General features: G+C 44.8%; 44 protein-coding genes and 2 tRNA genes (2 of these 46 cut by a window edge). 21 read left to right on the top strand and 25 right to left on the bottom strand.

What is annotated here, in order from left to right:
* Positions 1-955: the end of a M1 family metallopeptidase gene (locus ABDW16_RS08550; protein ID WP_343669051.1), read on the top strand. 1,577 nt of this gene lie to the left of the window's left edge; the window shows 955 of its 2,532 coding nt (coding positions 1,578-2,532); the start codon falls outside the window, past its left edge; it ends in the stop codon at positions 953-955.
* A 163-nt stretch (positions 956-1,118) separates the two neighbouring features.
* Here the strand turns inward: ABDW16_RS08550 and ABDW16_RS08545 are convergent, their stop codons facing one another.
* Genes ABDW16_RS08545 through ABDW16_RS08525 form a run of 5 tightly spaced genes read right to left on the bottom strand, consistent with a single transcriptional unit; the run spans position 1,119 to position 6,827 of the window.
* Positions 1,119-2,525 carry an MBL fold metallo-hydrolase gene (locus ABDW16_RS08545; protein ID WP_343669050.1) on the bottom strand — a complete coding sequence of 469 codons (1,407 nt, stop codon included), beginning with the start codon at positions 2,523-2,525 and terminating at the stop codon, positions 1,119-1,121.
* Between the two features lie 14 nt (positions 2,526-2,539).
* Positions 2,540-3,013 (bottom strand): DUF4442 domain-containing protein, encoded by a 474-nt coding sequence (locus ABDW16_RS08540; protein WP_343669049.1) that lies wholly within the window; start codon positions 3,011-3,013, stop codon positions 2,540-2,542.
* On the bottom strand, positions 3,010-3,525 hold the full coding sequence (locus ABDW16_RS08535) for a thioredoxin family protein (RefSeq protein ID WP_343669048.1): 516 nt from the start codon (positions 3,523-3,525) through the stop codon (positions 3,010-3,012). The genes ABDW16_RS08540 and ABDW16_RS08535 overlap by 4 nt, the downstream gene beginning before the upstream one ends.
* Complete coding sequence (ppk1, locus tag ABDW16_RS08530) at positions 3,512-5,590, bottom strand: polyphosphate kinase 1 (RefSeq protein ID WP_343669047.1); 2,079 nt, start codon at positions 5,588-5,590, stop codon at positions 3,512-3,514. Before ppk1 ends, ABDW16_RS08535 begins: the two co-directional genes overlap by 14 nt.
* 7 nt (positions 5,591-5,597) lie before the next feature.
* Positions 5,598-6,827, bottom strand: coding sequence for a Pycsar system effector family protein (locus tag ABDW16_RS08525; RefSeq protein ID WP_343669046.1), 1,230 nt, complete (start codon positions 6,825-6,827; stop codon positions 5,598-5,600).
* Between the two features lie 83 nt (positions 6,828-6,910).
* On the opposite strand from ABDW16_RS08525, the gene ABDW16_RS08520 reads away from it, so the two are divergent.
* Together ABDW16_RS08520 and ABDW16_RS08515 are read left to right on the top strand one after the other, a co-directional pair.
* Positions 6,911-7,765 carry an SdiA-regulated domain-containing protein gene (locus tag ABDW16_RS08520; protein WP_343669045.1) on the top strand — a complete coding sequence of 285 codons (855 nt, stop codon included), beginning with the start codon at positions 6,911-6,913 and terminating at the stop codon, positions 7,763-7,765.
* A 2-nt stretch (positions 7,766-7,767) separates the two neighbouring features.
* Positions 7,768-11,415: a BamA/TamA family outer membrane protein gene (locus ABDW16_RS08515; RefSeq protein WP_343669044.1), complete on the top strand. Its 3,648-nt coding sequence runs from the start codon at positions 7,768-7,770 to the stop codon at positions 11,413-11,415.
* A 36-nt stretch (positions 11,416-11,451) separates the two neighbouring features.
* On the opposite strand, the gene ABDW16_RS08510 is transcribed toward ABDW16_RS08515, so the two are convergent.
* The 4 genes from ABDW16_RS08510 to ABDW16_RS08495 all read right to left on the bottom strand — a co-directional run bounded on the left by ABDW16_RS08510 (position 11,452) and on the right by ABDW16_RS08495 (position 17,145).
* Entirely contained in the window at positions 11,452-13,788 is a 2,337-nt protein-coding gene (locus ABDW16_RS08510; protein WP_343669043.1) for a hypothetical protein, read from the bottom strand.
* Positions 13,789-14,013: 225 nt separating this feature from the next.
* On the bottom strand, positions 14,014-15,234 hold the full coding sequence (lysA, locus tag ABDW16_RS08505; protein ID WP_343669041.1) for a diaminopimelate decarboxylase: 1,221 nt from the start codon (positions 15,232-15,234) through the stop codon (positions 14,014-14,016).
* Between the two features lie 136 nt (positions 15,235-15,370).
* On the bottom strand, positions 15,371-15,769 hold the full coding sequence (locus ABDW16_RS08500) for an RNA-binding S4 domain-containing protein (RefSeq protein ID WP_343669040.1): 399 nt from the start codon (positions 15,767-15,769) through the stop codon (positions 15,371-15,373).
* Positions 15,770-15,771: 2 nt separating this feature from the next.
* Positions 15,772-17,145, bottom strand: a complete 1,374-nt coding sequence (locus ABDW16_RS08495) for a dipeptidase (protein WP_343669039.1) — start codon at positions 17,143-17,145, stop codon at positions 15,772-15,774.
* Positions 17,146-17,338: 193 nt separating this feature from the next.
* Between ABDW16_RS08495 and ABDW16_RS08490 the strand changes: the two genes are divergently transcribed.
* Both ABDW16_RS08490 and ABDW16_RS08485 read left to right on the top strand, forming a co-directional pair.
* Positions 17,339-17,710, top strand: a complete 372-nt coding sequence (locus ABDW16_RS08490) for a sigma factor (RefSeq protein WP_343669038.1) — start codon at positions 17,339-17,341, stop codon at positions 17,708-17,710.
* Between the two features lie 81 nt (positions 17,711-17,791).
* Entirely contained in the window at positions 17,792-18,979 is a 1,188-nt protein-coding gene (locus tag ABDW16_RS08485) for a FecR domain-containing protein (RefSeq protein ID WP_343669037.1), read from the top strand.
* Here ABDW16_RS08485 and ABDW16_RS08480 read toward each other — a convergent pair.
* A complete protein-coding gene (locus tag ABDW16_RS08480; RefSeq protein ID WP_083725978.1) occupies positions 18,969-19,433 on the bottom strand; it encodes a response regulator in 465 nt (154 codons plus the stop codon). The genes ABDW16_RS08485 and ABDW16_RS08480 overlap by 11 nt on opposite strands.
* Before the next feature lie 382 nt (positions 19,434-19,815).
* Here ABDW16_RS08480 and ABDW16_RS08475 point away from each other — a divergent pair, with 382 nt between their 5' ends.
* The 3 genes from ABDW16_RS08475 to ABDW16_RS08465 are packed head-to-tail and all read left to right on the top strand — an operon-like array spanning position 19,816 to position 21,662.
* Positions 19,816-20,406, top strand: coding sequence for a LemA family protein (locus ABDW16_RS08475; RefSeq protein ID WP_343669035.1), 591 nt, complete (start codon positions 19,816-19,818; stop codon positions 20,404-20,406).
* A 21-nt stretch (positions 20,407-20,427) separates the two neighbouring features.
* Positions 20,428-20,877, top strand: coding sequence for a TPM domain-containing protein (locus ABDW16_RS08470; RefSeq protein ID WP_343669034.1), 450 nt, complete (start codon positions 20,428-20,430; stop codon positions 20,875-20,877).
* Between the two features lie 20 nt (positions 20,878-20,897).
* Positions 20,898-21,662, top strand: coding sequence for a TPM domain-containing protein (locus tag ABDW16_RS08465; RefSeq protein WP_343669033.1), 765 nt, complete (start codon positions 20,898-20,900; stop codon positions 21,660-21,662).
* A gap of 39 nt (positions 21,663-21,701) precedes the next feature.
* On the opposite strand, the gene ABDW16_RS08460 is transcribed toward ABDW16_RS08465, so the two are convergent.
* From ABDW16_RS08460 to gap, 4 genes are all read right to left on the bottom strand, one after another.
* Positions 21,702-24,803: a two-component regulator propeller domain-containing protein gene (locus ABDW16_RS08460; protein WP_343669032.1), complete on the bottom strand. Its 3,102-nt coding sequence runs from the start codon at positions 24,801-24,803 to the stop codon at positions 21,702-21,704.
* 30 nt (positions 24,804-24,833) lie between these two features.
* Positions 24,834-26,087: a C4-dicarboxylate transporter DctA gene (dctA, locus tag ABDW16_RS08455; protein ID WP_343669030.1), complete on the bottom strand. Its 1,254-nt coding sequence runs from the start codon at positions 26,085-26,087 to the stop codon at positions 24,834-24,836.
* Between the two features lie 69 nt (positions 26,088-26,156).
* On the bottom strand, positions 26,157-27,353 hold the full coding sequence (locus ABDW16_RS08450) for a phosphoglycerate kinase (protein ID WP_343669029.1): 1,197 nt from the start codon (positions 27,351-27,353) through the stop codon (positions 26,157-26,159).
* A gap of 110 nt (positions 27,354-27,463) precedes the next feature.
* Positions 27,464-28,480: a type I glyceraldehyde-3-phosphate dehydrogenase gene (gap, locus tag ABDW16_RS08445; protein WP_343669028.1), complete on the bottom strand. Its 1,017-nt coding sequence runs from the start codon at positions 28,478-28,480 to the stop codon at positions 27,464-27,466.
* A gap of 166 nt (positions 28,481-28,646) precedes the next feature.
* Here gap and ABDW16_RS08440 point away from each other — a divergent pair.
* The 5 genes from ABDW16_RS08440 (at position 28,647) to ABDW16_RS08420 (ending at position 35,211) form a co-directional block, all read left to right on the top strand.
* A tRNA-Glu gene (locus tag ABDW16_RS08440) sits at positions 28,647-28,721 on the top strand.
* Between the two features lie 360 nt (positions 28,722-29,081).
* Positions 29,082-29,942 (top strand): AraC family transcriptional regulator, encoded by an 861-nt coding sequence (locus ABDW16_RS08435; protein ID WP_343669027.1) that lies wholly within the window; start codon positions 29,082-29,084, stop codon positions 29,940-29,942.
* A 63-nt stretch (positions 29,943-30,005) separates the two neighbouring features.
* Positions 30,006-30,776, top strand: coding sequence for a nuclear transport factor 2 family protein (locus ABDW16_RS08430; protein WP_343669026.1), 771 nt, complete (start codon positions 30,006-30,008; stop codon positions 30,774-30,776).
* Positions 30,777-30,900: 124 nt separating this feature from the next.
* Positions 30,901-32,046, top strand: coding sequence for a papain-like cysteine protease family protein (locus ABDW16_RS08425; RefSeq protein WP_343669024.1), 1,146 nt, complete (start codon positions 30,901-30,903; stop codon positions 32,044-32,046).
* Positions 32,047-32,235: 189 nt separating this feature from the next.
* The gene (locus ABDW16_RS08420; protein ID WP_343669023.1) at positions 32,236-35,211 is read left to right on the top strand and encodes a glycoside hydrolase family 9 protein; all 2,976 of its coding nucleotides are present in this window, start codon (positions 32,236-32,238) and stop codon (positions 35,209-35,211) included.
* A 46-nt stretch (positions 35,212-35,257) separates the two neighbouring features.
* On the opposite strand, the gene ABDW16_RS08415 is transcribed toward ABDW16_RS08420, so the two are convergent.
* Positions 35,258-36,244, bottom strand: a complete 987-nt coding sequence (locus ABDW16_RS08415; RefSeq protein ID WP_343669022.1) for a YhdH/YhfP family quinone oxidoreductase — start codon at positions 36,242-36,244, stop codon at positions 35,258-35,260.
* Between the two features lie 59 nt (positions 36,245-36,303).
* Positions 36,304-36,738, bottom strand: coding sequence for a MarR family transcriptional regulator (locus ABDW16_RS08410; RefSeq protein WP_343669021.1), 435 nt, complete (start codon positions 36,736-36,738; stop codon positions 36,304-36,306).
* A 165-nt stretch (positions 36,739-36,903) separates the two neighbouring features.
* On the opposite strand from ABDW16_RS08410, the gene ABDW16_RS08405 reads away from it, so the two are divergent.
* Positions 36,904-38,166, top strand: a complete 1,263-nt coding sequence (locus tag ABDW16_RS08405; RefSeq protein ID WP_343669019.1) for a chloride channel protein — start codon at positions 36,904-36,906, stop codon at positions 38,164-38,166.
* Here the strand turns inward: ABDW16_RS08405 and ABDW16_RS08400 are convergent.
* On the bottom strand, positions 38,163-39,449 hold the full coding sequence (locus ABDW16_RS08400) for a hypothetical protein (protein WP_343669018.1): 1,287 nt from the start codon (positions 39,447-39,449) through the stop codon (positions 38,163-38,165). The genes ABDW16_RS08405 and ABDW16_RS08400 overlap by 4 nt on opposite strands.
* 169 nt (positions 39,450-39,618) lie before the next feature.
* Between ABDW16_RS08400 and ABDW16_RS08395 the strand changes: the two genes are divergently transcribed.
* Positions 39,619-40,401, top strand: coding sequence for a glycoside hydrolase family 16 protein (locus tag ABDW16_RS08395; RefSeq protein ID WP_343669017.1), 783 nt, complete (start codon positions 39,619-39,621; stop codon positions 40,399-40,401).
* A gap of 54 nt (positions 40,402-40,455) precedes the next feature.
* Here ABDW16_RS08395 and ABDW16_RS08390 read toward each other — a convergent pair whose 3' ends face one another.
* Complete coding sequence (locus ABDW16_RS08390) at positions 40,456-42,246, bottom strand: long-chain fatty acid--CoA ligase (RefSeq protein WP_343669015.1); 1,791 nt, start codon at positions 42,244-42,246, stop codon at positions 40,456-40,458.
* A gap of 92 nt (positions 42,247-42,338) precedes the next feature.
* Between ABDW16_RS08390 and ABDW16_RS08385 the strand changes: the two genes are divergently transcribed.
* Positions 42,339-42,410, top strand: a tRNA-Glu gene (locus ABDW16_RS08385).
* 316 nt (positions 42,411-42,726) lie between these two features.
* Here the strand turns inward: ABDW16_RS08385 and ABDW16_RS08380 are convergent.
* Genes ABDW16_RS08380 through ABDW16_RS08370 form a run of 3 tightly spaced genes read right to left on the bottom strand, consistent with a single transcriptional unit; the run spans position 42,727 to position 48,743 of the window.
* Complete coding sequence (locus ABDW16_RS08380; RefSeq protein WP_343669014.1) at positions 42,727-43,704, bottom strand: DUF1735 domain-containing protein; 978 nt, start codon at positions 43,702-43,704, stop codon at positions 42,727-42,729.
* Between the two features lie 43 nt (positions 43,705-43,747).
* The gene (locus tag ABDW16_RS08375) at positions 43,748-45,559 is read right to left on the bottom strand and encodes a RagB/SusD family nutrient uptake outer membrane protein (protein ID WP_343669013.1); all 1,812 of its coding nucleotides are present in this window, start codon (positions 45,557-45,559) and stop codon (positions 43,748-43,750) included.
* Positions 45,560-45,584: 25 nt separating this feature from the next.
* The gene (locus ABDW16_RS08370) at positions 45,585-48,743 is read right to left on the bottom strand and encodes a TonB-dependent receptor (RefSeq protein WP_343669012.1); all 3,159 of its coding nucleotides are present in this window, start codon (positions 48,741-48,743) and stop codon (positions 45,585-45,587) included.
* An 898-nt stretch (positions 48,744-49,641) separates the two neighbouring features.
* Between ABDW16_RS08370 and ABDW16_RS08365 the strand changes: the two genes are divergently transcribed.
* A complete protein-coding gene (locus ABDW16_RS08365; RefSeq protein WP_343669010.1) occupies positions 49,642-50,520 on the top strand; it encodes an ADP-ribosylglycohydrolase family protein in 879 nt (292 codons plus the stop codon).
* A gap of 97 nt (positions 50,521-50,617) precedes the next feature.
* On the opposite strand, the gene ABDW16_RS08360 is transcribed toward ABDW16_RS08365, so the two are convergent.
* A complete protein-coding gene (locus ABDW16_RS08360) occupies positions 50,618-51,514 on the bottom strand; it encodes a LysR family transcriptional regulator (RefSeq protein WP_343669008.1) in 897 nt (298 codons plus the stop codon).
* Positions 51,515-51,687: 173 nt separating this feature from the next.
* On the opposite strand from ABDW16_RS08360, the gene ABDW16_RS08355 reads away from it, so the two are divergent.
* The 3 genes from ABDW16_RS08355 to ABDW16_RS08345 all read left to right on the top strand — a co-directional run bounded on the left by ABDW16_RS08355 (position 51,688) and on the right by ABDW16_RS08345 (position 54,625).
* A complete protein-coding gene (locus ABDW16_RS08355) occupies positions 51,688-52,899 on the top strand; it encodes a serine hydrolase domain-containing protein (RefSeq protein WP_343669006.1) in 1,212 nt (403 codons plus the stop codon).
* A gap of 146 nt (positions 52,900-53,045) precedes the next feature.
* Positions 53,046-54,218, top strand: a complete 1,173-nt coding sequence (locus ABDW16_RS08350; protein WP_343669005.1) for an MFS transporter — start codon at positions 53,046-53,048, stop codon at positions 54,216-54,218.
* On the top strand, positions 54,215-54,625 hold the full coding sequence (locus ABDW16_RS08345; RefSeq protein ID WP_343669004.1) for a hypothetical protein: 411 nt from the start codon (positions 54,215-54,217) through the stop codon (positions 54,623-54,625). The genes ABDW16_RS08350 and ABDW16_RS08345 overlap by 4 nt, the downstream gene beginning before the upstream one ends.
* A 163-nt stretch (positions 54,626-54,788) precedes the next feature.
* On the opposite strand, the gene ABDW16_RS08340 is transcribed toward ABDW16_RS08345, so the two are convergent.
* The 3 genes from ABDW16_RS08340 to ABDW16_RS08330 all read right to left on the bottom strand — a co-directional run bounded on the left by ABDW16_RS08340 (position 54,789) and on the right by ABDW16_RS08330 (position 56,899).
* Entirely contained in the window at positions 54,789-55,208 is a 420-nt protein-coding gene (locus ABDW16_RS08340) for a nuclear transport factor 2 family protein (RefSeq protein ID WP_343669003.1), read from the bottom strand.
* Positions 55,209-55,279: 71 nt separating this feature from the next.
* Positions 55,280-56,137, bottom strand: coding sequence for an SDR family oxidoreductase (locus tag ABDW16_RS08335; RefSeq protein ID WP_343669002.1), 858 nt, complete (start codon positions 56,135-56,137; stop codon positions 55,280-55,282).
* Positions 56,138-56,320: 183 nt separating this feature from the next.
* Entirely contained in the window at positions 56,321-56,899 is a 579-nt protein-coding gene (locus ABDW16_RS08330) for a Crp/Fnr family transcriptional regulator (RefSeq protein ID WP_343669001.1), read from the bottom strand.
* Between the two features lie 472 nt (positions 56,900-57,371).
* Between ABDW16_RS08330 and ABDW16_RS08325 the strand changes: the two genes are divergently transcribed.
* Positions 57,372-57,671, top strand: partial view of an LTA synthase family protein gene (locus tag ABDW16_RS08325; protein ID WP_343669000.1) — the beginning only. 1,482 nt of this gene lie beyond the right edge of the window; 300 of the gene's 1,782 nt are visible here — the first part of the coding sequence; the start codon lies at positions 57,372-57,374; its stop codon lies beyond the right edge, outside the window.

The following is a 57,671-nucleotide window of genomic DNA, read 5'->3' as shown; positions in this document are numbered from 1 at the left end:
GCTGCCAATGGCAATTGACATCTATGCAGGTGGTAAAAAAGAACGCCACCTGGTAAATGTGACCGATAAAACAGCTTCCTTCACCTTCCCTTATACTACAAAGCCAGACCTGGTGAATGTAGATGCAGACAAGGTACTGCTGGCTGATATCGACGATCACAGAGACCTGAATACCTATATCTTCCAGTTCAACAACGCCCCTAACTACCTGGATCGCAGGGAAGCCCTGGAAGCTTGTCTGAAAGATCAGGCTAATACCGGTGCCCGTAAGGTGGTGATTGCGGCGCTGAAAGATAAATTCTATGGTATTCGCTCCCTGGCAATAAAAGGGCTGAATCTGAGCGACGAAGCTGTAAAATCTGCTGCGCTGCCCGTATTACAACAACTGGCAAAGAGCGATAACAATGCAACAGTACGTGCAGCGGCCCTGAAACAGCTGGGTAGCCTCAGAGATGCACAGTACACCTCCCTGTTCGAAGCTGCTACCAAAGATCAGTCTTATGCTGCTGCAGGTGCAGCGCTGACCAGCCTGTCTTCTATTGATGCTGAGAAGTCCTATACACTGGCCAAGCAGATGGAAGCCACTTCCAGGGGAGCACTGCGCAATGCAATTGCAAATGTGTATGCAAAAAAGGGAAATGAAGATGACATCGCTTTCTTTTCCAAAACCTTTGACGAAGCAAGTGGCCAGGAAAAGGTAGAAGATGCAATTCAGTATATAACCATCCTGGCAAATGTGGATAACCCTGATATCGTGATCAAAGGCGTAGGACAGGTTCGGGATATGGTAAAAACTTTCAATAACAAGATGGTGACCAACTACATGGTAAATATGCTGCAGCCTGTGGCCAAGAGAAAACTGGACAAGGCAACTATCGCACCTGCTGATAAAAAAGCAGACCTGATGAAGCAGTATGACTATATTAAGAAAGTGATCAGTGAGCTGAAGGACTAAAAGGAAAACCCGGTTTTGCTGTATGGCAAAACCGGGTTTTAATTATGCTTTAGTCGAACAAGCGTCGAAGAAGCATCGAAGAAGCGTCGAACAACACTCGAAGAACACTCGAACAACACTCGAACAAGCGTCGAAGACAACGTGGACCTGGAATGAACTTATCCTATCCCAATCCTACCTCGGAATGCCTTTCCGGTATCTCTATATCCCTAAACCCTTTTTTCGACAACCAATCCCTGAATATCTGCTGCACTTCATACTCCCCATGCACTAAAAACAACTTCTTCACCTCTCTTGGATCCTGGCATGACAGCCACTGGCTCAGGTCTTCATAATCTCCATGGGCACTCATAGACCGAATGCTCCCCACTTCTGCCCTCACCTCATAGCGGGTACCATAAATCGATACCTCCTTCGCCCCTCTCATCAACCTGCCACCCAGAGATTGTGGTTCACAATAGCCCACCATCAGGATGGTATTCTTAGAATCATTAATATTATTAGCTATATGATGCTTAACCCTTCCCGCTTCCGCCATCCCTGAAGCAGAAATAATCACACAAGGCTCCTTACGGAAGTTAAGATTTTTTGACTCATCTACCGATTCTATAAAATGTAATCCCGGGAAATCAAATACATCATCATCTATCTGTAACAACTTCGCTACTGTCTTATTAAACAACTCCGGATGACTGGTCACGACCTCTGTAGCCTCCATTGACAAGGGACTATCCACAAAGATATCCACCTTTGGCAGCTGGCCATCCATCTGTGCCTTATTCAGGGCATACAGCAACTCCTGCGTACGACCTACACTAAATGCTGGTATGATCAGCTTTCCTTTCTTCACCTTACAGGTATCATGTATATACTTCAGCAATATATCGGTACCCGGTGCCGCCTCTGCATGCAGGGTACTGCCATAGGTAGATTCCATCAGGATGTAATCTGCCTGCGGAAAGGTATCCGGCGATTTCAGGATCGCATCATTGTATCTGCCAATATCCCCACTAAAAGTAATGATCGTTGGCTTACCCCCTTCTGTAATACGAAGGGTCACCGCTGCACTGCCTATGATATGACCCGCATCTGTAAACATCACTTCTACCTCGTCATCTATCCGGTGCCATTCTTTATAGCTCTTTACCTTCTTGAAAAAGGCAATACTCTTTTTTGCATCTTCCACTGTATATAGCGGTTCTTCCTGCGGCAATCCTATTTTCCGGCGTTTCTTATTGGTATACTTCACATCCTCTTCCTGGATCCTGGCGGAGTCCATTAATAGAATCTGGGTGAGGTCAAATGTAGCGGAGGTACAAAAGATCTGGCCCTTAAACCCTCTTTTTACCAACAGGGGAATCAGACCTGTATGGTCAATATGCGCATGAGACAATACCATCATGGTGACGGTAGACGGGTCAAAACCCAGGTCAAAGTTCATCGCATCTGTGTCCTTTCCCATTCCCTGAAACATGCCACAATCCAATAAGATCTTTTTCCCATTCTTTAATGTAATCAGGTGTTTCGAACCAGTAACGGTACGTGCCGCCCCATGAAAGGCTATCTTCATATGATTGAGTTTTATCAGCGTTTCTTAAACGACCAGGTGATCGCGAACGTGGCAATTACTGTGCCATCGTGGCTTTTTCCAATAGTATTGACTGTGATGGTTACAGGCTCCCCCGAAGTTACTGCATATTGTATAGCCGCCTGCATGCCGTCCAGTTCTTCACATGTAAAGTAAGTTTTTCCCGTTGCTTTTTTCAGAAAGCTGGCCTGCATACCAGTTACCAACATGGATACACGGGCAGGCGCTGCATCAGACGTAAACCACATGGCCGGTATTCCCGTGCTCATTTCTGCCGCCATTGCCAGGCAGGCAAAATAGGTAGACTTAAAGGGATTCTGTGACAACCACCTGAAAGGTACGGAAGTGATACAAACACCAGGGGTCAATTGTTGTACTCTTACCCCCGCCAGCCAGGCTGCCGGTAGTTTATACAACAAAAACAGGGAAAACTTCCAGGGTTGTGTTACTAAACGTTGGAATTGTATCATTGATTAGTATAATAAGCAGGGTTGAGTGCATCCGGGCCCCATTGCTTCAATAGCATAGCTATCTTCTTCTGATCATATGAGTCTGCGGATTCCAGTAACCCGGTATCCTGCGTATGTAATCTGTTGCCCTTTGCATCCAGGATCACGATCACCGGAAAACCGAAACGCTGTGGATAACCCAGCTTTTGCAGCATAGGCAGGTTCTTGTTTTCCTTGCTATAATTCAGATGATATACGATAAAGTTCTTGTCCAGCAAGTTTTTCAGTGTACTATCCTCTTCTGTGAATTTATAGAACCGCTTACACCATATGCACCAGTTACCCCCTACCTGTACCAGTATATGCTTTTTGGCGGCCGCCGCCTGTTGCTGTATAGCTGCCAGATCAGCAGCGGCATCCGCACCCGGGTTATAAATATGTTCCAGGTCCGGTGCATGCTTTTCCTGTGCATGCAGGGTCGTAGTGGCAAACAGGCAGAGTAACCCGATGAATAAGCGACTAATGTTGGTCATTTTCCAATGATTGAACGTATTGATAAATTCCCAGCTGGGCATTGACAGCAGTAGCATCCTTTTCAGGAGTGAAAGGTAAATTGTGGAACTGCGCATCCAGCCTCACTGCATTCGTATTGTCTGCCAACTGGAGGTTGATAATCTCCTTCAGCTGGGCAGCCAGTTCCTTCGCATATACCGGGAAGCATACTTCTATGCGCCGGTGAATATTACGGTTCATCCAGTCTGCCGAGCCCATATATACTTCTTCTTCCCCATTATTATGGAAGATGAATACACGTGCATGTTCCAGGTAGCGGTCCACGATTCTTCTTACTTTGATATTGCTGCTTTCAGGCTGGTCGGGTTGCAAACAGCAAATACTGCGGGCAATGAGGTCTACCTGTACACCCGCTTCGCTGGCTTCGTATAGTTTGGCAATCATATCCTTTTCCTGCAGGTTATTCAGCTTGATAGTGATATGTGCCGGTTTACCAGCCCTTACATTTGCTATCTCCCTGTCTATCAGTTCAGAGAAGCGCGTCTTTAGATTAAACTGCGCGACCAGCAGGTGATTGAATTTCAGATAGCGGTATTTATCAGGTTGCTGGCGGGCCTGCAGGTACAAGAACAACAGCTCCAGTTCCTGGGTAATACCCCGATGTGCCGTGAGCAATACATGGTCTGTGTAAAAACGGGCCGTGCTTTCATTGAAATTACCAGTGGCCATCAGCCCCGCATAATCCCATTCGTAACCGCGTTTCCGCTTTACCAGGGCGATCTTGGCATGTACCTTCAACCCTGGAATACTATAAATGATCTTTACGCCAGCCGCCTTCATTTTCTTGGCCCAACGGATATTGTTGGCCTCATCGAAACGGGCTTTCAGCTCTACAAATACCGTTACCTGCTTGCCATTGCGCGCAGCGCTGATAAGGGCATTGGCGATCTGTGAGCTGGCGGCAATGCGATAAAGTGTAATGTAAATTTCCCTGACTGCAGGATCAGTCGCTGCTTCGTTGAAGAAACGAAGAATGTATTCATATCGCTGGTAAGGGGGATGGAGAATGATATCCCTTTGCAATACTTCTTCCAGCAGGTGTGGCACCTTATCCAGTTGCGGCAGGTGCGCCGAAGGCTGTTTAGGATAAGTAAACAGCGGAGACTTCACCGGCATGGGCAGGTCAGCCAAATCCTTCAGGTTGTGATAACGGCCTCCTGGCACCATTTCCTTGGGCAGGATACTGAAGTAAGTACCCAGCAACTGTCTTAAGGCTATCGGCATACTGCTGTCATAGAGAAAACGGGTAGGTATACCCAGTTCCCTTTTGGCAATCATGGTTTCTACCTGGTCCAGGATGTCGCTGGCCAGTTCGTTCATATCAGTTTCCGCATCGCGGGTGATTTTGATACTGTAACAACCATTGATAATGTAACCTGGAAACAGCCAGCCAACATTTTCCCGGATAATGTCGTCCAGCATCACAATGTAGCTTACATCCTGAATTTGCGGAAGTTCAAAGAAACGAGGCAGCTCACTACTGGGAATATTGACCACGGCATATTGCAGGCGGTCGGGTTCGTTTGCGGGAGAAACGGATACTACCAGGTACAACTGGTTATTTTCCAGGAATGCATCTTTGGGTTTCTTCTTGTCCAGCCAGAAGGGCTGCAAAAAGCCCAGGATCTTCGTCTGGAAAAATTCCCGCATAGGAGCCAGGTGCGAAGGCAGTATTTCCTGGTTATAGTAAAGATCGATACCGTTATCTCTTAATGCAGGCACAAGCTGCTGAGTAAGCGTACGCCCAAACTCGTCCAGCTGCCTGTTAATCTCCTGTTGAATAATGGGGAGTGTATCGCCGGAGAGGGTTTCTTCCCCTGCCACAGCAGGATTGTCGCGCACCAGTTTATTCACTGCCATGATAGCAGGCATACGCACACGAAAAAACTCGTCTAAGTTTGAAGAGAAGATGGACAAAAAGCGGATGCGTTCATATAGCGGCACCACAGGGTCTTTGGCCATGCTCAGTACCCTGTAATTAAATGATAACCAGCTCAGATCACGGTCATACAGTGGAGTATTCATATATCACTTAGTTATGCACAGGAAAGAACAAGGCGGCTATCACAAATGCCAACACTGAAATGATCAGCCCAAACATAAATATGTTGTACGCAATGCGCAATTGTTTATACTTTTTACCCAGTACCACACCCAGGTGGTAAATATCCTGGATCATGCTACCATACAGGTAATCGCTATCCTTCATCATCTCCGTCATACCCCAGGCATATTGCTCCAGGTCCATCTCGTGGAAGTTGCCAAAGAAGAGCAGGTTTGTCTTTTTATTAGCGATATCTTCCCTGGTGAACTTACCTTTATTCACATTTGGTCGGGTGGCCAGTACGGAGAAGATAATAGTAATCACACCTGTAGTGAGGAATAATACAGCAGGGATGATCAGGTTAGGATAGTCTTCCAGCTTGCGGAAGAGTACACCGAGTATTACGGATACGATGATAGAGTTCACCGAAATCATGATGTGTGCCTTGCTGTCGGCCATGGCACTCAGGCGAATGTGGTTGGATGAGGTAGTACGGAACATGGTTTCCACCCCTCTGCCTGCTTTTGGTTCTTTATTTTTCTTTTCAGGCTTATCCACTTTTATCTTCTTGTTCTCTTTCACCTCGTTTTTCTCTTCCTTCTTTTCTGCCTTGTCCTCCTGCTTCTCCAGGCGCTTTTTCAGCCACGCAATATTCTCTTCCTTCTGCTCCTGTAACAGGGCCTGGCAGTAAGCAGTATGATAATGATGGGATTCCAGCAGCTGTAGTGTGCCAGCTGTCCATACAGCACCTGGTATTTCCTTCCCATGAGTAAGCTCAATCTCGTTGTGCAATACCTTGGTCCGTTTCCTGAACTCCCTGGTACCGAAGTTGAAGAGGTCTGCATCGCAAACGATCTCTTCCAGCAGATTGTGCGGTTCCTGTGGCATTTTGGTAGCCATGATGCAACCGGTTACCTGTTCTTGTATATTTAACGGTACCTTTTGTTCATTTAGAAAATTTCGGGCCAGTGAAGCCCCCGTCTCTTCGTGCGTTTTAGACTCTCCCAGCAGGTAGCCCAGGTCATGAAACCAGGCGGCAACATACACGACTAAAAGGTCGGTATCCTGCAGTCGGTAATGCGCTGAAATCTGCGCTGCTGCTGCAACGACCTGTCTGGTATGTTCCAGGTTATGATACACCAGATTGGGGTGAGGATGGTCCTGGTACTGTGTCGTCACATATTGTTGTGCGGCGTCGATGATTACACTTGTCTGCATAAGGCTTGGTTAAAAAAGCAAAACTGAGATCAGCAAGTTACTGCATTTTTGAGTTAATTTTATTTCATCATACTGCTCATCTTATGACTCTACGACATTTATTAATAGTTGCCGTGTTGCTCACTTCGTGTAATTATTACAACAACAGGGATAAAAAATACGAATCTCCGAAAGGATATAAACTGGGAGAACCGACACGGTTTCATGTAAGACAGTCCATGCAGGAGATTTCAGGCATCGTTCTGGCGCCGGATGAACACCATATTCTGGCGATCAACGATGAACAGGGCCGTGTATTTTCTATTGATGTAACGGGGAATACCCCTTATCCCAACTGGAAATTCGACAAAAGCGGGGACTACGAAGACCTTGCTACCGACGGAAAAAACTGGATAGTACTGAAAAGTAACGGGCACCTCTATCACGTCACAGGTCTCTTCTCCGACTCTACTGATGCCGAGGCTTACAAACTACCATCAGACGGGAAAAAGGAGTTTGAAACCCTCTACTATGACCCCCGCAATGATGGGATGGTCATGGTGTGTAAAGCCTGTGAAGACGATAAAGGCAAAGGTTATAACACTGCCTACCGCTTTGATATGAAGACATGGACCTTTGATGAGGCGCCATTCTTTCGTATCAATATCGCAGATATTGAGCGCCTCACCAACGAAAAAATGACCCTGTTCAAACCATCAGCAGCAGCCATACACCCCATTGAAAAGAGGTTGTACATACTGTCTGCCGTAAACAGATTGCTGGTAATCACCGACCTGGATGGGAAAGTACTGGAAGCTTATAACCTGAAACATACGATATTCAGACAACCGGAAGGCATCTCTTTTGCACCGAATGGCGATATGTATATTTCCAATGAAACGGCCGATGAATCTTCGGCCAATATCCTCAAGTTTAAATATAATCAAAGACCTCTGTAACGATGAAGTACCTTTTACATCTCTCCATGCTGTTCCTGCCCTTCCTGGCACAGGCACAGGATACACTGGCCAGAAGGATCATCCTGATAGGGGATGCCGGCGAGCTGCACCAGGATGGCCACAACCCCGTCATAGATGCTGTAAAGAGCCGCTTTGACTTACAGGATGCAAGAAATACTGTCCTCTACCTGGGAGATAACGTATACCCCTATGGGATGCCTGACCCTACCAGTAACCGGTACCCACTTTCCAAAGAGATACTTGATTACCAGGTGAACCTGGTACGTAATACCAATACTCAGGCTTATTTCATTCCCGGTAACCATGACTGGGAAAAGTCCAGACCCAATGGCTGGCAAACCATCATCAATGAACAATTGTACGTTGATTCCCTGAACCTGCCTAACGTGACCTTCCTGCCAAAAGATGGTTGCCCGGGTCCTATCGAAGTTCCTTTGGATAATAATATTACCCTGGTGATCATGGATACCGAATGGTGGTTATTCCCTTACGCCAAACCTGGGCCTGAGTCTTCCTGTGACTTTAAAACAAGACAGGATGTGCTCAATGAACTGAGTGATATCGTGGTCCGTAACCGGAACAAGCTGGTGATCTTTGCCTCCCACCATCCTTTGCGCAGTTATGGTATTCATGGCGGATATTATACATTGAAGCAACATATCTTCCCGCTTACTGACCTGAAGAAGGGATTGTATATTCCACTGCCGGTGATAGGTTCTATCTATCCCCTGACCCGTGGAGTATTTGGTACACCGGAAGACCTGCCTAATCCTGACTACCAGGAACTGGTAAGCGGTGTGGAAGCAGCCTTCAAATCCCATGGTCCGGCCGTCTTCGTAGCTGGTCATGATCATGCCCTGCAGTTCATCAGAGACAAAGAGAATTACTATATCGGAAGTGGCAGTGGTGCAAAAGAGAACCGTGTGAAGAAAGGTGCTAAGTCACTCTATGCAAGTAACGAGAACGGGTATGCGGCCCTGGAGATCTCAAAGAATGGCAACATCACGGTACAATACTATACCCTGGATAAAACCGATGGCCCCTCATTTGCCAGCGACCTTTTCAACATACAGGACATTCGTTCTGAACAACTGGCCAATGCCAGTCCTACGGCAAAAGAGCTACCACCGTTCGTAACCATGCCTGCGGACACACAGTATAGTCACAAAACAGGCATTCACTACTGGCTACTGGGTAAGAGCTATCGTGATGTATGGGCATCTCCCGTTAACTTCCCTGTACTTGATATCAACAAAGAAAAAGGTGGTCTCAAAATATTGCAAAGAGGTGGTGGCATGCAAACCCTCTCCCTCCGTATGGAAGATAAATCAGGTACGGAATGGGTACTGCGCTCTGTGAAGAAATACCCTGAAAAAGCGATTCCCGATGCACTGAAAAACACCATTGCGCAAGAAGTAGTGCAGGACCAGATTGCTTCTTCCAATCCATATGCGACCATGGCTGTGGCCAGGCTGGCAGAAGCTGCAGGCGTACCACATACCAACCCGACTTTTGTATACCTGCCCAAGGATACTTCACTGGGCATCTATGCCAGCACACATGGTGATGATGTATATCTCTTTGAAGAAAGAGAACCTGTCGTAAAAGGCAAAACATACAATACCACCAAGGTACTGGAACAAATACATGGTGACAATGATAATACCATCGACCAGGAAGCCGTAGCGCGCGCACGTATGCTGGACCTGCTGATAGCTGACTGGGATCGCCATGACGACCAGTGGCGATGGGGAGTGAAGAAACACAAGAAACGGGATACAAAAGAATTCTTCCCCGTGCCCCGCGACCGTGACCAGGCGTTTTTTGTAAACCAGGGGGTAATCACACATATGGCTGCCAGAAAATGGGTAATGCCTAAGTTCCAGGGGTTCAAACCTTACTATCCGAATATTGCATATCAGAACCCTACTGCGCAACCGTTTGACCGTTCTTTCATGAATGAGATTGATGAAAAGAAATGGAAAGAAATTAGTCACGAACTGGTACTTAGCCTGCCTGACTCTGTGATCGCTGCTGCAGTAGCCCGTTTTCCGGATACTGTGCAGAAGCAGGTGGGTGACTTTACATATCGTACACTCATTGCCCGTCGCGATAAACTGGAAACTGCTTCCCTTGATTTTTACCGCTTCCTCGCGAAGGATGTAGATGTAACAGGCACAAAGAAAGATGAGTTGTTCACTATCGAAAGACAAAAAGATGGATGGGTATCGCTGAATGTAAACAAGATCAGCAAGAAAGGAGAGGTACAACAAAACATCTACTCCCGCACCTTTGATCCAAAAGTAACCAGGGAGATAAGAATCTTTGGCCTGGGCGGTGAAGATAAATTCGACATCAAAGGTGATTTCCATACCCCTATTCACATCCGCATCATCGGTGGCAAAGACAATGATACTTATATAGACAGTACTTCTCAACATGCAGGCAATCATATTCGCATCTATGAGAAACGTGGTGGCGCCGATACTTTTGCGTTGGCAGGTAACGAACGCAAAATTCTTTCTTACAATCCGGAGAACATCAAATACGAACGTACACCGCTGCTGTATATCTACGATAAGCTGATGCCACTGGCTACTGCTGGGTTCAACAGCGATGATGGATTGTCACTGGGGGCAGGGTTTCAGTATACCAAACAGGGTTTTCGCAAACGCCCATTTGCCTCCAGGCAAACGGTGACGGCAGCTCATAGCCTGGGTACCAATGCCTGGCAGTTTCGCTATATAGGTGAATTCACAGATGTAATCGGGAATACTGACCTGGCACTCACCGCTACTGCCAAAGCCCCTAACAATACTATCAACTTCTTTGGTTATGGTAATGAAACAGTGTTCGAGAAAGACCTGAAGATTAAATATTATCGCACCCGCTTCAGCCTGTACAATGTAGAGCCATTGTTCAAAACGAACCTCTCAAACAAGTTCCAGCTGATTTATGGCCCTACCTTCACTTATTATACACTGGATAAGGATGCTACCAAAGGCAGAATTATTGAGGACTTCGACAAGAATGGACTCGATTCCCTGTCTGTATACCAATCCAAGTCTTACGCAGGTTTGAAACTGGGTTACCAGATCGATACCCGTAATAATGCTATTGCACCTACACGTGGCTTCTACTGGAATACCACCTTACATGGTAACCAGGGGCTGAATGAACAACAGCGTCATTACCTGCAACTTTCTACTGACATGAGCATTTATACCAGCTTTAGCACAGCTGCTAACCTGGTACTGGTAACAAGGTTCGGCGGTGGTAAGCTGTGGGGACATTATGAATATTTCCAGGCGATGTATTTAGGTGGTGTGCAAAACCTGCGCGGTTATCGCAACTACCGCTTTGCTGGCGATGCGATGGCATTCAATAATACTGAGCTGCGATTGAAACTGTTTGAATTCCGTTCTTACCTGTTCCCGGCTACGGTGGGTTTATTGGCCTTCAATGATGTGGGCAGGGTTTGGAAAAGTGGAGAGCATTCTTCTGCCTGGCATGATGGATATGGTGGAGGCATCTTTTTCAGCCCGGTGAATATGCTGATACTTACGGCAACGGTGGGCAGGTCTGAAGAGGAGGTATTACCTTATATCACATTTGGATTCAGGTTTTAAAAATAAAAAAGGGGAGATCGGTGATCTCCCCCTTTTTTATGCATCCATATTAACTTTTACTCTTAGCGCTCTCAAACCGCTTACTCCTTGCAGGTCTTCCAGGTCCAGCATTTCTACGTCTGGCAGCAGAATGTTCTTATTCTGCAGAAAGTTGATGTACTTCAGGTATTCTTCCATCTCCTTCGCATAAGCATATACGATCGCAATGGTACCCGGTTGGGTAAGACGTTTGCCCGTCTGGCGGATGTGCACCTTGTCAATCCTTTTCTTCAGTATTTCATAGCGGATGTTGTAAGCCCCTTCTACATCGAAGCGGCGCTCATCCTGCCGGAAGCTGATGTCGATTGGGTTGCTGTGGGCCAGTACCAGCTGGGTAGTTTGCAGTGGCACCTTCAGTGATGGCACCAACTTGTGGGTGAGTCTTGCAATGTCTGCCATAGACTGTATCTGCCACAGGCGCAGGTTACGCAGGTAGAGCAGGTCGAACTTGCGGGTTTGCGCAATGGCCTGTCCTATATAAATATTGTACTCTACCCCATCCGTACGGTACTTCTCAAAGTAGCAGGGGAAGGAGTGTTGTATATTTTCTTTCTCTTTATCCAGGTACTGGTTCAGTTCAGCATTGATCATGGCCAGGCTATCTTCATAATCCTGGCGGTGATGCTGAATGTGACCTTCTGTCTGGTCTACCAGGGAGAAGTAGCGTTCCAGTGCCGGCTGCAGTTCAGGATGACTTTCGTGCAGGTGACGGAACAATGGGCCAATTTCATCGTCCAGGTAGTTATTGGTACGCAACTCATCTTCTGAGAGCATGCCGCTGGTCACACCGGTGATGAGCTCATCGTTCTTAAACTTCAGCTCTTCCAGCAATGGCAGGTAGATAGTATTGCCAATGAGGTCCAGGGTTTCCCGGATCAGGAGCAGCTGTTCGCGGAGGTCTTCGTGAATCGCATTGCTACGTTCGGTAGAAGAGTTCCGGATGTCGACAGCGCCATATAATGGATAGACATCTTCGAATGCAATATTGCCAATGTCTTTTCTTTTTGCTTTTGGGGTGTGCAGGTAGTGCCATGCAGCATCGATGAACTTCCATTCCACAGCAGGTTGCAGGGCGGTGAACTGCTCCTTGATGACCTGGGTGATGCGATTGCTCGTGATATCAGCTCCCCTGTTCAGCAACATCACTAACAGCGGGTATGCCGGCATGGCCTGCGCCAGGGTTTCGGCAGTGATCTTGTTAGGAGTGCCGGAGGCCAGCTCCACGATACCAAGCAGGGTATCTTCATGCCATATTGGTACCAGCACAAAGCTATTGATACCTTTCAATGGCAGGTAGCGCAGAAATGGATATGCATAAAGGGAGCTCTCTGTTACCACAGGCAGCATAAGCGGCGTTTTGTTCTGACCCAGGTACTGGATCAGTTGCTGAAACAGCTGTTGCTGCTGTTTTTCGCTACCTGTTACACCGAGGGTCACCCCACTTTCACATTGTTCACATTCCAGCACATAACGACCATTTATCTTCGGTATGGGTACGATGTGCACACTTAGATCGGTATCCCCCATCAGTGCCTGCACTTCTTCTTCCATACGGCGGTAAGTACGTCTTTCGTTGCCCTCGTGCATGTTCAGGATCAGGTTCTTCATTACATTCTGCACCTCGTCTTTAGTTACATCCTGTAATGTCCAGATCACAAACCCTTCCAGGGAAAAGTTATCCAGTGGAAGAATTTCCTTCATGCCTTCGGGGCTGAACTTTTTCATACATACGGTATCGTATGTCAGCGGAGGCAGCTCACCTTTTACTTTTACTTCTACGAAACGGGGATCCACATTTACTTTCACATATCTCTTGCCGCCATTGCTGTCAGGCATATTGATATGGTGGATGATCTCGTTCTGGTAAGTAACAGGGAAACCGTACGCTTTCTCCAGGATCAGCTTGTACAGCCACTCCAATTTATCCTTCTTCACCTTTTCTGCCGAAATGCCCTTTGGGACTTCCATCATTGTGTCACCGTTCCCGGTGAAAATGTGCTTGAAGAGGTCGGAGTAATAAAATATAGCGAACTTCTGGGGGACACCTATACCATAGATATCCTTGTCCATATCAGAAGTGATTGGAAAAATAGTAGCGATAATGAGGTCGATATACTCCTGGTAAGCCGACAGGTCGTCTGCACCGGCTATGGGGCCAAGTAGCGCGGGGTTATTCTCAAAGCGTTCGGCGATCTTTTGATAATACGCCGCCCGGCTATCTGATTTACTGGCCGCTTTTTCCTTCAGAAACTTTACGTAGGGTGCGAAGGAAATATGGGATTCTATCAGTGCCTCATCCTTTAATTGTTCCGGACTGGCAGTTAAAACTTTCATAATCTAAAATATGTAAAAATGACTCATCTAGTTATATGACGAATGAACAAATAAATAATTGTGTAGTTACATCTGGTGAATTACAGTGTGCAGGATTAAGCGGGAGGGTAGCGGTTGATTATTAAATGCAAATTTAATGCAAAACTGCAATTCCCGCCATAAAAAGTTATAGGTCTGCCAATCCGGCAGACCTATAAATATATTCTAATCTGTAAATTATTCTGATTATAACTCGATCTGATTTTTTAGCAGGTCTTCGAAAGTATCTCTCCTGCGAATGAGATGGGTTTTACCATCTTTTACCAGCACTTCGGCAGGTTTGAAACGGGAGTTGAAGTTGGAAGACATTTCAAAACCATAAGCACCCGCGTTATAGAATACCAGCAGATCGCCTTCTTTTACTTCGTTCAGTTTACGATCCCAGCCAAAGGTATCAGTTTCACAGATGTTACCTACAATGGTATAGATCCGTTCGGTACCTTTTGGATTAGAGATATTTTTGATCAGGTGGAAGGCGTCGTAGAACATAGGACGGATCAGGTGGTTAAAGCCTGAGTTTACGCCTACGAACACGGTAGCGGTGGTTTGTTTGATCACGTTTGCCTTTACCACGAAGTAACCGCTCTGGCTCACCAGGAATTTACCCGGTTCGAACCATACCTGTAATGGGCGGTTGTATGTTTTAGTGAACTTGTTGAAAGCATCGGAGAGCTTTTTGCCCAGCAACTGGATGTCGGTTTCCGGGTCGCCCTGCTGGTAAGCTACTTTGAAGCCGCTACCCAGGTCGATGAATTCCAGGTCTGGGAAGTTCACGGCCAGTTCGAACATGATGTCTACCCCACGGAGAAACACATCTACATCCTTGATTTCGGAGCCGGTATGCATGTGCAGGCCGGTTACTCTCAGTTTGGTACTCTTTACGATGCGCTCAATATGGCGGATCTGGTGGATGGAGATACCGAACTTACTATCTACGTGACCGGTGGAGATCTTGTAGTTACCGCCGGCCATAATGTGTGGGTTCAGGCGGATGCAGATCGGGTAAGAATCTCCAAAACGGTTACCAAATTGCTCCAGGATAGAGATATTGTCGATATTGATGTTTACGCCCAGGTCTTTGGCAGCTACGATTTCGTCGAGGTCTACACAGTTAGGGGTAAAGATGATGTTTTTGGGATCAAATCCTGCTCTGAGGCCGAGTTGGACTTCGTTGATAGACACGGTGTCCAGACCGCAACCCAGGGAGTTGATGTATTTCAGGATGTTGATGTTGGTGAGCGCCTTACAGGCGTAAAAAAAGCGTGCGTCCGTCTTTTGGAAGGCGTCCTTTAACTTTTCGTACTGGATGGCAATCTTTTCTGCGTGGTATATATATACCGGAGTTCCAAATTCTTCCGCCACTTTCACGAGGAAGTCGGTGGAGAGAACGTCGCTTTGCTTAGGCATTTATTGAAAGATAATTTTAGAGGATGCGAATTTACTAAGCAAATTTGAAAGTTTATGCGAAAATCCCGATTCCGCCCTTGGCAGCATCGGGATTTTTGCTGAAGCGGGCTTGCGGCCAGCCAGAAATTTAGCCTGATTATTCCTCTTCGTCACCAGTCATGAACCCATCCAGATCCCTTCTTTCCTTTTTAGTAGGGCGGCCTATTTTGCTTGGGCGCTTACCGGTATGGAAGCTTGCTGCAATCCTTTGGTTCATTTGCTGATCCTCTTCAGGAGTCAGATCGACATAGTGCTTGATTGCTTCGGAGTATTGTACCCTGTTAGCTATTAAGCTCACTACCTCAATGACCCATTTCCGGGATTCTGCCCTGATTTCGTACTTATCCCCGATGCCCACTGCACGTGCAGCTTTTACGGAGTTTCCATTCATCTTCACTTTCCCGCCTTCACAGGCCGCGGAGGCCTGTGAGCGGGTTTTAAATATCCTGATCGCCCAGAGATACTTGTCCAGGCGCAGTTTCTCTGTATTCTGCATAATTATTTCTTATTCATTTCCGCAAAGAACTTGTGGAAATAAGGAATGGTTTCAATTCCTTTATAATAGTTAGCCAGACCATACTTCTCATTTGGAGAGTGCAGGTTGTCGCTATCTAATCCAAAGCCCATCAGGATGGTCTTCAGTCCCAGTTCTTTTTCAAACAGTGCTACGATAGGAATACTACCACCACCGCGTACGGGAATTGGAGATTTACCAAAAGTTGTCTTGATCGCTTCGCTTGCAGCCTTGAATGCCACATGGTCAGTAGGAGTTACATAAGGGCTGCCGCCATGGTGAGCAGTTACTTTTACTTTTACTGACTTAGGCGCAATTTTCTCAAAGTGTGCCTTGAACAGGTCAGAGATCTGGATCCAGTCCTGGTTAGGTACCAGGCGCATAGAGATCTTGGCATGGGCTTTTGAAGGCAGTACGGTTTTGGAACCTTCGCCGATATAGCCGCCCCAGATACCGTTTACCTCCAGGGTAGGGCGGATACCGGTACGCTCAATAGAAGTATAGCCTTTTTCACCCCAAAGTTCATCTACACCCAGGTCTTTTTTATACTCAGCTTCGTCGAACGGGGCTGCATTCAGGGCAGCTCTCTCTTCCTTGCTCAGTTCCTGTACATTATCATAGAAACCGGGGATGGTGACGTGGTTATTTTCATCGTGCAGGGAAGCAATCATCTGGCAGAGGATGGTAGCAGGGTTGGCTACTGCGCCACCATATACACCACTATGCAGATCACGGTTAGGGCCGGTTACCTCTACCTCCATATAAGACAGACCGCGCAGGCCGGTATCCAGGCTAGGGTTTTCCAGGCTCAGCATAGAGGTATCAGAAATGAGTACCACGTCTGCTTTCAGCCTCGCCTTATTTTCCTTAACAAAGATGCCCAGATTTGCTGAGCCAACTTCCTCCTCCCCTTCAATCATGAACTTAATATTACAGGGCACGGAGTTCGTATTCATCATGGTTTCGAAAGCCTTCACGTGCATGTAGAACTGACCTTTGTCGTCCGCAGAACCGCGGGCATAGATCTTTTCGTCTTTGATCACGGGTTCGAACGGACCGCTATCCCACAGTTCCAGGGGATCAGCAGGCTGCACATCGTAGTGACCATATACTAATACAGTCGGGAGTGCCGCATCTATTATCTTTTCTCCATATACGATCGGGTGGCCGGCAGTAGGGCAAACCTCTACATTGTCAGCACCTGCTTCAACCAGGCGTTGCTTTACAGCTTCGGCGCAGGCAGCTACATCTTTGTTAAAACGGGAGTCTGCGCTAACGGAAGGAATGCGCAACAAGGCCAGCAATTCTTCCAGGAAACGTTCTTTATTCTTTGTCTGATAGTCTTTCCAAACTTGCATATTCCACTAAGTTTTTCTTTTGAAAGCTGCAATTTAAGGGAAAGTCTAAATATAGGCGCCCAGAAAAATCGAATTTCATTAACATGGCATTAACAGAATTGTCCGTCTTTCTATCGAAATTTAAAGGGTATTGGGGACATGATACCTTGCGCACATTTGGAAGACTAACTAACTGCAAAATAACCTAATTCATATGATTACGAGCGAGGATACCGCTATGTTATCCGCCCTAAAGAAGGATAATAACATGGAGGCCTATCAATACTTCTTTATGAAATATTACAAACCCCTCTGCCTCAAAGCCAGTACAATGTTGGGAAGTATGGACGAGGCGAGGGAGCTGGTGCAAAAGATATTTATAGAAGTATGGAAGACCCGGCAATATCAGCAGATAGAACATGCCCCGGGGGGCTTCTTCTATCAACTCATTGACGCCAGATGCCGTCAGTTGCAGGAAAAAGCTGCCGCGCAGCAGTACAAGGCACCCTGCCCACCCTGTGAAACGGGACCGGCACTGGTACCAACGTCGATTTCAACATCACTGATCATGGCTATTGAAAGATAACCCGGCTATGACGCAAAATATCAAACCGAGACTCAACTTAATTATTATCTTAAAAACCCTCGTAACCACTACTATAAAAAAATGAAATACGACCAAGAGTACATTTACAGTTTACTACTGCGTAAGCAACTTGGCGATTTAACTGAAGTGGAGGATAAGTTGCTGCAAAAGGAAATGCACAACAATGAAAATGTGCGTCGGTGCTGGCAGGAATATGAAGAGGCCATATTGTATACAGACAGTGCTTTCCTGGACGATCTCCGGGTTGAATCCGACTGGCTGAAAGTAAAAGCCATTCTGGAACCAACACCCGTACACCTCAGGGTATTAAAATTCCTGAAAAAAGTACGGGTAGCGGCAGCTATTGTTTTTGCCATCAGCGCCATGGCAGGAGCTTATTTCCTTTTGCCGGTCAAACAGCAGACACCTCATCAAACAGCCAACCATAACCGCATTGTATTGCCACAAATGGCAGGTGTACCTATATTCCCGGTACCAGTGTCTGCACCTTCGGTGGCAGCAACAGCCGTGACTACAGATTCTGCTGTGAAAGTAACCGGCGATTCAGGAACGATCGCTATCAATACCATCCACCCGGATACCATCTACCAAAGCAAATCGCTGGAATGGAATACACTTACGGTGCCCCCCATGCAGGATTATCATATTGAACTGGCAGATGGTACAGAAGTACATCTCAATGCCAGTTCAACGCTCCGTTTCCCATTCATCTTCCCCGGCAGAACCCGGGAAGTATACCTGGAAGGAGAAGCTTACTTTACAGTAGCACACAATCCTGAAAGACCGTTTATTGTACACACAGGAATCACCTCCGTGATAGCACTAGGTACAGCTTTCAACGTCAATTCTTATGATAACAATACAGTTACTACCTCTCTGGTACAAGGTACTGTGGTGACAGATGTAGGGGATAGTCTTGATGTGACGCTCAAACCCGGATTTGAGGCTATTTATCATCCCGGTGAGCGGTTCAAGGTAAAACGTTTCGACGAAACGGTGACGCTTGGTTGGCGGGAAGGCGTTTATCGCTTCCGCAACAGGCCATTGGAAGAACTGAGACCTGTACTACAACGCTGGTTTGGACTCAAACTGGACTTTTCAGCAGCTCCTTCACTTCAAAATACACACTTCTCAGGCAGCCTTGAAAAAGATAAAAAGGTCGAAGACTTTCTTGACGAGATCTGTAAACAACTAAAGGCGGACTATCAGATATACGACAACACGATTCACTTCATGATTAAGAAATAAGCTTTTGACGGAGCAGGAACTCCAGCTTCTCATTTACATCCAGCAGTTTTGCTGTCAATTCCTTGTTCTCTTTACGCAAGGCATAGACTTCGAATGCCTTTTCAATGTTGTGACGGAGATCCTCGTCATTCCAGGGCTTAGAAAAATATTTATACACCTGACCTTTGTTGATGGCATCAATAACCGCATTGATGTCGGCATAACCTGTCAGTAAAATCCGGATAGGCTCAGGATACCTGTCAAGGATAGATTCAAAAAATTCAATCCCCGTCATCCTGGGCATCCGCTGATCTGAAATGATGATGTGGACTTCTTCCTTTTCCAGCACTTTTTCTGCTTCCTCTGCCGAACTTGCCGTAAACACCGTGTAAAGCCTACGGAAAGATGCTTTGAACGCATTTAAGTTGTGGATCTCATCATCTATATACAGAATATGGATGTGTTGCTCACTCATTGATGTAGACTTAAATACAATTTAAATTAACAATAGCGGCGTTACAAACGAATGAAAGAAATCACAATAAGCAAATACTACCAAAATTATAGAGAAACTACATTCGCTGACTGCTTTTTTCACCAATGCCTATATCTTTCTTGTGAAAGCAAAATAAACTCCTTTTATCGTTCCTGCGATCATTGTTCAGTGGGTTGGTTAACAGGCTTTAGCATAATAACTCCTTGTACTTTGCATAATTTCTTGTAGGTTTGGATAAGCCTGTTATAACTCACTATACTAATTTACAGAAAATCAGGGCAATATAAACAGGCATTAACATTGTTATCATTGTTTATGCTTACAATAAATAAGCAACTTAACTAAATAAATCTTAGCACAAATGAAAAAGAGCACGCTCACACTGATCATTATTCTTGTCGTAGTATTAATCTTTGGAGGCTGTGGTGTATCCAAATACAATGGCATCGTACGCCAGGATCAGGCAGTAAAAAGCAAGTGGAGCAATGTAGAAGCACAGTATCAGCGCAGGGCTGATCTGATTCCAAATCTGGTAGCCACTGTAAAAGGTGCAGCCAACTTTGAGAAAGAAACCCTGACCCAGGTAATGGAAGCAAGAGCCAAAGCTACCCAGATCACCATCAAAGGTGAAGATCTGACTCCTGAAAAAGTACAACAGTACCAGGCAGCGCAAGGGCAGCTGAGTACTGCACTGGGCAGACTGCTGGCTGTATCTGAAGCCTATCCTGAACTGAAAGCTAACCAGAACTTCCGTGACCTGCAGGCACAACTGGAAGGCACTGAGAACCGCATTACAGTAGCACGTAATGACTTTACCACTGCTGTGGAAAGCTTTAACAGCACTGTCAGCACTTTCCCTAACAATATCGTAGCCGGTTTCGGTGGCTTCAAAGCCAAAGAATACTATATGGCCGACAAGGGTTCTGAAAACGCTCCTAAGGTGCAGTTCTAATTTCAAATAGCCTATCCATATATGCGTTTATTCCCAAAAAAAGAACTGCTTACCGAAGCAGAAAAACAGCAACTGGTACAAGCCATCCGTAATGCGGAAAGAATGACCAGCGGAGAAATCCGGGTATTTGTCGAAAGCCGTTGCAAATTTGTAGATCCCATAGACAGGGCACAGGAGATCTTCGTTCAACTGGGCCTGGAGAAAACAAGATTGCGCAACGCAGTGCTCCTTTACTTTGCACTGAAAGACAGACAATATGCCATCGCAGGGGATAAAGGCATTCATGAAAAAGTAGGCCAGGATTTCTGGAAAGAGAAAGCACAAAGTATGCTGACATTTTTTGCCAACGACCAGGTGGTAAAAGGTATTGAAACCTGCATCGGAGAAATAGGGCAGGCACTGTGCATACACTTTCCTCACGAAGGAGATGACATTAACGAATTACCGGATGATATTGTAGTAGGCAGATGAGGTCAATAAAAATAATTAAGATGAGGCAAGTATACTGCCTGCTGTTAGGGTTCTTTTTAGCCATAGGCATGGTGCAGGCACAGGAATTAAAAATTCCGCCCCGCCCCAATCCCCCCCGGCTGGTGAATGACCTGGCAGGCGTGCTGCAAAGCGACCAGGTGGCCGCACTGGAAAACAAACTGTTAGAATACAACGATACTACTTCTACACAGGTTGCCATTGTGACCATACCTTCTACCAATGGAAGGGACATTGCCGAAGTAGGTCTGGCTATACTCCGTGACTGGGGTATCGGTACCAAAGAGAAAAACAATGGTATCCTGATACTGGCAGCCATCAGCGATAGAAAGATCCGTATCGAAGTCGGCACAGGTATGGAAGGCGTAGTACCAGATGCTATTGCCAACCGTATTATCGATGAGAACATCAAACCCAACTTCAAAAACGGGGATTATTACCAGGGTTTTAATGAAGCAATAGACAGGATCGTTGAAGCGTCGAAAGGAGAATACAAAGGCACCCCAAACAGGCGAAAAGACGACGGCAATGCACCAGGACTGGTCATACTGCTTATCATTATTGTAGTGATCATTTCGATTCTGCGCAACCGTGGTGGCGGTGGTGGTACTACTTTCAGTCGTCGTGGCTGGACCGGATGGATTGGCCCTGGTGCCTTTGGCGGCGGCAGCCGTGGAGGTAGCTGGGGTGGCGGCGGAGGAGGAGGCGGCTTTGGCGGTTTCGGTGGAGGCTCCGGTAGCGGAGGTGGTGCCAGTGGTAGCTGGTAAAATAATTGAAAAAGGGATTACAACATCGTAATCCCTTTTTTATTCTTCATCTAGCGGGAACCATACATTCACTCTCGTGCCTGATGGTAAATCTTCTATATCAAAGGTCATATCCAGGTTAAATCGTTTGTTGTACAAAGCCAGCCTGTCACGCGTAATCTGTATACCCCTGGAGTGATGTTCATCGCCTGTTTGTTGTTTCAACGCTGCCGACCGTTCCCGGCCTATGCCGTTATCTTCTATTGTACAAAGTACACGATCTATTTGCTTAGTGAAAATGATTGTTAGCTGCCCTCTTTCTTTTTTGTGTAGTAACCCATGCCAGATAGCATTCTCCACAAAGGGTTGTAAGATCATAGTAGGGATGTCTGTAAAGTCAGGATCCAGCTCTTCATCTACACGGATATCACAATCAAATTGATCTGCAAAGCGTAGTTTTTCCAGCTCCATATAGTTTTCCAGCATCCTGATTTCTTTGGAAATGGTAATGCTATTCAGCTGTGAACTATCCAGCACATTCCTGATCAACCTTGCAAAACGACTCAGGTAAGCAAGCGCCTGCTCCGTTTCACTCTTCATCATAAATGTCTGAATAGAGTTCAGGGCATTGAAGATAAAGTGCGGATTCATTTGTGCCCGGAGCGCTTTCATTTCCAGCTGGGCAATCTGCTGCTCTATTTCTGTACGCCGGCGGGCTTCTCTTTTGATCAGGTAAATTCTTATCCTGAAATAAGTATAGACGATGGCCACTACCAACAGCAAACCGAGTATGCGAAACCAGGTTGTTTGCCAGAAGGCAGGCAGAATATTAAAATACAAAGTGGTTACACCGGATGAGAAAGTACCGGCGGTATTCATACTCCTTACCCTGAATACATAGCGCCCCGGCGGCAGATTGGTATACCTGGCTACCAACACTCCATTGGCCTGCACCCAGTCTTCATCTACTCCATCCAGCTGGTAAAAATAGCGGATGGCTTCATGGTGGTATTGCAGGCTTTTGAACTCAATGTTGATAAAGTTCTGGCGATGGTTCAGTGCCAGCGGTGCATTTTTATCATACAGGGTATTCAGCTGTATACTACTGTCTATGGCCCTGAAGCTGATAATCGTAACATTGGGTGGTGGGGGCGCTACTTTCAATGCCGCTGTATCTAATACCACAAAGTGATCGGAGGCGCCCACCATCAGCCGGCCATCTGCCAGCCGTACTATCCGTCTTCTCACCTTCCGGTTGTTGTCAATGATCTCACCCGCCTGTACAAAGGTTTCCAGTCCGAAATTCCTCCTGTTAAAACGATAAAAACCATATGGTGTAGTAAACCACAATCCCTTGCTGCCAGCCGGCAACATGCTCAGTACCCACTCGTCAAAAAGAGCACCGTTGATCAATAACGGATAGGCTGTATGTCGCTGAATATTGTATACCCAAAGGCCATGTTCTGTACCTGCTACCAGGGTCGTATCGTCCAACAATTCAAGACAGGTGATATTGCTGACAGATAAATGTGCATAAGGAAACAGCTCCCGCAACACTATCTTTTGGGTGATATGGTTATACCGGATCAAACCAGCATCACTGGTAGCCAGCCATAATATGCTGTCTCCCTGCCTGGCTATGTCCATCACCGTGATGGGGTGCCTGATTTTGTTCAGCAGGTTCTTACTGGCTATAAACGTATCTTTTGCGGGATTCCAGCGTACCAGTCCTTTTTTATACAAGCCAATCCAAACGGTGGTATCGTTCTCCGGCAGTATGGTCATGAGTGTCTGATCATCAAATAGCGCTTTATGTTTGTGGGTAACAAAGGAGCCCTGTTTAGGATCAAATACTGACAACCAGCCATTCTCCTGCCCTACCAGCACTTTACCGTCTGGCATCTGTGCAAAACTCCATACCAGTCCCCGTTCTTCAGGTACTTCCTTTAAGAATTGTTTCTTTAACTGCAGGTTGGGTGAAATCCAACTAAAGCCTTTGCCCCAGTAGCCAGCATAAATATTCCCTTTATTATCCTGGAAAAGATCGGTCACTTCTGCACGCGGAAGTTTGGCATTGGGGTCACGCTGATCCATAATGTGAAACGACTGGTCAGGAGGATTCAGGATATTCAGTCCCCTGTCTGTACCTATCCATAGCCGGCCATCTCTGTCATTCAGGAAACAGTTGACTTCAAAGTCGTAGTGGAATCTTTTATCGTCTTCGTTATTTGCACGGATGTTGAGGTGGAAGTCGTTGGCTTTCTCATCGTAGCGGTAAATGCCGCCCAGTTCTGTTGCTACCCAGATCTGTTTGTCTTTGTCTTCGGTAATATCAGTAACCATATTGCCCTCGGGGGGCTTATTAATCCGGAACGGCCAGCCTTGCAGCTGGTTTTGTGCGGGTATATAGCAGTACAGGGTGTCGCCCTGCCTACCTGCGACCCATAGTCGTTCATGGCTATCAATGAAAAACTGCTTGACGCTGCTCTGTATATTCAGCAGGGGAATTTGTAAGGGGTTATTACCCCTGCCATAGAGGTGCCTGCGGTCAGCACTGAGCATGTAGATGCTTTGCTTACCGCTGATCCAGAGGTTACCAGCCCTGTCTTCGGTGATGGCGCTGTACATTTCTGTTCTTTGCGCTTCAGGTACTTCTTTGGGAATAACAAAGGTGGCGGATTGCTCATCATAGCGATATAATCCCTCCTGGGTGGTAACCCAGATCACGCCTGCATGATCCTGTATGATATGGCTACAATATACATTGCCGGTGCCTGCAGGGAGCATATCCATTTTCAGGACCTTTACTTTGGAGGTGGCAGGATCATAAAGACGGATATTGTCCGGCGCCCCCATCCAGATTCTTCCCTTCTTATCTTCACAAAGACAAATATCGTCGTAGTAAATAGAACCCGGCACCTTGTCGAAGCTGGCAATAGTAATCAGGTTACTGCCATCATAACGCTGCAGGGCCGTGCTGGCAATCCAGATAAATCCCTTTCGATCCTGTAAGACAGCAGATACATGATTACTGGCCAGTCCATCGCTGAGATCCAGGTGGCGAAATGAATATGAAAGTGTTGACTCCTGTGCATACGCAGAGAAGCTATATATTGCAAGCAGCCAATATATAAAAGCAACAAGACGATACTTCACTTTCATGAGAGTGGGAAAAACTAAAAATAGTCAATATTACTGAACACCCACTGCCAGCTTATACTTTTCCTCATCAAAGGCTTTTTCACTCTTTGCCATCACAATAGTAGCTACACCATTACCGATCAGGTTTGTAATCGCCCTGGCTTCGCTCATAAAGCGGTCTACCCCTATCAGCAGGGCGAGCCCTCCCACAGGGATCACTTTGATCACAGCCAGTGTGGAGGCAAGTACAATAAATCCGCTACCAGTTACGCCCGCAGCGCCTTTGGAGGTAATCATCAGGATACCAATAATGGTTAATTCCTGCCAGATGGTGAGGTCTACTTGCGCCGCCTGGGCCAGGAAGATCATAGACATACTCAGGTAGATACTCGTCCCATCCAGGTTAAAGGAATAACCTGCGGGGATAACAAGGCCTACTACCTCTTTATGGCAACCCATTTTCTCCAGTTTCTCCATGATACCTGGTAATGCAGATTCGGAACTGGAGGTACCCAGTACAATGAGCAATTCATTGCTGATAAATTTGAGGTATTTCCACAGGCTGAATTTGTACAGATAAGCGATTATGCCCAGTACGACGAAGATGAACAGGAACATGGTCAGGTATACACAGAGCATGAGTGAGATCATGGGGTGCAGCGCTTTGAGGCCGAACTTACCGATGGTAAAAGCCATGCCCCCGAAGGCGCCAATAGGCGCCAGCTTCATGATAAATTTGAGGACATTGAAAAAGACTTCAGAGATGCGCTCGAAGGTGTTCAGCAGGCCATCTCCCCTTCCATTCAGTTTTGTAATACCGTACCCAAAGAGAATAGCAAATACCAGTACCTGGATGATTTCTCCTTTGGCAAAGGCTTCTACGGCGTTGGAAGGAACGATATGAAGCAGGAATTCTGTCCAGCTAAAGCCGGCAGCATCCTGCTGAATTTTATGTGCTTTTTCAATGTCAGCACCCGAGACACTGGAAAAGTCGATGCCCTTGCCAGGCTTTAAATAGTTAGCAACGACGAGACCGATGGAGATGGCAAGGGTAGTAACGATCTCAAAGTAGAGTAATGCCTTGCCGCCTACCTTACCTACCTTCTTCATATCCCCCATCCTGGCAATGCCCAGTACAATGGTGAGGAAAATGATGGGCGCAATCAGCATTTTAATGAGGTTGATAAAAATAGTGCTGATCAACTCTCCTGTAGGAGCAATTTGGGGATAGTAGTGGCCGACGAGAATACCGATAATGATGGCGACGATAACCTGGAAATATAAGTGGCGCGTTATTTTACTCATTCCATCAAGATAATAAAAAAAAGCTTCTGCATATTGCAGAAGCTTTTTTTATATGATGAGCAGTTATCATTATGCTTTTACAGCAGCAATACCAGGCAGGGTCTTTCCTTCGAAGAACTCCAGCATAGCGCCACCACCGGTAGATACATAGCTTACTTTCTCAGCCAGGCCAAACTGGTTCACAGCAGCAACGGAGTCACCACCACCTACCAGGGAGAATGCACCCTTTGCTGTAGCCAGTACAATGGCATCAGCTACAGATTTGGTACCATTCTGGAAAGCCTGCATTTCGAACACGCCCATAGGCCCATTCCACAGGATGGTTTTGGACTGTTGGATAGTTTCGCTAAAAATAGCTACGGATTTAGGTCCGATGTCCAGACCCATCCAACCAGCTGGGATGTTGTCATTGCTAACGATCTGGGTGTTGGCATCAGCTGCAAATTTATCAGCAGCAATAGAGTCAACAGGCAGGATCAGCTGTACACCTTTCGCCTTAGCTTTAGCAAGCAGTTCCAGCGCCAGGTCCAGTTTCTCGTTTTCGCAGAGAGAGCTACCGATTTCTTTACCCTGTGCTTTCAGGAAAGTATAAGCCATACCACCACCAATGATGATGTTGTTCGCTTTTTCCATCAGGTTTTCGATAATCAGGATTTTGTCGCTCACCTTAGCACCACCCAGGATAGCTGTGAAAGGTTGTGCAGCGCCGTGCAGTACTTTTTCTGCGTTGCTTACTTCAGCTTCCATCAGCAGCCCAAACATACGTTTGTCTGTAGGATAGAACTCAGCAATCACAGCTGTAGAAGCGTGTGCACGGTGAGCAGTACCGAATGCATCGTTTACATATACGTCACCCAGTTTAGACAGTTTTTCTGCGAAGCCTTTGTCACCTTTTTCTTCTTCTTTGTAGAAGCGCAGGTTTTCCAGCAGCAGTACTTCGCCTGGTTGCAGGGCTGCAGCAGCTTTTTCAGCTACTTCGCCAATACAATCGGTAGCGAACTTAACGGTCACTCCATCCAGCAATTTGATCAGGTGGTTAACCAGGTGTTTCAGGGAATATTTATCGGTAGGACCATCTTTTGGACGACCCAGGTGAGACATCAGGATTACGCTACCGCCATCAGCAAGTATCTTTTTGATGGTAGGTACAGCAGCGGTCATACGGGTATCATCGGTGATCTGGAATTGATCGTTCAGTGGCACGTTAAAGTCAACGCGCACTACTGCTTTATGACCTTTAAAGTTGAAATCGGAAAATTTACTCATTGGTTCTGGTTTATCTCTCTGGTGAATAAACGATAAATGGTGAACAGTGAATGGTGGAAACAAATTTCACCATTTACCATTCACCATTTACATCTTATGATCTATAAAGCTTATTTGCTGATCAAACCGGCGAAGTACTTAACGGTACGAACCAGCTGAGACACATAGCTCATTTCGTTGTCATACCATGATACAGTCTTAACCAGTTGTTTGTCGCCTACAGCAACGATCTTAGTCTGAGTAGCATCGAACAGGGAACCGAAGTGGATACCAATGATGTCGCTGCTCACGATTTCGTCTGTAGTATAACCGAATGATTCGTTAGAAGCAGCTTTCATAGCAGCGTTGATTTCATCAACGGAAGTCTTCTTCTTCAGAACGGTAGTCAGTTCAGTCAGGGAACCAGTGATGGTTGGAACACGCTGAGCGTTACCATCCAGTTTACCTTTCAGGCTAGGCAGTACCAGGCCGATAGCTTTTGCAGCACCAGTACTGTTAGGTACGATGTTAGCAGCAGCAGCACGGGCACGACGCAGGTCACCTTTAGCGTGAGGCGCATCCAGGGTGTTCTGGTCGTTGGTGTAAGCGTGGATAGTGGTCATGACACCCAGTTCGATACCAAAGGTATCTTCCAGAACCTTAGCCATTGGAGCCAGACAGTTAGTAGTACATGAAGCGCAGGAAATGATAGTTTCGCTACCATCCAGGATATCATGGTTTACGTTGAATACTACAGTCTTCAGGTCACCAGTTGCAGGAGCAGAGATAACAACTCTCTTAGCACCAGCCTTGATGTGAGCTTCAGCTTTGTCTTTATCAGCGAAGAAACCGGTTGATTCGATAACTACGTCAACACCGTGGTTACCCCAAGGAATTTGAGAAGGATCTTTTTGAGCGTAAATTTTCACCTCATTTCCGTCAACGGAGATAGCGTTATCGGAGTGCTTCACATCAGCATCGAAACGACCCTGAGCTGAATCGTATTTCAGCAGGTGAGCTAAAACTGCGGGACTTGTAAGGTCATTAATAGCTACCACGTCTATACCTGGCATTTTGTAGATCTGACGGTATACTAAACGGCCAATACGACCGAAACCATTAATACCGATTTTAAGATTAGTTCCCATTTTACACTGAGTTTGTTGAGATTGAAAAAAATTGATTGCGAAGTTACATGCTAGACCGGGATAAAGCAATAGAATTTTAAGTTAACGAAATTTTTTTTGGAAATATGGAAATCCCGCTTACCTTTGCAATCCTAAAATATGGAATCGCGCCATAGCTTTTAGATAAGCCGCGTTGGTCAATCGGCTAAGACGCCTCCCTTTCACGGAGGAATGACGGGTTCGACTCCCGTACGCGGTACCAGGGAAAGGTTGCTCAATCGGGCAGCCTTTTTTATTTTGTACCGCTTATGATTATACCGGCATCCCCGGCATATCCATAATTGTAGCCACACTGTTGATGGCATCATTCCTATCGCTGCTGTTTTTGCCTTGGTGAATGTGATATATTGGAGGCCTCCCCGGATCACATATTCTTCAAATACCGTGCAGCATACTTCTTGAAAAATAACTATCTTTTATGTGGCTGCAATTTCGCTCACTCTTTTCAGGAAACTAAGAGCTACGGTCTTGTTTTCGTTGATTCTGGTCATTGTTTATGGCTGTCTAATCTTTTCTGAACGGGGCAATCTGATCATTGCCATCTATTTCCTAATTTGAATACATGCACACCAGGATCACTAAATATGAGTTTAAAGCTGGCTTACCCGTGGAATTCGAAATAATTCCACTGGAAAAATTATACAGCAACCATGCTGAAATGCTGACTACCCCACACCGTACCGGTTTTTACCACATACTATGGTTCCAACAGGGCACTCCTGTACACTGGATAGATTTTGAACCCATACAAATACAGCCGGGCACGTTATTATTCTTAAACAAAGACAGGGTACAGCGGTTTGATGTGCACGCCAATGCAGGGGGATATGCCATCCTGTTCACTGGCGACTTCTTTAACAAAAACCTGAAATACCTCCATAGTAATATCCTCTTCAATGACCTGATGAAAGTGGCAATGATTCACCTTGACCACAGCAAGCCCTTCAGTGAACTCATCGCCCTTATGCAATGGGAACTCACACATTCCAAAGATGAAGGACAACCAGATATCCTGCACAACCTATTACATAATTTTCTCCTGTATGCAGAGCGGGAATACCGCCAGCAGACCTTTACAGAACTTAAGAAAAATGCCGACCTGGATTATTTATTATTATTCAGGGAAATGCTGGAAAAGCACTATCAATCAGAGAAACAGGTGCAATTCTATGCCCGGGAATTACTCGTCACCGAAAAACGGCTGAACACCGCCACCGCCAAAACCGTAGGCAAAACACCCAAAGAAATGATTGACGACCGGGTCATGCTGGAAGCCAAACGCCTGCTCGCCCATACCCAGGACACCATCAAGGAAATAGGCTATACCCTGGGCTATGATGAACCTACCAACTTCATCAAATACTTTAAAAAACACGCGGAACAAACACCCGTTGAATTCAGGGAACAATTCCTGATGGAGTAAAAGTATCATACAATATCCCGTTTCTACCTTTCCCCGCGCTGGTATAAGCAGCAACTTTGCTGTATGGAAAACAACAAACAAAAGGTCATCGACCTCCTAAACAGCCTTGAAACCGGCGATGCTACGCCAGTTGCTTATATCAATCCTGAAAATTATACCCAGCACAACCTGGACATTGCCGATGGCATTGCTGGTTTTGGTGCACTGGTACAGCACAAACCTGCTCAGGGTTTTAAAGTGAAAATTGCCCGTGCTTTCCAGGATGGCGATTATGTATTTACACATACAGATTACGATTTCTTTGGTCCTAAAATCGGGTTTGATATCTTCCGCTTTGAAGATGGCAGAATTGTAGAACACTGGGATAACCTGCAGGAACCCGTCTTCCCTACCGCTAACGGGCATACCATGATAGACGGCGCTACAGCCATTACCGACCTGGATAAGACAGCAGAGAACAAAGCATTTATTCAGGGCTTTGTAGAAAAGTTCCTGGTAGCTGGCGATGCCGCTATCATTCCTGCTTACATCAAAGCAACCGGCTACATACAGCACAATCCGCATATTGCTGATGGATTGGAAGGATTACAACAGGCATTGGCTTACTTTGCGGCGAATAAAATTGGCTTTAGCTACACTAAGGTACACAAGGTGCTGGGAGAAGGCAACTTTGTACTGGTGATCAGTGAAGGTCAGATGGCAGGTGTACACAGCACGTTCTATGATTTGTTTCGTGTAGAAGATAGAAAGATTGCAGAACACTGGGATGTGATTGAAGCGATTCCTGCTGTTGATAAATGGAAAAATCAAAATGGGAAGTTTGGTTTTAGATAAATATGTAGGCCGCCTCATGAGGCGGCTTTCCTTTTCCTAATAATCAGGTATTAATACGCTTTTCAATCATTTCAGGAGCTGGTAATTTTGGGGTGTTCGAATTTTTAACCCCAATAATTATATCATGAATTTCACTAATCTTCAGGAACAGGTGATTCACAAACCTGTTGTGCAGGAATTGTTCCTCTGGAACAAATTTTACACCAGCGCTGTGCTCAACTTCAATATGCAGGCGCAAACCCAGTCCAACTGGTGCTGGGCAGCTACTTCAAACAGCGTATCTCATTTCTACTCTTCGTTATTAAACCCCTGGTCACAGTGTAAAATCGCTTCTGCCGAACTGGGACAGACCTGCTGTACATCGCCAGTGCCAGGCCCTTGCAATGTACCGTGGTACCTGGACAAGGCGCTGACACGTACCCAAAACTTTGTCTCAATAAAAAGCGGTACTTTAACATGGGAAGAGGTAAAAGCACAGATCGATGCGGGCCTGGTAGTAGGTACCCGTATCGGCTGGTCTGGCGGTGGCGGCCATTTTATGGCCATCTATGGTGTATCAAAAATCTTCAGCACAAAGTACTTCCATATTGATGATCCTATCTATGGCAAAAGCGTACTCACCGTGAGCCAGTTTTCCAGCAATTACCAGGGCAGCGGTACATGGACACACAGTTACATCACGAAAAAACACTTTTACTTTATGTGGATCAAAGACCTGGTATTCAAACCAGAACTGCTCAAGCCCATTCCTGAAGTGCGCCCGCTCATTCGCTTACAGCGCCCTGAGCTGAAAGCAGATAAAACTGCCACTGAACTGGAACTGAGCTTTGCACACCATGCATATGTCGTAGGACTGAAAGATATCGACAAGGATATCTCCGTTCCTGAAAGACCTAGTTCCCTTCGTGTAATAGAACTGGACCAGAAGAAACCCGTGGCACTCTATGACCTCGCTACTACCGAAGAGAATCCTGAAGTACTGCAGGTAAGTACAGACAATGATTACCTGCACCGCATTGAAAGCGGGATGGAGAAAATTAAATCCAGCCTGAAAGAAAAAGAGATTGAAGGCGAAATGAGGGTATTGAAATTCCCTGCATTGAACCTCGAAGCATTGTGGTTACATACAGATGGAAAAGAAAATGACAGGTATTATTTGCTTCGTCATTTTGGTCAGGAAGATACAGTGCTGAATGAAAGCAGTTTCAAAGAACTGGTACTCAGACAGAAGGCTGCCGCAGAAAGGCAGGATGACCTGATGGGTGCTTAATGATAGTACATCGCCAGTCTGATAAGGGCTGGCGATTTTTTTGTTTATACCTCAGAATTCCCTAAACTTGCGTTACCATATCATTTTGCCTATTAAAATTAAAGACACACAATAAAAAACCTATAATCTCTTCAAGGCCCAATTCAGATACCCATTGGTCCCTTTACATTGATTTTTAAACAGTACCCGATGAAAACCAGATTTTCCCTCATTCCCGCGAAGGGAGGCAAGCTGCGCCTACCCATATTCGCCACCATCCTGACGATGGTATCCCTCAATCCCACGTATGCACAGAACTACAACTATGCAGAAGTATTGCAGAAATCGATGTTCTTTTACGAAGCACAACGCTCGGGTACATTGCCTGCAGACAACCGCGTCACCTGGCGTGGCAATTCCGCACTCACCGATGGCAGTGATGTAGGTGTAGACCTGACTGGCGGCTGGTACGATGCCGGCGACCACGTGAAGTTCAACTTCCCGATGGCTTTCTCTGCAACCATGCTGGCCTGGGGCGCAGTTGACTTTGCAGATGGTTACAATAATTCAGGGCAGATGAAGTACCTGAAAAGCAACCTTCGCTTTGTAAATGATTATTTCATTCGCTGTCATACCGCGCCAAACGTATTGTATGGTCAGGTAGGTAATGGCGGTACTGACCACGCGTGGTGGGGATCTTCAGAAGTAATGGCAATGTCCCGCCCTGCTTACAAGATCGATGCTACACATCCAGGCTCCGACCTCGCCGCAGAAACTGCTGCCGCGATGGCTGCCGCCAGTATGGTGTTTAAAACAGACGATCCGACTTACAGCGCCACCCTGCTTACACACGCCATTCAGTTATATAATTTTGCTGATACCTATCGCGGTGTGTATTCTGCTTCTATCACTGATGCTGCTGGTTATTATAACTCCTACAGCGGCTATAACGATGAACTGGTCTGGGGTGCTATCTGGCTCTACCGTGCTACCGGCGATGCTGCCTGGCTCACGAAAGCAGAGACTTACTATGCAAACCTCTCTACTGAATCACAAACAGCTATCAAATCTTACAAATGGGGGCTTGCCTGGGATGATAAGTCCACCGGCTGTTATGCCCTGCTGGCAAAGCTGACAGGTAAAACCCAGTACAAAGAAGATATAGAAAGACACCTTGATTACTGGACGGATGGCTACAATGGATCACGCATCAACTACACCCCAGGCGGCCTCGCCTTCCTGGATGTATGGGGAGCGCTGAGATATGCAATCAACACAGGTTTCCTGGCTGCTTACTACAAAGATGCCGCTACCACTACTGCCAAAGGCACTAAATACTACACCTTCGCACAGTCACAAATGAACTATGCATTGGGTAGCAACCCAAACAAACGTAGCTATGTATGCGGCTTTGGTACCAATCCTCCTGTAAAACCACACCATCGTACCGCGCATGGTTGCTGGTCCAATAACCTGACAGGCCCTCCAACCGAATCAAGACATACCCTGTATGGCGCACTGGTAGGAGGTCCTAACAGCGATGATTCTTATACTGATGATCGTGGCAACTATGTGAATAACGAAGTAGCAACAGATTACAATGCTGCTTTCTCTGGTTTAGCTGCAAAGCTGGTACAGGATTACGGAGGCTCTCCACTCGCTAACTTCCCTGTGGCAGAAACGCCTACCGGTGAATTCACTATCGAAGCCAAGATCAATGGAAGTGGCACTACATATACCGAATGGTCTGTGTGGGTAAACAATCATACTGCATGGCCGGCACGCATTGCATCCAAACATATATTCCGCCTATTTGTTGATATTTCAGAAGGCCTTGCCGCCGGATACAAATCTACTGACTACGTCGTTTCTTCCAACAATGCAGATGTAACTTTTACACAATTACAGGCCTGGGATACCGCACAGCATCTTTACTATACTGAGGTGACCTTCAACCCTTCTATCAAGATCTGGCCTGGTGGTCAGGGCGAGTCAAAGAAAGAATCCCAGATCCGTATCCGTCTTCCTTACGAAGCACCAGCCAGTGCATGGAATGCAGCGAACGACTGGTCTTCACAGGGTGTAGATGGTACACTGAAAGAAGTGAGCAATATTCCGCTTTATGTAGATAATCAGCTGGTATATGGTAGTACGCCTACACCTGCTGTAGTCGTACCCGTAACAGGTATCACTGTAACACCCGCTACCGATACCCTGAATATCAATACCACCGCACAGCTCACTGCTACGGTAGCTCCATCCACCGCTACCAATAAATCCTTCACCTGGACATCTGCTAATACAGCGATTGCGACTGTGAGCAGCACAGGCCTGGTCACAGCAATAACTTCAGGCAGTGTAGCCATCTATGCAACTACTGCTGATGGCGGTTTTAAAGATACCAGCAATATCTATGTAACCAGTGTGGTAGCGCCTAAACAATATACGATTACTACAGCAGTAGCAGGTACTGGTACAGTTGCCCTCAGCCCTGCCGGTGGTACTTATACAGAAGGAACTGTCGTAACGCTTACTGCTACACCGGGTAGCGGCTACCTGTTCAACAACTGGAGCGGTAGTATTACTGATACACTCAATCCTGTTGCTGTAACTGTAAATGGCAACCTGTCTATCACAGCAAACTTCAAACAGGATGTAAACCTGGGTAGCTGCGATAATCCGTCTGTAGTAACATTACCATTTGCAAAAGATGGATCTGGTGAGTTCTGTTACGTGATTTCAGGTAATATCTCTTACATCAATTCATGGAACCTGACTAAACTCGAGATCAATGGTGTGGATTATACCAACAAATGGTCTAACAGCATGCCTGCAAGAGTAAATGGTAATTACTATGTACACTATGTAGGTGCGTATGGCTGGTCACACTTTGAAGCGGCAGGTACTGAAGCGGGTGCAAGACAGGCGGTGACTGCAACAGCCACTACTACCTCTATTTATCCTAACCCGGTTACACAGCATAGCTTTGCTATTCGTATATCAGATAAGGCAATTACAGATGTGATTGTAACAATTACGGATATGTCAGGCAGAGTAGTGCTGAGAAAATCAGCGAAGGCAAACGAAACAATGACTATTCCATCTGCTATACCAACAGGTATTTACAGTGTGGAAGTAAGCACTAAAACAAAGAAAGTGATGAGCACTAAACTGATGATTCAGTAATTCAAAAAAAGAGCTTCTGCCATCAAAGCAGAAGCTCTTAAATTTTTTACGCAAGGCGTACTACAGTTCTTCCCTGTATTTTCCCAGCCAATATCTGGTTAATATGCTCACCTAATTTTTCCAAAGGAATTTCATTCGCCAGTAAGGTTAACTGCGCCGGCTTCCAGGTAGTCGCCATTGCTTCCCATACCACATCTCTCTTTTCAATAGGATATTCTACTGAATCAATACCCAGCAGCTGCACACCTTTCAGGATGAATGGAAACACTGTCAGCGGCAACGGTCCTCCATTTACCATACCACAAGCTGTTACTGCACCACCATATTGCAGGCTCTTCACCACTGTAGCCAGCACATTACCACCTACGGTATCAATACCTCCTGCAAATTTGGGTTTCAGTAATACCTTTCCACTGGTATCATCCATCTCAGCACGCGGCAATACTTCCGCCGCACCCAGTGATTGCAGGAACGCTGCCTGCTTGCTGCTCACAGCAGTTACCTGGTAACCTAACTTGCTCAGGATGGCCACCGCAATAGAACCTACCCCACCACTGGCCCCGGTTACCACAATCTTACCATCTGCAGGTTGTACCCCCGTTTTCAGCAATGCCTGTATGGACAGTGCGGCTGTGAACCCTGCTGTACCATAAATCATGCTTTCCCTGAGTGTGAGCCCCTGTGGCAGGCCTACTATCCATTTGGCCGGCACCCGGATGTATTCCTGGAAACCACCACTGGTATTCATACCAAAGTCGAACCCGGTTACAATCACCTGGTCACTTGGTTTCCAGTTTTTATCTGTAGAAGACACCACTTCTCCGGCAGCATCTATACCTGGGGTATGTGGGTATTGCCTTGTCACACCTTTGTTGCCGGTAGCAGATAAGGCATCTTTATAGTTCAGGGAGGAATAATGTACTTTGATAACGACATCGCCCGGAGGCAGGTTGGTTATGAGTTTATCAACGATAGATAAAACAAATTTCCCGTCGGCTTCTATCACCTGTAATGCTTTGAATGGTTCCGTCATAATTATCCTTTTTTACAAAGTACGAAATGCTGTGGGCCCATTCAATGACGGTGAGCAGTTTACAATTCTGTCAATACAGCAAGCAGGTCCAGTGCCTTCTTAATCACATCCTTTTCTTCCGTTGTATATTTCTCCGACACCATGAGTGCCAGCCATTCTTCTCTTTCCCTGCGGGAAAGTTCTACTTTTTGTTTGCCTTGTTTGGTGAGGGAAACCAGCGTTTTGCGACCGTCAGCAGGGGCGCTTTTCCTGGAGATGTATTTCAGTCCTTCCATCCTGTTCAGGATCTGCGACATGAATTGGGAGGATATGTTTAACTGGGCACCCAGCTCAGAAGGAAAAGCCTCTTTCTGGATCATGAGAATGCTCAGTACATTGAATTCAGCGATGGATAATTGCTCCGGGTTACTTATCTGCTTGCGCAGTCGTTTGCTCATGATCGTCACCAGGTTGCGGATGCCGTAAGCAATTTCTTCGTCCTGTTTATTAAACATATGCCTATTAAATTAACTTTGCAAAGTTACTTTGGTATTCTTAAAGTAACAAGAGAAGGATTTTAATATTAAATTGATTATCAATACAAATTAAAATATTTTATCGATGGCAGGTTGTTAAGTCCTAACTTTGCATCGCCAATTAGGACTTAAAGATCAAATTTCATGCGCGATAAGATTATTAGGGTCAATTACTATAAATTGGTGATTGCCTCGTGTTTTGCCAGTTTACTTTCGGCCATCCTGGCCAGTGTTTTGAAACATATTACCGAGTATTACGAAGACCATTTCTTTGAATCGATCAAACCATACTCCTTCTTATTTATTATTTTTCCGCTGATCGGCCTGGTGTTGATACATGTATTACGCAAATACGCTTTCCGGAAGAAACCGAATAAAGGTATTAAAGAGATCTACCTGACCATTGATACCCGTCGCAATGAACTGCCTGCATATAAAATCCCTTCTCACTTTATCAACGGTTTTCTCACTGTCATCTTTGGTGGTTCTACTGGTGTAGAGGTTTCCACTGTTGTGTCTACTGCCACCATTGGTGCAGTCACCAGGCAAAAAGCAGGTATTGCCAACAGGTTTAAAACAGAGCTGATCTGTGCAGGGGTAGCGGGTGGTTTAACAGCATTGTTCGGTAGCCCGTTTGTAGGGATGCTGTTCGCGCTCGAAGTAATTGCTAAAAAAGTAACTAAAACGATATTGATCAGCACAGGCATTGCTGTTATTATTGGCTGGGGCTGGCTGCTGTTGTTCCATGAGCATGCACTGTTTGGACTGAGTGCTAATCCATGGAAATGGCAGGCTGTACCTTATATGATTGGTATGAGCGTGATTGCCGGGGTGATTTCAGTATTCTTTACCAAATCAGTAATCAGCATCAAACGTCGCTTTGCTGTTATGAAGAGCGAATATGTGCGTATTGGTTTAGGTGCGGCAATTGTGGGTGTAGGTATCTTTATATTCCCGCACCTGTTTGGAGATAGTTATAGTGGTGTAAAGGCTATGATAGAGCAATCCAGCCACACTGACCTTTCTTATACCTTCGCATTCACCATCCTGGGTATTGTGATACTGAAACCAATTATTTCTTCAGTAACACTGGGCGCCGGTGGTGATGGTGGTGTATTTGCACCCAGCATTGTAGTGGGTGCCTTGTTAGGGCTGCTGGTAGCTATGACATGTAACCAGTTTTTCCACACCCAGCTGGTGATAAGCAACTTCATCATCCTGGGTATTGCGGCTGTATTGAGCGGCGCCATTCATGCACCGCTTACTTCATCTTCCCTGGCAATACGTTTATCAGGTAGTCTCATACTGACTTTCCCAATTTTGATAGCCAGCCTGGTAGCCCGTTATACTGCCGGGAAAATATATCCTTACACTGTTTATAGTTATAAGGATCAACAGCCACACTAATAACCATAGCCCAGCTCGTCGGCACGCCGCTCACCTAGTATGCGGTAATCCATCTGCTCCAGGGCTTTAGATACTTTGGGCCGGTCTTTGTAAATGGATTTGTGCTGAAAATTATACATCGCCAAACCAATGTGGAAAATAAAACCACTGTAGACTACGACCCTCAGAACTTTTAGCGCCACTGCCTTTTTCGAGATCAGCCATTCATAGCAATAAAAGGAATAGATCATGGGCAGTGGCAACATTAAATAGAAGGTATGCGAGGAAGGTCCCTTTATTGAAAAGAAAAAGCTTACAAACAGTAATCCATAAGAGAAGATATTCAGCCAGCGCACCTTTTTCCACTCTTCGTTCTCACTCTTTATAAAGAACCCAATAATCAACAGCCCCACCTGCAGGAAACCGATGACCAACAGGAATACGATAAACGGAATCATCCAATATTGGGTATGCATGATCACATCCTTGTCAGTAGAATCACCTAATACATAAGGAATTTCATAAGTAGCAAATGACAGGTAACGGAGCAATATCGTGAGAATATTGCCGAAATTCCCCCAGTTGACGACCACATTCTCCCCTACCTTACCGGCCATTGGATCCGGATGTAACCAGGTGGGAATCAGGGTAATTAACCCGATCAGTCCACCCAGGATATAGAAAAGAATCACTTTCTTATTGGTCGTCTTCATTGTAAAGGCCATCGCCGCCAGGGTATATGGCACCAGCAATACCCAGGACATATGCAGTTGCATGACGAAGGTAGTCGTGATCCCCATCGTGAAATAAGCCAGTCCGGGCTTCATCAGCTTCTCTGTATAAACAGGCAATAATTCCAGTACAGCAATGAAAAAAGGGATGGAAAAGACCAGTACATAAGATGGATTAACTACCCTCGTGCTGTAATACAATGTCCACGGGGTAGTCATACAAAGGATCCACACGAGCCAATCCGGCACACCTTTCACCCTGCGGGTTATATACCATGCCAGCAAACATAAGCTACTGAATGATAGCACATTTAATAAAATTGTAGGGAACTCTGGCAACTTCCCTAGATAAAAAGGCATACTTACCAGCAGACCTTGTAGTGCACCGGGAATCTGGGTATGGGTATATACCACATCCGGACCGTAAGTAGGCCAGGTACCGGTGGTATAGGATTTTAATCCAATCAGATAGATCTGCAATTCATCTGCAAACCAAAATTCCGCACATAGGCCATATATCAGCCTGAACATAAATAATCCTGCCAGGAGCAGAAACAGCTTTTTTGTCTCCATTTGTTATAACAGCATAGGGGGGGAAACTAATATGGATGACGGATAGGGATTTGTTAAAATCGGCATAACCCGATTTTTTTTCTATTTCGCATCAAAGTAACACTTTTCTGCGATGTCATTATATAGACCATATTAAAAAAACCGCTTTTCCTCATCAAAATAAACCATCATGAAGCACACATTCATGACGCTGGCCGTAGCAATCATCGCTTTCACCAGCTGTAGCAAAGAATCGGCCCAACAGGCAGCAACCCCTGCCACGGAAACTTCTGCTGCCAGAGCAAGTGCAGCAGCTTCCACGATTACCTTCAGCGGATATACCTGGACGGTAAGAACTGAATCCGGCACGTCAGGCCCCGGACCTAATTACTGGAGCAACAGTTCCAGCAACGTATGGGTAGACAGCAATGGCTACCTCCACCTCAAAATCAGGAAAGATGCCAGCACTGGCAGGTGGCTTTGTTCAGAAGTGTATACCAACCAGTCATTTGGGTACGGAACCTATGTATGGCAGGTAGAAGGTAGAGTCGACTCACTGGACAGAAACATCGTTTTTGGGTTATTTAATTACAAATCAGGAGATGACGGGCACCACGAGATGGATATTGAGTTTGCCCGCTGGGGTAACAACGCATGGCCTAATTATAACTATACCGTGTATCCCCAGACAGGTAGCGGCAGTGCCTCTTATACTGCCGAGCTGAAGCTGAATGGTACTTATAGCACTTATCGCTTTGTACGCAACAGTAGCAGTGTATCTTTTTCCGGGTTTCATGGTCATACGCAGGCAGCTGCGAATGCCTTTTTCCCCTGGACGACTCCTTCAGGTTACAACGTAAGTACGGTAGCAATGCCGGTGCACATGAACCTCTGGCTGTTTGATGGCAACGCGCCCTCAGATGCTAAGGAAGTGGAGCTGATCGTCCATTCATTCACCTTTACAGCGCTTTAGTAGTAATAGGATCAAAACCAGGGCCGGCCTTCAGACAGCCGGCCCATTTTTATTTTATACGTTATAGATCTCTTCGATTATCTTTTTGTACTTTTCCAGCACCACCTTTCTTTTCAGACTCATTTTAGGGGTCATCTCTCCACCTTCCACACTCCACTCATCAGGCAACAGTGCCACTTTTCTCACCTGCTCCACGTGGTTGAATTGGGAGTTGTATCCTTCTATCACCTCATGGTATTTTTCTAACACCTTCGGTTCAGCGATGGCTGCTTCATTGGTAGTATAATTGATTCCCTGCTGCTGCATCCATTGTCTTAAGTACGGGAAGGCCGGTACAATCAGGGCGCTTACAAATTTTCTGTCTGCCCCGATTACCATTATCTGCTCGATGAAGGGATTCTCTTTGCATTTATTTTCTATCGGCTGGGGGGCCACATATTTCCCGCCGCTTGTCTTGAACAGTTCCTTTTTACGATCGGTGATCTTCAGGTATTTACCTTCCTGGAAGATGCCAATATCCCCGGTTAGTAACCAGCCGTCTTTTACCACTTCAGCAGTCAGGTCTGGTCTTTTGTAATAACCCACCATTACAGAATCGCCTTTTACACAAATTTCCCCATCTTCAGCCAGTTTCACACTCAGGCCTTGTAAAACGGGGCCTACGGTGCCAAATCTCACCTCTTTCCGGGTATTTACGCTGATCACGGGACTATTTTCGGTAGGTCCATAACCTTCATACACGGGTATTTTAGCTGCCCAGAAAATGCGTAACAGCTTTTCCTGGCAGGCAGCACCACCTGTTACGATGAAATCCACCCTGCCGCCCAGGGCAGCTCTCCATTTGCTAAAAATGAGTTTATCGGCCAGTGCGAGTTGCAGGTTGTACCAGGCACCGCCACTTTTTACATTGTCGTAGCGGGTAGCCAGGCCCACAGCCCAGAAGAATAAAGTCTTTTTGATACCGGTCAGTTTATTGCCGGTGGCGAGAATCTTATCATATACCTTTTCCAGGAGGCGAGGTACGGTGGTAAATCCATCCGGTTTAATTTCCCGCAGGTTGTCAGCAATGGTATCCAGGCTTTCAGCATAGTAAATGCTGGTACCACTATAGAAATAGATATAGGTAACGCATTTCTCGAAAATATGGTTTAGCGGAAGGAAGCTCAGTGCTTTTTTAGTAGGATCGTCATTGAACGGAAACGAGACTTTTCCCATAAAGGCATCAGTCACAATATTGTGATGGCTCAGCATCACTCCTTTTGGTGTACCCGTGGTACCCGACGTATAGATGATAGTGGCCAACTGCTGGGGCGATATGCCTGCTTTCACATCCTGCACTTGCTGCAGCAGTTCAGGCGTAGCCAGGTTAGTGACTGCCGACCAATGCGACACACCGGGAATTTCGTCAAAAGTATAGATCTCTTTCAGGTGCGGCAACTGGGGTCTAATACTGTTGATCTTATCATACAGTTCCAGGTTGCCGATGAAAATATATTTTACTTCGGCGTCATTGAGAATAAATTCCAGTTCCAGGAGGCTGGTGGTAGGATAGAGTGGTACCAATATCGCCCCCGTTTGCTGAACGGCCAGATCGGTAAAGATCCATTCTGGTCGGTTCGAGCTGATAATGGCGATTTTGTCGGCTCCGGCAGGAGAACCGTCATTACCACTTACGCCCAGTTGCAGTAATCCCGCACTGAATTTATCAGCGATTTCTCTTACCAAAGCAGTACTGTAGCGGGTCCAGGTGCCGTTCACCTTAGCCGCAAGCATGTCTTCTTTAGGGAATTTTTCGAGTTGATAATCTACGGCATCGAACAGCCGATCCTTGCGTGAATGTATCATAAACGTGAAAATGCGAAAATACACCCGACTTTTCTGAAATAAATTTTGAAATATTCAATAATTGATTACCTTTGCAATCCCAATCGCGAACCGCCGCGTTGGTCAATCGGCTAAGACGCCTCCCTTTCACGGAGGAATGACGGGTTCGACTCCCGTACGCGGTACGAAAGAAAAGGTTGCTCAATGAGCAACCTTTTTTATTTAAATAGTCGATCAACAGCAGCTTTTATAAATTCATTTTCAATTTGCAAAAATTCTCCACCACGAACATTCGTCCACCCAAATCGTTCCATATAGTGAAATGATAAGTAATGCCGGGGAGATCTGTTTTCGCCGGTTCATACTGAGCTACCCAATCGTTACCCTGCCCGCTCTTTGTACCAAAAGCATCGGGGTCAGCACCACAGCAGGTTCCCGCAGGTAGCTTCGGTATACTTCCATATGTCCGTCATCTTCCACTTTCAGGTGTAATGATACTTCTTAATAAAATTGTATCACCCTCCATTCTGATAACTGGAAGGATGTAGCCCCATTATTAGCTGTGATGTGGATCCTGTAATAGGAATAGCTGCCTGGACTGGCTACTTTAAAAGTGACAGTCTCAGTTCTATCAGAAAAGGCAAAATTATTTTGCTCATCTACCACATCCCAGGCAGCACCATCATTAGAGCCCAGAAGTTCCCAGGTTTTGGGATCACGCGTAGGAGAATCATTGCCGGATGTTAAGGTGTATTGGTTCACCTCCTGTGCATCCGGGAATTGCAACTGCAACCAGAAGTTGGAGCTTGTGCTGTAAGAGCCTGTATAAAACTTCGTTGAAGTATCATCATCTACTACTTTCAGCGACCCCTCGGAAGCTGAAGCACCGCTACTATTATCATTACTTACTGTAAGAGTGCCCTTGCCGGTAATATCCCTGGCCCGCTGCACGAGAGAATCAATCCTGAAATAGGCGATATTCAGAGAAGAGTCAAGATATCCGGATGAAACATTTGTTAACCTGATTGGCAACATATAAGCTGTTCCAGCTGTCAGCTTCTTGGGCGAAACAGAAATGGACAAAGCGTCGGAACTTGTTTTGCCCGCTTTTATTGTAGCGGAAAGACCGGATATAGTATAGGCATCAGCAGGTAAAGCTATATAGGTGGTGCTATTACTGGTATTATATGTAGCTATCAGAGTAGTATCTATTTCAAATGTCGCCTCAATATCTGAAGACGGATATTTAACACCGCCATAAGCAGCACCAAAATTAATCGCCTGGGCGGAATCAACGTCGTACATAGTCACTAATGCCCTGTTTTCATAAGCCTGGGGCATATAAATATTCCCTTCTGTTGATAAAGAATAATCATCATCCTTAAAACAGCCAGATAAGCCCAAACTTAAAAGAAATAAGGACAATAGTGAAATGGCAGGCCTCACTTTTGAAGAAGCCTTTAAATTAATATTTTTCATTTATTTGTGTTTACAGCTGGTGATGGAAAACATAACAAAAAAATTACCATCCCGGATTTTGGACTAATTTGTTGTCCTTCAGGATCTCATCGTATGGTATTGGCCACAGGTAATCTCTCTGCTTAAATGTGCGCGTTTCTATCAACGTCTTCGCATAAAAATCAGCACCATCCACATACATATTCATACCATATACCGACTCATTATCTGTTGTCATGGCAGTCTTCCACCTGTGGCAGTCAAAATAGCGTACATTTTCGAATGCCAGCTCTACCCTGCGTTCCATTCTGATAGCCGTGCGTAAATTGGATTGTCCGGAAGGTACCGCAATGGGATCTGTTCCGCTTCCATACTGTGGAATACCAGCTCTGGACCTGATCAGGTTCAGATAGGTAAGAATATCTGCATTGGTCGCATCATACTCATTCAATGCCTCCGCATAATCCAGGTAGATCTGGCCAAGGCGTAACATCAGTGCGCCACGTGCGTTGCCATTCGTTGCTACATTTTTCCTTAGAATATATCCTGTCGGGGATACGTCGGAAGTACTCTGACTACGTCCAGAATTACCGGAGTAATTTAGCTCTGTTATTACTTCATCATCACTGCTGCTCTGGTTGAGCCAATAGCTGTTATTATAGGTGATGCCCACGTAAAAGCGGGGCTCCCTGTTTGTCCAGGGGTTGAATGTGCTTCTTGCTGCTACATCAAATGGGGCCTCGAAGCTGGAAAAGCCTGTAGATACATATCCGGAGCTCGCATTGGTAATAGGTAACCCATTCGCCATGAAATAGGCATCTACCATTGTCTGAGTGGCGCCAAGCGCTCCTCCTCCCTGCACGGACGACGTATATCCCACATGTTTGGGGGTCCTGTCATACTGTGTGTAGTTAAGGGAATTGGACCTTGCAAAAATCCATTCCTTGTTCCAGTCTTCAGTCATCACATTCCGGCAGGCAAGATAGGCTGCCTGGAAAGGATCATTATCTGATACGGTGTACAGAGAATAGGTACCGGGAACAAATTCATCGATAAACGATTTTGCTGCATCTGCCGCAAGTTTCCACTTGTTGGCATCATACGATTGATTAACCAGCTGTGTACCATCTGCATTCTTAAGGGAAGCCATATCCGTATTCCCATTAAACAGCGGGCTGGCGGCTAACATGAGTGCCTCTACTTTATAAGCCTTGGCAATACCCTGTGTTATCCGGCCATATTCGTTATCATCTGGTGTAACAGGAAGATCTGTGTAGGCAGAATCCAGCTGGTTCACTATATAACTGATACAGGAGTCAAACGGTGTTCTGGCATACAGGATATCCTCCAGTGCCGCATCCACGGATATCACCCCGCTCAGTACAGGTACAGGACCATACATCCTGACCAGCCAGTAATAATACATAGCACGCAGTGCCCTGGCTTCGCCCTTCCAGTGCTTTTTCTGTGTATCAGTGATCTCTGTTGAATTAGCACCATCGATTTTACTTATAAAATCGGTAGCATTCCGTATTGACTTATACCAGTTTGTCCAATAGGTGGCTACATCATCGTCGGCGCTGGTCCAGGTACTTTTATTTAATTCATTACCGTAATTGAAATCCCAGTTATACATCGCCTCATCAGAGCCAGCTGTCCATGGGCCAGAATAATTGGTTGTATTATAGCGCTGCGCCAGCTCATCGGGTATATTGGCATATATCTGTGCCAGATATTCCTTGGTATATGTTTTGGATTGAAAAATGTCATCTTCGGTAAGCACATCATCCGGGACCTGGTCCAGGTACTTCTTACATCCAGTAGATGAAAAAGCCGTGATAATTAAAAGGTATATAATATATTTTCTAACCTTCATCTGAAAAAATTTAATGTAGATACGTTTAGAAATTTGCCTGTACGCCAAAAGAAATAGTTCTTGTATTTGGATAAGCGGTCCCGTTTGTAGTATTTAGCTCAGGATCCCATAGCTTAAACTTGCTTAGATAAAACAGGTTCACACCCTGTACATATATCCTTGCATTCTTCATCTTCACTGCTTTGATTATCTCTTTTGGAAGGTAGTAACCAAAGTCCAGCGTTTTCAGGCGAATGAAATCAATATCTTTTTCCCACCAGGTGCTTGCCTGAGAATTATTTTTGTTATCGGTGTTGCCATAAGCCAGTCTTGGGTAAAACGGTTTTTCTGCGTGGTTATCTTCTGTCCACCGGCTTTCGGAAATGGCAAATAGGTTACTTCTTTCTGCTCCGGTACTATTATTAAAGGGGATGATACCATCGCCGCTTAACTGCCTGTCTGCACCAGCCACACCCTGGAAGAATGCTCCGAAATAAAAATCCTTATACTTTATATTAAAGCCAAAGCCATATACCCAGTTACCTACGTCTCCATTACCTATCTTTGTAACGTCATTGGTGTTTACCACTCCATCTCCGTTCATGTCTTTATATTTAATATCTCCCACTCTCTGGCTACCTAATGCTGACTGATCAGCATGATTATCTATATCAGCCTGGCTCTGGAATAGGCCTTCCGCCACATAGCCATAGTCTGCATTTAAATTACGGCCCCGTTGCTCCATATAAGGATACGGCTGTTCGGGCTGGTCATTTTCAATGATCTTATCCTTATTGTAGGAGAATGTGCCTCTGAATGTCCAGGATGTTTTTCCAATACTGAATGGCGCTAATTCTATTGTACCGTCAAATCCCTGGTTATTGATAACGCCCAGGTTACCGTAAGGCTCATTCTGTAAACCTAAATAAGTAGGCAGACTGGCTCTTTGTAAATACACCTGGGTCCTGTGTTCATGGAAATAATCCAGTGTAACAGATAACAGGGAGTTTAATGTTTTGAACTCAAGCCCAAGATCCTGCTTATGGGATACTGCCCATCTCAGGTCTACTCCATAATCTGAAATGGCAACCCCGCTATATGAGGTAGTACTGCTGCTTTTACCATAGGTATACCCGGTGGCGTTGTCCGTTACGAGCGTCAAATAGCCAAACCTGCGTCCTCCGCTTCCTGAGCCCACCAAACCATAGGAATAGCGTAATTTGAAAAACTGAAATGCATTTTCGAATGGTTTAAAAAACGCTTCATTTGACAGCACCCAACCTACACCTATTGATGGGAAAAATCCAAATCTCCTGTTGCTTGAAAGGTTTTCAGATCCGGTATAACCGAAATCAAACTCTCCAAAATATCTATCCCTGAAAGAATAAGTTGCCCTACCTGACAAACCTTGTTTCCGGTAAGGAAGGGAGGAAGTCAGGTCATCAGCATAAGCGTCAGTATAGCTGTTCTGCATATATAACAGCATTGCTGTTATATTGTGAAACCCAAATTGGTTGTCATAATTGATTCCTGTTTCGGTATATAACTGACGGTTGCCTGCATTGGTCCTGCTATAGGACAATGCATTGGTCCCGTTTGCGAGCACTGTAAGGTTTAAGCTGCCATCATCATTATAGGGATCTGACTTATCCAGTTGGTAGGTGGTAGGAGTTCTTGTCCTGGAAATAAGATGGCTATTCCATGTATCAAAAGAGAACATGGTATGTGCGGATAACCCTTTCACCAGGGAACCAAGATCCTGGTTAATGGCAGCATTCGAATACAGTTGGCTGGCAAAAGTATTTCTATAACCTGTCTGGGTTACCATTGCATAAGGGTTCGGCTGGGCATCCCAGGAAGAATTCACTGCGGGGATCTTACTGTCTGGATACATTTTTGGATACAGAACAGGGTTAGTTTTCATCACAGCGGCGAAAGCATCTTCTGCATTATAGTTTCCGGGTTGGTTGTAATTTGTAATATATCCCTGTATGCCTAATGAGAACTTGGTAGTTTTCGTCCACTTCATATCTACATTGGAAGTGAAATTGTACCGCTTAAACCTCGTATCCGCATTGTATGCCTGGAGATTGTCTATTCTCAGAAGACTTGCCTCTTCATAATAAGATAACGCTGAGTAAAATTGTGTATTTTCATTTCCACCTCTTGAACTGAAATTAAAACGCCTTGTCAATGCACTTTCTTTGAACAAAGCATTCATCCAGTCTACATTTGGATATACATAGGGCTGATTACCTGCCAGTGTACTGTCTATATATGCATCTGAATATTCCGCAGTTTTACCTGATGCTTCTTCTGCTTCATTCCTCAAACGCATATATTGTTCTGCACTGGCCAGTTTAGGCGTTTTGGTAAATGAGTTAAAACCCTGGGTATAGTTGAACATCAGGTTGGGTTTCCCAACAGTTCCCTTTTTGGTAGTGATCAGGATAACACCATTCGCACCCTGGGCACCATATACGGCTGTAGCAGAGGCGTCTTTCAAGATGGAAAAGGATGCGATATCCTCAGGATCAAATGCGTTCAAATCACGTCCCTGTACTCCATCTACAATTATTAGCGGAGAATTATCATTGTCTCCAAATGTAGAAATACCACGGATCCAGACGTCGGCAGAATTGCTGCCGGGCAATCCCGATCTCTGTACGCCTACAAGACCGGCGATCCTACCAGCAAGAGAAGCACTAAGGTTCGCTACCGGCTGCTTAATATCTTCCAGGTTTACACTGGATTGGGCACCAACAAGGCTGATCTTCTTCTGTTGTCCATAACCTACTACCACCACTTCGTTCATGTTCCCCTCTTCAGCCTCCATTACAATTGTCAGTACAATGGAGTTATTCAGGGGGATCACCTGTTTCCTATATCCAATGAAGGAAACTTCCACTTGTCCTTTCTCATCCATCAGAATCTCAAAATGTCCATTTACATCTGTCACAGTACCGTGATTGGTTCCTGTCACCCGGATCGTAACCCCGGGTAATGGCTTGCCCAGTTTGTCTGTTACAGTACCTGTAACTTTCACATCTGAAAAAAAAGAATAACTGGCATAGTGCCTGGCCGCGGGGGCCCTGCTACTCTTATAGGCCGCCTGTGCCTCGTTGCCGAAACATATGGCACAGACAAGAGTGGTATAGGCACAAGGAATACCATACCTGATTTTTTCAAGTAGATTGCTTTTCATTTAAGGTGGCTTTTATTGTATGTGATGTTATGCTATGGCATAGTATTACATTAAATGGTTACAGCCTGTATGGATAATATCTCCCTGTTGTATTTCCTCATAACCATTATGTTGTATTGTTTGTTCCTTTCAAATAGTTCAGGATACTCTTCTTGCATATCAGCATTTTCTATGAACATAGCACTCCCTGATACCCCTGGAGAGCGTCTTTCATGCTGTCAGAAGATATTAAGAATTACCTGCCCTGTTCCTCCGGGAAGGTTTTAATCAGCGGATTTTTCGATTGAATTTCATTTTTTGGTTGATATAAATTATTTCATGAATTACGGGCTCTTTAAAAGGAGCTGTCAGACATAGCATTTATACCAGCTGCCATGCCGCTAATGGTTGATAAATAACGACCGGAATCCTATCCGGTTACAATAGGTAAATGCTGGATAACAGCATACTAATCCTGTTAAGCTACAGTGATTATGAACATACTCCGACAACAAACGACTTTGTCTCGACGGAATACAATCTATATATAGGTAAATGGCAATGTGAGGATCAATAATATGCTTATGTGTATGAAGCGATACACATATCCAAGATGTAAATTCTGGTTCATGTTGACCCAGTATTTACATCCAAGAACTAAAATAAAGTTAATATCCGATAGTAATAGTTAATGAAAATCAAACAAATTGTGAATGCTTGTTAAATACAAAAATCCGGTAATAAAACAGGGCTAAATCAACTGCATACGGGTGTATATTGTAGGTAAATAAATACAAACCCTTTAACACAGTTTTTTATGACCAAGAAAGAAAATTTGCATTAAAGATACCTGGAAATATTTTACTTTTGAAGGGTAATAACCACTTCCCATGTAAGCGGGAAATATACCTCAGATTATATGCATGCATCCTTTCTCTATACCATGGCACTGGGCGACAGCTATGGCATGAAATATGAATACCTGCCCCACCCTACTAATGCCGACCTATCTGACCTCGTACATGCGGATCACCCTAAACTGACAGCTTATAAAAAGGGCGATTATACAGATGATACACAGATGTCACTGGCAAATATGGAACTGCTACTCGCAAAGCAATCTTTTGATATTACAGCAGAGGAATTTGTAAACGCCTGGCTGCATACATTCAAACGTGATCCTCGAGTAGGATATTCAAGACACATGCAAAAACTATTAGCAGAGTGCAAAACTCCGGCAGAATTTGTGAGCCAGCTTGCACCTTCCAGCAGAACTACTAGTGGTGCAGCAATGCGCGCAGGTGTTTTTGGAGTGATCGAAGATATTGAAGAAGTGAAACGACTGACACTGCTACAGGGCCGTATTACACATAATAACCCCGCAGGGACTACATCTGCATTGGCAGTTGCCCTGTCTGTACATTTTTTGCATCACGGAGGTACCCGCCAACAATTGGAAGCTTTTTTAACTGCGCAGTTAGGCGAAGGATGGGAACAAAATGGTATTGAAAATGATCCCGGAAATGCGATGATGATAGTGACACAGGCACTCTCTCCATTGAAGAATGCAAAAACGATAGCAGATGTATTTTTGAATGTGGTAAACCAAATAGAGAATTCGGATACAGATACAGTGTGTGCAATAGCAGCAATTATTGCCTCCCGGTGTACTGACCTAGAGGATAATATGCCGGAGGCATTGAAGAAAGGATTGGAGAATGGTACATATGGAGCTGATTATCTTCGTAAGATTGATATGCAGGTAGAAACAATATTTCCGCGGAAAAAGCTTTATTAATTCCTATGAAGGTCCGGAAAAATGAAGAACTTAAGGATGACAATTTGATGGCACACATTCAACGTATTTAACAGGAACTACTACACCTACGACTACGCTACAGATTAGCAGATGTCAGTAGCATACGAGCCAGTTTAATTTTTTCAGTGGTAACTTTAGTTTTATCATACACCAGATATAAGATATTGTCTGATATCGTATGCCCCTTCCAGACTAATTTCAATTTTTTCTCCAGCAATAATTCTTTTGCCAGATAATCAGCAGTTATAGTTAAGCCCCCACCCGCACTGATCGCCTTCAAAATTACCTGCATATCTGGAATTGTAAAGCGGGGCTTAATTGCAGGACGTTTCTTAAAATTTTTTAACCAGAAACGGCGTATGATCGCCAAGTCGCTACTATAGGCAAACCATATTTGTTTGAGCAGCCAATCTTCCGCTTGCTGCCAATCTTTGGACTTAACAAATTTATTAAAAGCGGTTGTCTCCAAATCAGGACTTCCAACAATGGCAAATTCTTCTTTTACAATAGGCTCATAAATCATATTTTTCTTTTCGGTTTTCTGTGTAGCAATCACAAAGTCAATTTCGCCTCTTGAAAGCCTGGCTGTCAGTTCACCTGTCAATCCAAAAGAAATCATCAAGCTTGCAGGAATTCTTGCAACCTTTTCCGAAGAGACGGCGTGAAAGAATTCTTTTACAGCACCCACGCGTATGATAGGTAACTGTGATAGACAACAAATCGCCTTAAAATCTGCTTCTACTTCCTCTAACTTTTCCAGCGCTGCTACTACCTGTGTATAGAATAATTTTCCATAATCAGTCGCCACTAACCTTGGTTTTCGCTCGAACAGCTGCTTCCCAACATGCGCTTCCAGTGCCGATAAATGCTGGCTAACATTTGGCTGTGAAATAAATAACGCTTTTGAAGCAGCAGTAAGCGAGCCGGTTTGATATACCGCTTTAAATGTCCTGTACCATTCCAAATTCACCATATCGTAAAGTTATAAATAAATTTATGGACTTCTATAAATCACCTTATTTTCTTTATACCTATATGATATCGAGCTTTGCAGAGCAATAACATTAAACAGTCTATACGATTATGAATCTATCATCATTAAAACGCTTTTACGCCCTATGTTGCATTATCCTACTGCAGTCAGGCATGTTTTATACGCCTAAATTACAGGCACAAACCAATGAGCTGCTTATCTCCCGGGTGGATCAGTTGGCTAAAAAATTAACTAACGATAACCAGGTTGCCGGTATCACTATCTTACTAATCAGGGATGGCAAGCCGGTTTATAATAAGGCCTTTGGCTATTCAGACAGGTATAAGGAAATATCTTTACGTACTGACCATATATTTCGCATTGCATCTCAGACAAAAGCAATCACAAGCCTCGCGGCGCTGATGCTTTGGGAAGAGGGGAAATTTCTGTTAGATGACCCTGTGTCGAAATATATCCCTGAATTCGGGCATATGCAGGTAATTGATAAGTTCAATACAGTCGATAGCAGTTATACAACTGTGCCCGCAGTAAAAGATATTACCATAAGAGACCTATTTCGCCACACTTCAGGTATAGCTTATCCTGTATTCTCAGGTAACCCCACAATCAATGCTGTGTATGCAAAAGCAGGTATTGGAACAGGCATCGGCAGCAAGGGTATTTTAAAGGATAAAATATTGTTGCTCGCAAAACAACCATTATTTCATCAACCGGCAGAATCATTTACTTACGGTTTGAATGATGATGTGCTGGGTTACCTTATAGAGATCTGGAGCGGTATGTCATTGGATAAATTTCTTCAGACAAGGATTTTTGATCCATTGGGAATGACGGACACTTATTTCCATCTCCCTATGTCAAAATCTAACCGATTGGTTGGACTGTCTGTAAAGAATAACAATGGAAAATTTAGCGAGGTGAGTGTCCCGATCTATGAGGGCAATGATCCGGCTTACCCACTAGCTGATAATATTTACCTGTCAGGAGGCGCAGGGTTGGTTTCCACCACGGCGGATTATGCAAAATTTTTGAGCCTCTTCCTCAACAAAGGATATGCAGGCAACAAAAGAATTATTGGTTCAAAAACTTTAGCACTGATGTTGACCAACCAACTCCCGGATGATATTAAAAGACCTCCTGGGTTACAATTCGGACTTGGGGTTGCCCTGGTTACCGACAAAAACAAGTACCTGCAAGCTCCTTCTGTGGGGTCATTCTATTGGGGTGGTATTTTCAATACTCACTATTGGGTTGATCCGGAGCAGCATCTGATAGGACTTGTCTACACGCAGCAGTACGATGCCTATTCTGAAGATATAGGACACTTGCTTAAGAATGTGATCTATTCTACGATAGACGACTGATGAAAAAACTATTATAAATGCAGCGATTCCCGCATGCGCAAGGGTCGTTTAACAGAGCAGTCACTGGCCATAATTGTTCGTCGGGTCAGCTCGTGATCTTCCATCTGAAAATACAGGTTACACCTTGAAGCAATAATTGATAAGATATGAAGAGATACGCATACATAGGGGCATTAGGATTTTTGGCCGTTATTACTACAGAATTTGGCATTATCGGTATTCTGCCACAATTAGCTATCCATTATAAAATAGGAATTGATAAAGCAGGTTGGCTATTGGGTGCTTTCGCATTGGTCATTGCAATAACAGGCCCGTTTATGGCATTACTTGTCTCAGGCTTTGATAGAAAAAAGGTGATGCTGACCGCAATAGTGATTTTTCTTATTACAGGGATGGTTTCCGCACTGTCACCACCGTTTTGGCTGTTGATGTTAGTGCGTATTCTACCTGCATTCTTACAGCCTGTTTATATTGCTACTGCTTTGTCGGTAGCAATTGAAGGTAGTACTAAGGAAAACAGGAACGAACTCATGAGCATTGTATTCAGTGGGGTGGCCATTGCTATGGTAACAACTGTTCCTCTGGCCACATGGATAGCCAGTATATCTACATGGGAATATTCATTTGTAGTGCAGGCTATCGTAAGCGCCATCGCTTTATTCGCAATATATCTCGCGCTTCCTCCAATTCCTGTAAAGGAAAAAAAATCCTATGGCAGCCAATTGAAGATATTGAGTAAATCTACATTCATTGTAAGTACTTTAATGAATTTTTTTATGATAGCTGCCTGGTTTTCTACTTACAGCTATTTTGCCGAATATCTGAGCAAGGCTAAAGGAATGAATGAAACAATGGTAAGTTACATGCTGTTTATTTTTGGCGTGGTAGGAGTATTAGCCAATTGGGTAGCTGGCAAAATGCTGAACAAAAGCGTGACCAAGACAACCGCTCTCTTTCTATCTGGCACCATATTAATTCCTGTTTTGCTATACTTTTCCGGGACAAATACATCTATTACAATTATCGTTATTGGCATGTGGGGATTTCTCTATTCTCCCAGTTTCCTGAATGCTTCAACCTATATGATATCGTCTGCGCCGGAAGCAATGGAGTTTGCAAACAGTTTAGCAACTTCATTTGGTAATCTCGGAGTTACCCTTGGAACTACGGTTGGAGGTTGGATCATCGTTAACAAAGGTATCGGTTACACGCCCTGGATTACGGTCGGGTTTGGATTGTTGGCCTTTGCAATGATTTTATTAAGAGCTTTTTGTGAAAAGAAATTTCCCGCATATCCTTCCCAAAATGTTTTTTTATGATTTTGTTGAGATGGCTACTGTCTGTAAAACTGTCCCTGTCCAGCATAAGGTCACCTTGCAGGTATTGCTCCATCAGGGAGCGACTCTTTTCAAAGAAAGCAAGGGAATTAAGGATAAGACAACTTGTAAATGGCGCTACTTTTTCTCTGTTGATGGTACAGAATTTTACAAGGATTGAATTAGCATGTTCATTCCTTCAATCTTTTGTGCTGCCGGAGGCTACAGACTTTGCATCCGCTTTAAACATATCGGGATTTAACATAGGTATTGCACTTGGAGCATGGACAGGCGGGATTGTTGTCAGTTCAAGTATGGGCCTTGACTATACCCCTTTGGCAGGAGCTGCATTTGTTGCAATAGCTTTGATTTTTTGTACGGTGTACAGAAAAATAAATCCAGGTATTTAAGAAAACAGGATGAAGCCTAAATATGACTGTTTAGGCTTCTTTATTAGTGAGCGTAGTTGACATTAAGGCTTTAATATTCCCTGTCGTAGAATACTTTGGTTATAGTTGAGTACATACCAATCTCCGGCAGCAATAATGACACATTTAATATTTTCACGAACCCTCATTTTTTTGACAGGTCGGCAACGCCATTGGGGAATGAGCTTTTAGCAACCTGCGCCAAGTCAAGCGCTTCCCGAAGCAGTACTATTTTCCCATCCTTTGCTACAAGTCTTCCCATGTAATGTTGGTGATAAGGTCTGCCGGTAGATGCGACGGTACATTCCACTTCGTATTCGCCAAAAACCTGTTCGGGTGTATCAATATGTATCTGGATATTTTGAAATTGAAAGCCGGGGAATGTCTTCGGGAGGTTTTGCAGAAACTTGTACAGCGTTTCCTTGCCGCTCCACCGCCAGGGCAAGCCCAGGCTGTTGAGATAAGGCAGTTCTATAGCCGCATCGTCTGCAAACAGGGTTATTGCTTCATCAGCGTTATTAATGTTTTGGAGGTAAGCCTCCAATAGTTCTTTTGCGGTTGTCATTGTATTATTTTTTAGATTTTTAAAAGCGCTTCTGCATGGGCACAGCGTGAAGTATGTATATAAAAGTCTGCTTAGCCATTGTACGCAGCCAGCCATTTTGCCTTAATATCAGCACGGGCTTTTATAAATTCTTTGTCAGTTCCCTGTGCAATGGCATCCAGCGGAAAACGCAGCGGGCGACTGCCTTTTTTCATATTTACCAGTTCCAGGATACCATCTGCAATGGTTTGCGGATCCATATTGAACTGCGCCATTTTGCCAAATAATGCAGTTCCTAAGGCGTTGAATCTTTGTGTAGCCGCTTCGCCATACTCCGCGGTGATATTTTCTTTGTCTGCGTTCAGGCCGGCCTTAGAGCCATTGGTCATTTCTGTTGGGTACACTCCGGGTTGGATACTTACGTTTTCGATACCATAATCAGCCAGTTCATCCTGCATGCCTTCGGTAATACTTTCCACTACAAATTTGGAAGCCATGTAAGGAATCATAAAGGGCAAAGTGTGCCCACTGGCGCCGGTAGTGATGTTGATGATCAGGCCATTTTTAGCCGATCGCATTGAAGGCAACACAGCGTCATAAGTGCGCAATACACCATAAAAATTCACTTCAAATATTTTTCGGATCTGTTCCAGTGTATAGCCTTCCAGTAAACCAAAGCCGGAAACAGCGGCGTTGTTGATAAGTACATCGATGCTGCCGTATTTCGCCAGCACCTTGTCGAATGCAGCGGTTACCGATTCGTCGCTGGTAACGTCTATTTCTACTACTTCTACGTTGGGCAAAGCCGATAATTCCTGCGCGGCGGCGGCATTCTTTCCAAATACATTACGCATCCCAGCAATTACGGTATGACCGGCATTCGCTAATGTAATAGTAGTAAGTTTACCAAAACCAGTACTGGTACCTGTGATAAAAATTGTCTTTGACATGATTGTAATTTTTTGTTATTGTTGATAACGCAAAGTTGATACAACCATAAAGCCTGGTGAATGAGGTAAGGCAAGAAATAAATTGATCTACATCAAGTGGGAAAATATAGAATAAACGTAAGTATACGGCAAACAGGAGCTTTTATAGCGCTTCTTTAAAGACGAACGATAAACAGGAAATAATTATTTTCTTGCTATGCCATTTCTGATGCGGCTAAGTGTTTCAGGTTTAATGCCCAGGTAAGAGGCAATCATAGCCTGCGGAATACGCGTAGTAAAGTCAGCATACTTTTGGATGAAGTCTAAGTATTTTTCTTCAGCGGATTTGCTAATGGTAGATAAAATACGGTTTTGGTTAACATTGAAACTCTTCGAAATAATCGCATGGATCATATCCCTGAAAACCGAAATTTTAGAGCAAATCATTTCAAAGTTTGGGTCGGTAAATAATACCACTTCGCAGTCTTCGATCGCATCTATATTCAACCGCGATGGCGTCTGGTTGAGCAAGCTTTCCCGGTCACCGATCCACCAGTTTTCTATACCGAAATATATAATATGTTCGATGCCTTTTTCATCTACCGCGTACGTACGCATGCAACCTTTGGTGATGAAGGCATGGTATTTCCACACATCACCTTCTTGCAGCAAGTATTGCTTTTTTCGCAATTTTTTCAGAATCGAAACGGAGCGTATCAACTCTTTTTCGTCATTGGTCAATGCGATTTTGCTATCAAGATATTGCTGAAAAGTATCGTACACTTTTTTTTATAAAAGTAAAATAAGAAATTTTAAGTTCCTTCAGTTCTATAAATATTGTACTTTCTTTTAAGGTTAATTTCTGCGCCTGTTCTGCCATTTGACCAGAAATATTGCAATAAAACAACATACAAATTAAACTAAATACTTAAACATCAACCATTTATCAACATCTACCCCCCTCGCTATACGAAAAAAGACGGCAATTCTTGCCGTTTTGCCCCTCCTTTAGCACCTTTATCCTCCCCCTAAAATCCGATTCAGAATTTTTACAGATTTCAGTATGTACTTCGGGATTTATTCCGCTATGAGCACTCGTAAGACACGATATTCTGTACTGATTAATTTTGTCATTTTCTTTTTACTTGTTTCCTTTCTAATAAGAACAATATTTTTAGGATTGACCTGGCAGAAAGCAGATGTTACATTTTTAGCATTATTCAGTATTTATTTAAAGGGGTTTGTTTTTGACAGCATGGTAGCACTATTTTTTACTACCGGTTATGCGCTGTACTTATTACTGTTGCCACAAAAATGGAACAATTCCCTTGCGAATCGCATTATCACCTTTGCCAGTTTTTATCTTGTAGTGCTAATTGTCATGTTCTCTTTTTTTGCAGAACTGGCTTTTTGGGACGAATTTGAAAGTCGGTTCAATTTCATAGCAGTCGACTACCTGATATATACATTCGAGGTAATTAATAACATTAATCAGTCTTACCCCTTACCCTGGCTGATCAGCAGTATGGTATTGCTTACTTCGCTGGTATTTTTT

The sequence above is a fragment of the Chitinophaga sp. genome (genome assembly GCF_039596135.1).
Taxonomy (GTDB): Bacteria; Bacteroidota; Bacteroidia; order Chitinophagales; family Chitinophagaceae; genus Chitinophaga.
Note: the sequence above shows the minus strand (reverse complement) of the source record. Positions and strands in the feature narration are given on the sequence as shown.

Coding starts and splice junctions, on each gene's coding strand:
- ABDW16_RS08545 (WP_343669050.1), bottom strand. CDS start 2,525: ATGAAGATAGCCTTTCATGGGGCGGCACGTACCGTTACTGGTTCGAAA.
- ABDW16_RS08540 (WP_343669049.1), bottom strand. CDS start 3,013: ATGATACAATTCCAACGTTTAGTAACACAACCCTGGAAGTTTTCCCTG.
- ABDW16_RS08535 (WP_343669048.1), bottom strand. CDS start 3,525: ATGACCAACATTAGTCGCTTATTCATCGGGTTACTCTGCCTGTTTGCC.
- ppk1 (WP_343669047.1), bottom strand. CDS start 5,590: ATGAATACTCCACTGTATGACCGTGATCTGAGCTGGTTATCATTTAAT.
- ABDW16_RS08525 (WP_343669046.1), bottom strand. CDS start 6,827: ATGCAGACAAGTGTAATCATCGACGCCGCACAACAATATGTGACGACA.
- ABDW16_RS08520 (WP_343669045.1), top strand. CDS start 6,911: ATGACTCTACGACATTTATTAATAGTTGCCGTGTTGCTCACTTCGTGT.
- ABDW16_RS08515 (WP_343669044.1), top strand. CDS start 7,768: ATGAAGTACCTTTTACATCTCTCCATGCTGTTCCTGCCCTTCCTGGCA.
- ABDW16_RS08510 (WP_343669043.1), bottom strand. CDS start 13,788: ATGAAAGTTTTAACTGCCAGTCCGGAACAATTAAAGGATGAGGCACTG.
- lysA (WP_343669041.1), bottom strand. CDS start 15,234: ATGCCTAAGCAAAGCGACGTTCTCTCCACCGACTTCCTCGTGAAAGTG.
- ABDW16_RS08500 (WP_343669040.1), bottom strand. CDS start 15,769: ATGCAGAATACAGAGAAACTGCGCCTGGACAAGTATCTCTGGGCGATC.
- ABDW16_RS08495 (WP_343669039.1), bottom strand. CDS start 17,145: ATGCAAGTTTGGAAAGACTATCAGACAAAGAATAAAGAACGTTTCCTG.
- ABDW16_RS08490 (WP_343669038.1), top strand. CDS start 17,339: ATGATTACGAGCGAGGATACCGCTATGTTATCCGCCCTAAAGAAGGAT.
- ABDW16_RS08485 (WP_343669037.1), top strand. CDS start 17,792: ATGAAATACGACCAAGAGTACATTTACAGTTTACTACTGCGTAAGCAA.
- ABDW16_RS08480 (WP_083725978.1), bottom strand. CDS start 19,433: ATGAGTGAGCAACACATCCATATTCTGTATATAGATGATGAGATCCAC.
- ABDW16_RS08475 (WP_343669035.1), top strand. CDS start 19,816: ATGAAAAAGAGCACGCTCACACTGATCATTATTCTTGTCGTAGTATTA.
- ABDW16_RS08470 (WP_343669034.1), top strand. CDS start 20,428: ATGCGTTTATTCCCAAAAAAAGAACTGCTTACCGAAGCAGAAAAACAG.
- ABDW16_RS08465 (WP_343669033.1), top strand. CDS start 20,898: ATGAGGCAAGTATACTGCCTGCTGTTAGGGTTCTTTTTAGCCATAGGC.
- ABDW16_RS08460 (WP_343669032.1), bottom strand. CDS start 24,803: ATGAAAGTGAAGTATCGTCTTGTTGCTTTTATATATTGGCTGCTTGCA.
- dctA (WP_343669030.1), bottom strand. CDS start 26,087: ATGAGTAAAATAACGCGCCACTTATATTTCCAGGTTATCGTCGCCATC.
- ABDW16_RS08450 (WP_343669029.1), bottom strand. CDS start 27,353: ATGAGTAAATTTTCCGATTTCAACTTTAAAGGTCATAAAGCAGTAGTG.
- gap (WP_343669028.1), bottom strand. CDS start 28,480: ATGGGAACTAATCTTAAAATCGGTATTAATGGTTTCGGTCGTATTGGC.
- ABDW16_RS08435 (WP_343669027.1), top strand. CDS start 29,082: ATGCACACCAGGATCACTAAATATGAGTTTAAAGCTGGCTTACCCGTG.
- ABDW16_RS08430 (WP_343669026.1), top strand. CDS start 30,006: ATGGAAAACAACAAACAAAAGGTCATCGACCTCCTAAACAGCCTTGAA.
- ABDW16_RS08425 (WP_343669024.1), top strand. CDS start 30,901: ATGAATTTCACTAATCTTCAGGAACAGGTGATTCACAAACCTGTTGTG.
- ABDW16_RS08420 (WP_343669023.1), top strand. CDS start 32,236: ATGAAAACCAGATTTTCCCTCATTCCCGCGAAGGGAGGCAAGCTGCGC.
- ABDW16_RS08415 (WP_343669022.1), bottom strand. CDS start 36,244: ATGACGGAACCATTCAAAGCATTACAGGTGATAGAAGCCGACGGGAAA.
- ABDW16_RS08410 (WP_343669021.1), bottom strand. CDS start 36,738: ATGTTTAATAAACAGGACGAAGAAATTGCTTACGGCATCCGCAACCTG.
- ABDW16_RS08405 (WP_343669019.1), top strand. CDS start 36,904: ATGCGCGATAAGATTATTAGGGTCAATTACTATAAATTGGTGATTGCC.
- ABDW16_RS08400 (WP_343669018.1), bottom strand. CDS start 39,449: ATGGAGACAAAAAAGCTGTTTCTGCTCCTGGCAGGATTATTTATGTTC.
- ABDW16_RS08395 (WP_343669017.1), top strand. CDS start 39,619: ATGAAGCACACATTCATGACGCTGGCCGTAGCAATCATCGCTTTCACC.
- ABDW16_RS08390 (WP_343669015.1), bottom strand. CDS start 42,246: ATGATACATTCACGCAAGGATCGGCTGTTCGATGCCGTAGATTATCAA.
- ABDW16_RS08380 (WP_343669014.1), bottom strand. CDS start 43,704: ATGAAAAATATTAATTTAAAGGCTTCTTCAAAAGTGAGGCCTGCCATT.
- ABDW16_RS08375 (WP_343669013.1), bottom strand. CDS start 45,559: ATGAAGGTTAGAAAATATATTATATACCTTTTAATTATCACGGCTTTT.
- ABDW16_RS08370 (WP_343669012.1), bottom strand. CDS start 48,743: ATGAAAAGCAATCTACTTGAAAAAATCAGGTATGGTATTCCTTGTGCC.
- ABDW16_RS08365 (WP_343669010.1), top strand. CDS start 49,642: ATGCATGCATCCTTTCTCTATACCATGGCACTGGGCGACAGCTATGGC.
- ABDW16_RS08360 (WP_343669008.1), bottom strand. CDS start 51,514: ATGGTGAATTTGGAATGGTACAGGACATTTAAAGCGGTATATCAAACC.
- ABDW16_RS08355 (WP_343669006.1), top strand. CDS start 51,688: ATGTTTTATACGCCTAAATTACAGGCACAAACCAATGAGCTGCTTATC.
- ABDW16_RS08350 (WP_343669005.1), top strand. CDS start 53,046: ATGAAGAGATACGCATACATAGGGGCATTAGGATTTTTGGCCGTTATT.
- ABDW16_RS08345 (WP_343669004.1), top strand. CDS start 54,215: ATGATTTTGTTGAGATGGCTACTGTCTGTAAAACTGTCCCTGTCCAGC.
- ABDW16_RS08340 (WP_343669003.1), bottom strand. CDS start 55,208: ATGACAACCGCAAAAGAACTATTGGAGGCTTACCTCCAAAACATTAAT.
- ABDW16_RS08335 (WP_343669002.1), bottom strand. CDS start 56,137: ATGTCAAAGACAATTTTTATCACAGGTACCAGTACTGGTTTTGGTAAA.